52 protein-coding genes and 1 tRNA gene (2 of these 53 only partly in view) are annotated in these 57023 nt (G+C 68.4%); 16 read left to right on the forward strand and 37 right to left on the reverse strand.

Annotation, left to right across the window (positions count from 1 at the left end; all coding sequences use genetic code 11):
- The 6 genes from clpX to AC1RCS_RS22445 all read right to left on the reverse strand — a co-directional run.
- Window positions 1–359 carry the 5' end (the start) of an ATP-dependent Clp protease ATP-binding subunit ClpX gene (clpX, locus tag AC1RCS_RS22420; RefSeq protein ID WP_218294104.1) on the reverse strand. 907 nt of this gene lie to the left of the window's left edge, so the window shows 359 of its 1266 coding nt (coding positions 1–359); the start codon lies at window positions 357–359; the stop codon falls past the left edge of the window.
- A 102-nt stretch (window positions 360–461) separates the two neighbouring features.
- On the reverse strand, window positions 462–1070 hold the full coding sequence (clpP, locus tag AC1RCS_RS22425; protein ID WP_304505098.1) for an ATP-dependent Clp endopeptidase proteolytic subunit ClpP: 609 nt from the start codon (window positions 1068–1070) through the stop codon (window positions 462–464).
- 128 nt (window positions 1071–1198) lie between these two features.
- The gene (tig, locus tag AC1RCS_RS22430; RefSeq protein ID WP_218294103.1) at window positions 1199–2512 is read right to left on the reverse strand and encodes a trigger factor; all 1314 of its coding nucleotides are present in this window, start codon (window positions 2510–2512) and stop codon (window positions 1199–1201) included.
- Window positions 2513–2587: 75 nt separating this feature from the next.
- A tRNA-Leu gene (locus tag AC1RCS_RS22435) sits at window positions 2588–2674 on the reverse strand.
- Window positions 2675–2765: 91 nt separating this feature from the next.
- Window positions 2766–5948 (reverse strand): efflux RND transporter permease subunit, encoded by a 3183-nt coding sequence (locus AC1RCS_RS22440; protein WP_492246055.1) that lies wholly within the window; start codon window positions 5946–5948, stop codon window positions 2766–2768.
- An 8-nt stretch (window positions 5949–5956) separates the two neighbouring features.
- Window positions 5957–7156: an efflux RND transporter periplasmic adaptor subunit gene (locus AC1RCS_RS22445; protein WP_492246056.1), complete on the reverse strand. Its 1200-nt coding sequence runs from the start codon at window positions 7154–7156 to the stop codon at window positions 5957–5959.
- Between the two features lie 117 nt (window positions 7157–7273).
- Here AC1RCS_RS22445 and hpnC point away from each other — a divergent pair, with 117 nt between their 5' ends.
- Both hpnC and AC1RCS_RS22455 read left to right on the forward strand, forming a co-directional pair.
- Window positions 7274–8212 carry a squalene synthase HpnC gene (gene hpnC / locus AC1RCS_RS22450; RefSeq protein WP_492246057.1) on the forward strand — a complete coding sequence of 313 codons (939 nt, stop codon included), beginning with the start codon at window positions 7274–7276 and terminating at the stop codon, window positions 8210–8212.
- An 84-nt stretch (window positions 8213–8296) separates the two neighbouring features.
- Complete coding sequence (locus tag AC1RCS_RS22455; protein WP_492246058.1) at window positions 8297–9016, forward strand: hypothetical protein; 720 nt, start codon at window positions 8297–8299, stop codon at window positions 9014–9016.
- 74 nt (window positions 9017–9090) lie between these two features.
- Here the strand turns inward: AC1RCS_RS22455 and AC1RCS_RS22460 are convergent, their stop codons facing one another.
- The gene (locus AC1RCS_RS22460; protein WP_492246059.1) at window positions 9091–10062 is read right to left on the reverse strand and encodes a LysR substrate-binding domain-containing protein; all 972 of its coding nucleotides are present in this window, start codon (window positions 10060–10062) and stop codon (window positions 9091–9093) included.
- Between the two features lie 272 nt (window positions 10063–10334).
- Between AC1RCS_RS22460 and AC1RCS_RS22465 the strand changes: the two genes are divergently transcribed.
- The 9 genes from AC1RCS_RS22465 (at window position 10335) to AC1RCS_RS22505 (ending at window position 20085) form a co-directional block, all read left to right on the forward strand.
- A complete protein-coding gene (locus AC1RCS_RS22465; protein WP_492246060.1) occupies window positions 10335–10706 on the forward strand; it encodes a RidA family protein in 372 nt (123 codons plus the stop codon).
- A 364-nt stretch (window positions 10707–11070) separates the two neighbouring features.
- Complete coding sequence (locus tag AC1RCS_RS22470) at window positions 11071–12471, forward strand: L-serine ammonia-lyase (RefSeq protein ID WP_218294098.1); 1401 nt, start codon at window positions 11071–11073, stop codon at window positions 12469–12471.
- Between the two features lie 132 nt (window positions 12472–12603).
- Window positions 12604–13443 (forward strand): presqualene diphosphate synthase HpnD, encoded by an 840-nt coding sequence (hpnD, locus tag AC1RCS_RS22475; protein WP_218340771.1) that lies wholly within the window; start codon window positions 12604–12606, stop codon window positions 13441–13443.
- 19 nt (window positions 13444–13462) lie between these two features.
- Window positions 13463–14782 (forward strand): hydroxysqualene dehydroxylase HpnE, encoded by a 1320-nt coding sequence (gene hpnE, locus AC1RCS_RS22480; protein ID WP_492246061.1) that lies wholly within the window; start codon window positions 13463–13465, stop codon window positions 14780–14782.
- A gap of 124 nt (window positions 14783–14906) precedes the next feature.
- Window positions 14907–15920, forward strand: a complete 1014-nt coding sequence (locus tag AC1RCS_RS22485; RefSeq protein WP_218294095.1) for a Bug family tripartite tricarboxylate transporter substrate binding protein — start codon at window positions 14907–14909, stop codon at window positions 15918–15920.
- Between the two features lie 161 nt (window positions 15921–16081).
- A complete protein-coding gene (locus AC1RCS_RS22490) occupies window positions 16082–16750 on the forward strand; it encodes a response regulator (protein WP_218294094.1) in 669 nt (222 codons plus the stop codon).
- Window positions 16751–16752: 2 nt separating this feature from the next.
- Window positions 16753–18150 carry a sensor histidine kinase gene (locus tag AC1RCS_RS22495; protein ID WP_492246062.1) on the forward strand — a complete coding sequence of 466 codons (1398 nt, stop codon included), beginning with the start codon at window positions 16753–16755 and terminating at the stop codon, window positions 18148–18150.
- Window positions 18151–18173: 23 nt separating this feature from the next.
- Window positions 18174–19229: a tripartite tricarboxylate transporter substrate-binding protein gene (locus tag AC1RCS_RS22500; protein ID WP_492246063.1), complete on the forward strand. Its 1056-nt coding sequence runs from the start codon at window positions 18174–18176 to the stop codon at window positions 19227–19229.
- A 151-nt stretch (window positions 19230–19380) separates the two neighbouring features.
- Window positions 19381–20085, forward strand: coding sequence for a DUF899 family protein (locus tag AC1RCS_RS22505; protein ID WP_492246064.1), 705 nt, complete (start codon window positions 19381–19383; stop codon window positions 20083–20085).
- A gap of 51 nt (window positions 20086–20136) precedes the next feature.
- Here AC1RCS_RS22505 and AC1RCS_RS22510 read toward each other — a convergent pair whose 3' ends face one another.
- The 12 genes from AC1RCS_RS22510 to AC1RCS_RS22565 form a co-directional block, all read right to left on the reverse strand.
- On the reverse strand, window positions 20137–21645 hold the full coding sequence (locus AC1RCS_RS22510; RefSeq protein ID WP_492246065.1) for a M14 family metallopeptidase: 1509 nt from the start codon (window positions 21643–21645) through the stop codon (window positions 20137–20139).
- A 75-nt stretch (window positions 21646–21720) separates the two neighbouring features.
- Window positions 21721–21933: a DUF2788 domain-containing protein gene (locus tag AC1RCS_RS22515; protein ID WP_044402495.1), complete on the reverse strand. Its 213-nt coding sequence runs from the start codon at window positions 21931–21933 to the stop codon at window positions 21721–21723.
- The gene (locus AC1RCS_RS22520) at window positions 21930–22775 is read right to left on the reverse strand and encodes a DUF2189 domain-containing protein (RefSeq protein ID WP_218340767.1); all 846 of its coding nucleotides are present in this window, start codon (window positions 22773–22775) and stop codon (window positions 21930–21932) included. Before AC1RCS_RS22520 ends, AC1RCS_RS22515 begins: the two co-directional genes overlap by 4 nt.
- A 112-nt stretch (window positions 22776–22887) precedes the next feature.
- Entirely contained in the window at window positions 22888–23595 is a 708-nt protein-coding gene (locus tag AC1RCS_RS22525; RefSeq protein ID WP_492246066.1) for an HAD family hydrolase, read from the reverse strand.
- Between the two features lie 103 nt (window positions 23596–23698).
- Window positions 23699–24757, reverse strand: coding sequence for a LacI family DNA-binding transcriptional regulator (locus AC1RCS_RS22530; RefSeq protein ID WP_218340765.1), 1059 nt, complete (start codon window positions 24755–24757; stop codon window positions 23699–23701).
- A complete protein-coding gene (locus AC1RCS_RS22535; RefSeq protein WP_492246067.1) occupies window positions 24754–25773 on the reverse strand; it encodes a 2-hydroxyacid dehydrogenase in 1020 nt (339 codons plus the stop codon). Before AC1RCS_RS22535 ends, AC1RCS_RS22530 begins: the two co-directional genes overlap by 4 nt.
- Entirely contained in the window at window positions 25770–26741 is a 972-nt protein-coding gene (locus tag AC1RCS_RS22540) for a sugar kinase (RefSeq protein WP_369642146.1), read from the reverse strand. Before AC1RCS_RS22540 ends, AC1RCS_RS22535 begins: the two co-directional genes overlap by 4 nt.
- Window positions 26738–27484 (reverse strand): sugar phosphate isomerase/epimerase family protein, encoded by a 747-nt coding sequence (locus tag AC1RCS_RS22545; protein WP_369642145.1) that lies wholly within the window; start codon window positions 27482–27484, stop codon window positions 26738–26740. Before AC1RCS_RS22545 ends, AC1RCS_RS22540 begins: the two co-directional genes overlap by 4 nt.
- 56 nt (window positions 27485–27540) lie before the next feature.
- Window positions 27541–28329: an amino acid ABC transporter ATP-binding protein gene (locus tag AC1RCS_RS22550; protein ID WP_255591361.1), complete on the reverse strand. Its 789-nt coding sequence runs from the start codon at window positions 28327–28329 to the stop codon at window positions 27541–27543.
- A gap of 48 nt (window positions 28330–28377) precedes the next feature.
- Complete coding sequence (locus tag AC1RCS_RS22555) at window positions 28378–29184, reverse strand: transporter substrate-binding domain-containing protein (RefSeq protein WP_369642144.1); 807 nt, start codon at window positions 29182–29184, stop codon at window positions 28378–28380.
- 85 nt (window positions 29185–29269) lie between these two features.
- Window positions 29270–29923, reverse strand: a complete 654-nt coding sequence (locus tag AC1RCS_RS22560) for an amino acid ABC transporter permease (RefSeq protein WP_218294084.1) — start codon at window positions 29921–29923, stop codon at window positions 29270–29272.
- Window positions 29924–29936: 13 nt separating this feature from the next.
- Window positions 29937–30608, reverse strand: a complete 672-nt coding sequence (locus tag AC1RCS_RS22565) for an amino acid ABC transporter permease (RefSeq protein ID WP_218294083.1) — start codon at window positions 30606–30608, stop codon at window positions 29937–29939.
- A gap of 150 nt (window positions 30609–30758) precedes the next feature.
- Between AC1RCS_RS22565 and hemH the strand changes: the two genes are divergently transcribed.
- Window positions 30759–31871, forward strand: coding sequence for a ferrochelatase (gene hemH / locus AC1RCS_RS22570; protein ID WP_492246068.1), 1113 nt, complete (start codon window positions 30759–30761; stop codon window positions 31869–31871).
- 151 nt (window positions 31872–32022) lie between these two features.
- Entirely contained in the window at window positions 32023–34524 is a 2502-nt protein-coding gene (locus AC1RCS_RS22575; RefSeq protein WP_492246069.1) for a Lon protease family protein, read from the forward strand.
- 99 nt (window positions 34525–34623) lie between these two features.
- Here the strand turns inward: AC1RCS_RS22575 and AC1RCS_RS22580 are convergent, their stop codons facing one another.
- From AC1RCS_RS22580 to AC1RCS_RS22655, 16 genes are all read right to left on the reverse strand, one after another.
- Entirely contained in the window at window positions 34624–34755 is a 132-nt protein-coding gene (locus AC1RCS_RS22580) for a hypothetical protein (RefSeq protein WP_492246070.1), read from the reverse strand.
- Between the two features lie 128 nt (window positions 34756–34883).
- Window positions 34884–35351, reverse strand: coding sequence for a DM13 domain-containing protein (locus tag AC1RCS_RS22585; protein ID WP_492246071.1), 468 nt, complete (start codon window positions 35349–35351; stop codon window positions 34884–34886).
- Window positions 35352–35433: 82 nt separating this feature from the next.
- Window positions 35434–36300, reverse strand: a complete 867-nt coding sequence (locus AC1RCS_RS22590) for an alpha/beta fold hydrolase (RefSeq protein ID WP_492246072.1) — start codon at window positions 36298–36300, stop codon at window positions 35434–35436.
- Between the two features lie 46 nt (window positions 36301–36346).
- A complete protein-coding gene (locus tag AC1RCS_RS22595; RefSeq protein ID WP_492246073.1) occupies window positions 36347–37513 on the reverse strand; it encodes an ABC transporter substrate-binding protein in 1167 nt (388 codons plus the stop codon).
- 100 nt (window positions 37514–37613) lie between these two features.
- Entirely contained in the window at window positions 37614–39752 is a 2139-nt protein-coding gene (locus AC1RCS_RS22600; protein WP_492255485.1) for a D-(-)-3-hydroxybutyrate oligomer hydrolase, read from the reverse strand.
- A 91-nt stretch (window positions 39753–39843) separates the two neighbouring features.
- Window positions 39844–40917, reverse strand: coding sequence for a branched-chain amino acid ABC transporter permease (locus tag AC1RCS_RS22605; protein WP_492246074.1), 1074 nt, complete (start codon window positions 40915–40917; stop codon window positions 39844–39846).
- A gap of 16 nt (window positions 40918–40933) precedes the next feature.
- Entirely contained in the window at window positions 40934–41920 is a 987-nt protein-coding gene (locus AC1RCS_RS22610) for a branched-chain amino acid ABC transporter permease (protein ID WP_218294058.1), read from the reverse strand.
- A gap of 115 nt (window positions 41921–42035) precedes the next feature.
- Window positions 42036–42779, reverse strand: a complete 744-nt coding sequence (locus AC1RCS_RS22615) for an ABC transporter ATP-binding protein (protein ID WP_492246075.1) — start codon at window positions 42777–42779, stop codon at window positions 42036–42038.
- Window positions 42776–43549, reverse strand: coding sequence for an ABC transporter ATP-binding protein (locus AC1RCS_RS22620; RefSeq protein WP_218340752.1), 774 nt, complete (start codon window positions 43547–43549; stop codon window positions 42776–42778). The genes AC1RCS_RS22615 and AC1RCS_RS22620 overlap by 4 nt, the downstream gene beginning before the upstream one ends.
- Before the next feature lie 267 nt (window positions 43550–43816).
- Window positions 43817–45289, reverse strand: coding sequence for an extracellular catalytic domain type 2 short-chain-length polyhydroxyalkanoate depolymerase (locus AC1RCS_RS22625; RefSeq protein ID WP_492246076.1), 1473 nt, complete (start codon window positions 45287–45289; stop codon window positions 43817–43819).
- A gap of 175 nt (window positions 45290–45464) precedes the next feature.
- Window positions 45465–46658 (reverse strand): substrate-binding domain-containing protein, encoded by a 1194-nt coding sequence (locus tag AC1RCS_RS22630; protein ID WP_492246077.1) that lies wholly within the window; start codon window positions 46656–46658, stop codon window positions 45465–45467.
- Between the two features lie 152 nt (window positions 46659–46810).
- The gene (locus tag AC1RCS_RS22635; RefSeq protein ID WP_218340750.1) at window positions 46811–48322 is read right to left on the reverse strand and encodes a sigma-54 interaction domain-containing protein; all 1512 of its coding nucleotides are present in this window, start codon (window positions 48320–48322) and stop codon (window positions 46811–46813) included.
- A gap of 116 nt (window positions 48323–48438) precedes the next feature.
- Complete coding sequence (locus tag AC1RCS_RS22640; RefSeq protein ID WP_492246078.1) at window positions 48439–49116, reverse strand: DUF2325 domain-containing protein; 678 nt, start codon at window positions 49114–49116, stop codon at window positions 48439–48441.
- Window positions 49117–49323: 207 nt separating this feature from the next.
- Complete coding sequence (locus AC1RCS_RS22645; protein ID WP_218340748.1) at window positions 49324–50829, reverse strand: tripartite tricarboxylate transporter permease; 1506 nt, start codon at window positions 50827–50829, stop codon at window positions 49324–49326.
- 12 nt (window positions 50830–50841) lie between these two features.
- Window positions 50842–51360, reverse strand: a complete 519-nt coding sequence (locus AC1RCS_RS22650) for a tripartite tricarboxylate transporter TctB family protein (RefSeq protein WP_218294050.1) — start codon at window positions 51358–51360, stop codon at window positions 50842–50844.
- Window positions 51361–51436: 76 nt separating this feature from the next.
- Window positions 51437–52396 carry a Bug family tripartite tricarboxylate transporter substrate binding protein gene (locus AC1RCS_RS22655; protein ID WP_218294049.1) on the reverse strand — a complete coding sequence of 320 codons (960 nt, stop codon included), beginning with the start codon at window positions 52394–52396 and terminating at the stop codon, window positions 51437–51439.
- Window positions 52397–52521: 125 nt separating this feature from the next.
- Between AC1RCS_RS22655 and AC1RCS_RS22660 the strand changes: the two genes are divergently transcribed.
- From AC1RCS_RS22660 to AC1RCS_RS22670, 3 genes are read left to right on the forward strand one after another with little or no spacing between them, the layout of a single operon-like run.
- Window positions 52522–53208, forward strand: a complete 687-nt coding sequence (locus AC1RCS_RS22660) for a response regulator (RefSeq protein WP_492246079.1) — start codon at window positions 52522–52524, stop codon at window positions 53206–53208.
- On the forward strand, window positions 53205–54674 hold the full coding sequence (locus AC1RCS_RS22665; protein ID WP_218294047.1) for a sensor histidine kinase: 1470 nt from the start codon (window positions 53205–53207) through the stop codon (window positions 54672–54674). Before AC1RCS_RS22660 ends, AC1RCS_RS22665 begins: the two co-directional genes overlap by 4 nt.
- Entirely contained in the window at window positions 54671–55096 is a 426-nt protein-coding gene (locus AC1RCS_RS22670) for an RNA-binding S4 domain-containing protein (protein ID WP_218294046.1), read from the forward strand. The genes AC1RCS_RS22665 and AC1RCS_RS22670 overlap by 4 nt, the downstream gene beginning before the upstream one ends.
- A gap of 127 nt (window positions 55097–55223) precedes the next feature.
- Here the strand turns inward: AC1RCS_RS22670 and AC1RCS_RS22675 are convergent, their stop codons facing one another.
- Both AC1RCS_RS22675 and AC1RCS_RS22680 read right to left on the reverse strand, forming a co-directional pair.
- Window positions 55224–56588, reverse strand: a complete 1365-nt coding sequence (locus AC1RCS_RS22675; RefSeq protein ID WP_492246080.1) for a heavy metal sensor histidine kinase — start codon at window positions 56586–56588, stop codon at window positions 55224–55226.
- Window positions 56585–57023, reverse strand: partial view of a heavy metal response regulator transcription factor gene (locus AC1RCS_RS22680; RefSeq protein ID WP_369642113.1) — the 3' portion only. 251 nt of this gene lie beyond the right edge of the window; the window shows 439 of its 690 coding nt (coding positions 252–690); its start codon lies off the right edge, out of view — the gene reads right to left on this strand; its stop codon occupies window positions 56585–56587. Before AC1RCS_RS22680 ends, AC1RCS_RS22675 begins: the two co-directional genes overlap by 4 nt.

The following is a 57023-nucleotide window of genomic DNA, read 5'->3' on the forward strand; positions in this document are numbered from 1 at the left end:
AGCAGGATGTTGCTCTTGGACAGCTCCACCTCGTCCTTGTGGGCCTTGTCCTTGTGGCGCAGGCGCTTGTAGTGGTTGTACACCGCGACCGCCAGCGTGCGCTTGGCCACATCCTGGCCAATCACATAGTTGTCGAGATTGGTCTTGATCTCCACCGGCGTGGGCAGATCGGCGCGGCCTTCGCGCGCCAGGTCACCGGCCGGGAGCTCATCGCGGATGATCTCGTTGCACAGGTCAATGCACTCGTCGCAGATAAAGACCGACGGGCCAGCGATCAGCTTCTTCACTTCATGCTGGCTCTTGCCGCAAAAAGAGCAGTAAAGGGTTTTTTCGCTGGAAGAGCCTTTTTTCTCGGCCATGGGGGCAATGCCTTGCTTGTTACGGAAAGTTGTCGGGATGATAACCAAATAAAAAACGGCGTCTTCCCTCAGGGAAAACGCCGCCGCGCGACCCTGTGGCTATCAGGAGCGCTTGCTGATCACCTGGTCGACCAGGCCGTATTCCTTGGACTCGTCGGCCGACAGGAAATAGTCGCGCTCGGTGTCGCGCTGGATCTTCTCCAGCGGCTGGCCCGTACGCTCGGCCAGGATCTTGTTCAGTTGCTCGCGCGTCTTGAGGATCTCGCGCGCATGGATCTCGATCTCGGTCGCCTGGCCCTGCATGCCGCCCAGCGGCTGGTGGATCATGACTTTCGAGTTGGGCAGCGCAAAGCGCTTGCCCTTGGCGCCCGCCGCCAGCAGGAAGGCACCCATGCTGGCCGCCATGCCCGTGCACAGGGTCGACACATCGGGCTTGACGAAATTCATGGTGTCGAAGATCGCCATGCCGGCGCTCACCGAACCGCCCGGGGAGTTGATGTAGAACGAAATGTCCTTGTCGGGGTTTTCGCTCTCCAGGAACAGCAGCTGCGCCACCACGAGATTGGCGGTCTGGTCGTTGACCGGCCCCACCAGAAAAATCACACGCTCCTTGAGCAGGCGCGAGTAGATGTCATAGGACCGTTCGCCACGGCCCGACTGCTCGATGACCATGGGGACCATGCCCAGGCCTTGTGTTTCCAATGCGCTCATGTTTTCTCCAGACAAGCAGGTACTGTACCCAGAAATGAATTGGGGCTTGTGCACGAAAGCACAAGCCCCTGTATGTGTCGGCAACAACCGGGCAGTTCGGTAACCGACAAGCCGCCCGGCCAGGCCTATCAGCCCTGTTGGGCCATCAGTTCGTCGAACGACACGGACTTTTCGACCACTTTGGCCTTGCCCAGCACGAATTCGGTCACATTGTTCTCGATCACGACCGCTTCGACTTCCGCCAGGCGCTGGCGGTCACCGAAGTACCAGCGCACCACGTCCTCGGGCTTCTCGTAGCTGGCGGCCAGCTCGTCGATGTGGGCCTTGAGCTGCTCGGGCTTGGCCTGCAGTTCGTTGGCACGCACCAGTTCGGCCAGCACCAGGCCCAGGCGCACGCGGCGCTCTGCCTGGGGACGGAACACGTCTTCAGGGATTTCGGCCTTGTCGGCGTCCTTGATGCCGCGCTGCTTGAGTTCTGCACGGGCGCCTTCGAGCAGGCGGGCGATTTCAGCCTGCACGCTGGAATTGGGCAGGTCCAGTTCGGCCTTGGACACGAGAGCGTCCATCACGGCCTGCTTGTTGCGGGCCAGCAGGCGGAACTTGACTTCGCGCTCCAGGTTCTTCTTGATGTCGGCGCGCAGGCCTTCCACGGAACCATCGGCGATGCCCAGCGACTTGGCCAGGGCGTCATTCACTTCGGGCAGGTGGGCCGCTTCGATCTTCTTGACCGTGACGAGGAAGTCCGCCGTCTTGCCGGCCACGTCCTTGCCGTGGTATTCCGCAGGGAATGCCAGGGGGAAGGTCTTGCTTTCACCCGACTTCATGCCACGCACGGCTTCCTCGAACTCCTTGAGCATCTGGCCTTCGCCGACCAGGAACTGGAAGTCTTCGGCCTTGCCGCCTTCAAAGGGCTCGCCGTCGATCTTGCCTTCGAAGTCGACCGTCACGCGGTCGCCGTCTTGCGCGGCGGCTTCGAGCGCGCGCTGCGCAAAGCTGCGGCGCTGCTTGCGCAGGATGTCGATGGTCTTGTCGATGGCCGCATCGGTCACTTCGGCCGACAGCTTTTCGACTTCCGCGTCCGCCAGATCGGCGATCTTGACTTCGGGGAACACTTCGAAGATGGCGTCGAAGGTCATCTGGCCCTCGGGAGCGCCGTCCTTCTCGGAGATGCGGGGCTGGCCGGCGACACGCAGGTTGGCTTCGTTGGCGGCCACGGCGAAGGCTTCACCGACCTTGTCGTTGAGCACTTCGTACTGCACCGAGTAGCCGTAGCGCTGGGCCACCACGTTCATGGGCACCTTGCCGGGACGGAAACCGTCCATCTTGACCGTGCGGGCCAGGCGCTTCAAGCGCGTGTCGACTTCGGACTGGATCAGGGTGACGGGCACGCTCAGCGTGATCTTGCGCTCGAGCTTCTCAAGGGTTTCAACAGTAACGGCCATGGCTATTCCTCTTATGAATGTGGATCGTGCTGGCTGCAGCGCAGCGGCGCCGTGTTCCGCAAAGTCTCACATGGGTGGTGCGCGGGGGGGGACTCGAACCCCCACACCATTGCTGGCGTCAGGACCTAAACCTGGTGCGTCTACCAATTTCGCCACCCGCGCGGTTCTACAACAAACAAACAGGCGGCACGAACTGCCGCCTGTGTGAAATCGGTCAACCTTCTATTTTACCCTGATGCGGGCAGGGTGGGAATCAAACCCCTCCAAGGACCTCCGGCGCCGGCCTTTTGACACGGAACCAGGCAGCATACATCGCGGGCAGCGCCAGCAGCGTGAGCACGGTGGCCACCACCAGCCCGCCCATGATGGCCACGGCCATCGGCCCCCAGAACACGCTGCGCGACAGCGGGATCATGGCCAGCACCGCGGCCGCGGCCGTGAGCACGATGGGGCGCAGGCGGCGCACGGCGGATTCGACGATCGCATCCCACGCCGGCACGCCCCGCGCGCGGTCCTGCTCGATCTGGTCGATCAGGATCACCGAGTTGCGCTGGATCATGCCCATGAGCGCGATCACGCCGAGCAGCGCCACGAAGCCGAAGGGGCGGTTGAGCAGCAGCAAGGCCGCCGCCACGCCCGCCAGCCCGAGCGGCCCGGTCAGGAACACCAGCATCGCGCGGCTGAAGCTGTGCAGTTGCAGCATGAGCAAGGTGAAGGTGATGAACAGCATGACCGGAATGCCCGCCGCGATCGATGCCGAGCCCTTGGAGCTTTCCTCCACGGCACCCGCCACCTCGATGCGGTAGCCGGCCTGCCCCGCGGCACGCCACTTCGCCTCGATCTCCTTGAGGGCAGGCAGCAACGCCGCCGTCACCGTGGCGCCCTGCAGGCCCTCGGTCACATCGCCCTGCACCGTGATGGCGTAGTCGCGGTTCTCGCGCCACATCACGCCCGGCTCCCAGGTGAACACCGGCTTGGCGATCTGCGTGAGCGGAATCGACTTGCCCGACGCCGTGGGCAGATAGGCATTGGCGATGTCGGTGATCGCGTTGCGCTCCTCCTGCGGCTGGCGCAGCAGGATGTCGATGAGCTTGTCGCCCTCGCGGAACTGGCCCACCTGCGTGCCCGACAGGATGGTCTTGGAGGCCTGTGCGATGGACTGGCTGGTCACGCCCAGGGCGCGCGCCTTGGCCTGGTCCACTTCCAGGCGCAGCACCTTCACGGACTCGTTCCAGTTGTCGTTCACGCCGCGCATGTCGGGGTTCTGGCGCAGCTGGGCTTTCACCTCGTCCGCGCGCTCACGCAGCACCAGCGGATCGGGGCCCACCACGCGGAACTGCACGGGGTACGGCACGGGCGGCCCGTTGGGCAGCAGCTTCACCCGGCCGCGCACCTCCGGAAACTCCTGCGCCAGCAGCGCCGGCAATTTCACGCGCAGCGATTCGCGCACCTTCAGGTCCTGCGGCAGCACGATGAACTGCGACACATTGCTTTGCGGGAACACCTGGTCCAGCGGCAGGTAAAAGCGCGGCACGCCCGACCCCACCCAGGTGCTCACGGAGCTGACCCCAGGCTCGGAGAGCAGGCGCTGCTCCACCCGCTTGGTGACTTCTTCGTTGCCCGCGAACGAGGTGCCCTCGGGGAACCAGATGTCCACCAGGATCTCCGGGCGGCTCGAATCCGGGAAGAACTGCTGCTGCACCTTGCCCATGCCGGCGATGCCCAGCGCGAAGGTGAGCACCGTGGCGCCGATGGTGAGCCAGCGGTGCTGCACGCACCAGTCCACCAGGCGGCGGAAGGTGCGGTAGAACGGACTGTCAAACACCTCGTGGGGATCGTCCGTGATGCCTTGGCTGGCCTGCGCGGCCAGCACGTGGGGCGGCACCTTGAGCAGCAGCGTGCCCAGGTACGGCACGAAGTACACCGACACGATCCAGCTGAGCACCAGCGCGATCACCGTCACGGCAAAGATCGCGAACGTGTATTCGCCCGTGGTGGACTTGGCCAGGCCGATGGGCAGGAAACCCGCCGCCGTGATCAGCGTGCCCGTGAGCATGGGCATGGCCGTGATCTCGTAGGCGAAGGTGGCGGCACGCACCTTGTCGTAGCCCTCCTCGAGCTTGAGCACCATCATCTCGACCGCGATGATCGCGTCGTCCACCAGCAGGCCCAGCGCGATGATGAGCGAGCCCAGCGAAATCTTGTGCAGGCCGATGCCCCAGTACCACATGGCCAGGAAGGTCACGGCCAGCACCATCGGGATGGTGATGCCCACGACCAGGCCGGGGCGCGGGTCGATGTACCAGCGCTTCCACAGCGGATTCTTGCCGGGGCGCCTGTGGAAACCCAGCGCGATGAAGCTCACCGCCAGCACGATGACCACCGCCTCGATCAGCACCTTGACGAACTCGTTCACCGAGGTCGCCACGGCCTTGGGCTGGTCCTGCACGTTGACGAGCCTGACGCCCGCCGGGAGGGTGCTGCCAATGCGGTCGGTGGCCATGTGCAGCGCCTTGCCCAGCGCGATGATGTCCCCGCCCTTGGCCATGGACACCCCGAGCGCGATCACTTCCTGCCCCTGGTGGCGCACCTTCACAGAGGCCGGGTCCACATAGCCGCGCTTGACCTCGGCGATGTCCGAGAGACGCAGCTGCGCGCCCGACGGCCCGCGGATCGGCATGGCGCCCAGGTCTTCGACGGCATTGAACTGCCCTTGCACGCGCACCTGCACCTGGTCCTGCGGCGTCTGGATGGCGCCCGCGCTTTCCACCGCATTCTGCTGGCCCAGCTGGGCCAGCACCTGGTTCATGTCCAGGCCCAGCTGCGACAGGCGCTTTTGCGAGATTTCGATGAAGAGCTTCTCGTCCTGCACGCCGAAGAGTTCGACCTTGGCCACGTCAGGCACGCGCAGCAGCTGCTGGCGCGCGTCGTCGGCGAACTGTTTGAGTTCGGCATAGCTGAAGCCCTCGGACTCCAGCGCGTAGATCACGCCGTACACATCACCGAAGTCGTCGTTGAAGAACGGCCCCTGGATGCCCTGCGGCAGGGTGTAGCGCATGTCGCCCACCTTCTTGCGCACGCTGTACCAGACGTTGGCCACCTCGCTGCCCTTGGAGGAGTCCTTGATCTGGAAGATGATCTGCGACTCGCCCGGCTTGGAGTAGCTGCGGATCTTGTCCGCATAGGGCACTTCCTGCAGGGTGCGCTCGATCTTGTCGGTGACCTGCTCGGCCACCTGCTGCGCCGTGGCGCCGGGCCAGTAGGTGCGCACCACCATGGCACGGAAGGTGAACGGCGGGTCTTCGTCCTGCCCGAGCTGGAAGTAGGCCGCAAAGCCCAGCAGCATCAGCACCACCATCAGGTAGCGCGTGAGGGCGGGATGGTCGAGCGCCCACTTGGAGAGGTTGAACCCCTCTTTGGGTTGTACTTGCGTCATGGCCGGCCTCAGTTGGCAGTGGAAGCCGCGGGCGCCACAGCAGCGGCGGCAGGATTTGCTACTGAATTTATAGCTGTTTGCGCTTTACCGGCGGGCGCCGAGGCCACTTTTGGCTGATAAACCAGCACCTTCTGCCCGGGTGAGAGCACGTGCACGCCCGTGGCCACCACCTGCATGCCGGGCGTGAGGCCCGCGGCCACCACGGCCTCGTTGCCATCGGCCGTGGCGATCTGCACCACCTGCGACTTCACGGTGCTGCTGGCCGCGTCGTACACCCACACGGCCGTGGACTGGCCCTCCTGGCGCAACGCACTGGTGGGCAGCTTGATCGCCTGGATGCCAGCGTGGCTCAACGCCTTGGGCGTCACATACACCGTGGAGCCCAGCGCGGGCGCGTCGGCGCTGTCGATGGCCACCTTCACCTGGTAGGTGCGGGTGGCGGCGTCGGCACTGGCCGCGACTTCGCGCACGCGCCCCGCCAGGGGGGCACCGCCCGACCAGCCGCGCACCGCCACCTCGGAGCCTTGGGCAATCTGCGCCACCTTGTCTTCCGGCACCGCGAACACCACGTCGCGGGGGCCGTCCTGCGCGATGCGCACCACGGGCGTGCCCGCCGACACCACCTGGCCCGGTTCGGCATCGACGCCCGTCACCACGCCCGACACGTCGGCCACCAGCGTGGTGTAGGCCGCCTGGTTGCCCTGCGACGACAGCTGCGCGCGGGCCTGGTCCAGCGTGGCCTGCGCGGCCTTGAGCGTGGCATCGCGGCGCTCGAGCTCGGCGCCGCTGATGAAGTTCTGGTCCTTCAGGGCCTGGTAGCGCTTGTAGTCGGCGGCCGCCAGATCGCGCTGCGTGGTCGCCGATGCGAGTTGCGCGCGCGCGGCGTCGGCAGCCAGCTGGTAGTCCTTGGGGTCCAGCTGAGCCAGCACCTGGCCGGCCCGCACATGCTGGCCCAGTTCGGCCTGGCGCTGCACGATCTTGCCGGCCACGCGGAAACCCAGGCGCGATTCCACGCGCGCCCGCACCTCGCCCGAATACTCCAGGCTCGACTGCAACGCGCCCACGCCCACCGTCAGCAGCTTCACGGAGCGCACGGGCTCCTCGGGCGGAGCGGGGCGCGAACAGGCAGCCAGCAGGGCCGCCGTGGCCAGCACCAGCAGGTACCTGGAATGCCGTTGAAAGGGCCGCGAAGCGGAAGGTGTGCGCATGGAAAATCCGGTGAGTAAAAAAGGGCCGCAAGGAGCTGCGGGCAAACGCAGGCACGGGCCAGCCTCCTTGTCCCTGTCGAAGATTATTTTGATTACTGACTGACCGGTTAGTAATCTATGAGAAGCCTCCCGCCTTGTCAAGCGACAATCCCGGGTGTGAACGACCGATCCAGCCCCCCTTCTCCAACCGCCCCCACGCCGCCGCCGGCCACCCCGGTGGCCGCGCCGCCCGTGACCCACTACGAGAATTTCCCCGTGGCATCGCTGCTGTGCCCGCCGCGCCTGCGCCAGCCCATCGCAGCCATCTATGGCTTTGCCCGCACCGCCGACGACATCGCGGACGAAGGCGATGCCCCGGCCGCCAGCCGCCTGGCGGACCTGGCCGCATACCACGCCGATCTGCAAGCCATCGCCCAGGGCCGGCCCCCATCGCCCCGCTGGGCAGGCGTCTTCCTGCCCCTGCAAGGGGTGCTGCGCAGCCACCAGCTGCCCCTGCCGCTGCTGCAGGACCTGCTCAGCGCCTTCGTGCAGGACGTGGAGAAAACCCGCGACGCCGAGGGCTACGCCGACCGCAGCGAGCTGCTGGACTATTGCCGCCGCTCAGCCAACCCGGTGGGCCGCCTGCTGCTGCATCTGTATGGCGTGACGGATGCCAAGGCGCTGCAGGAGAGCGATGCCATCTGCACCGCGCTGCAGCTGATCAACTTCTGGCAGGATCTGAGCGTGGACATCCCCCGAGGACGCCACTACCTGCCGCGCGCCGACTGCGCGGGCCACGGCGCCGGCCAGGCCGAACTGCTGGCGCTGCAAAGCACACCCGAAAACGCCCGCCTGATCACCAACTGCGCGCGCTGGGCGCGCGCCACCATGCGCAGCGGCTCCCCCCTGGTCCACCGTCTGCCCGGCCGTGCGGGCTGGGAGCTGCGGCTGGTGGTGCAAGGCGGCCTGCGCATTCTCGACAAGGTGGACGGGCTCCAGGGCGGCAGCCTGCACACCCGCCCCCGGCTGCACGCCTGGGACTGGTGCGTGATGCTGGCACGCGCACTGCGGATGTAGGGACAGCGGTGCAGGCGGAGCCTGGGGCACACTCGGGCAACAGCGGCCAGCCGCACCATCGCCATACCGGAGAGGGAGCATCCATTGCCATACAGGCATCTCTTCAAGGCCCTCCAGTGGGGGCTGATCCTCTTTTGCCTCTGCTTCGCCATGGTGGGCGGCACGATGGCAGAGCGCCTGCTGGAGCTGCTGCAGTGCCAGCCGCACGCCAACCCCGCGCTGCGCAGCTGCGCCTGGCTGCCCAATGCCCTCGGCCTCAGGCTTGCACCGTTTCTCTCGGCCGGCGGCATTTCGGACTACCCCTTCGTCCTGCTGCAAAACTTCTGGGCGCTGATCGCAGTGTGGATGCTTGCGCTCATTGCCACACACCGGGCGGCGCGCAATGCCGCAAGCACGGCCGCTCTGCCGGACCGGGGGAAAACACGCTACCCCGGCATCACAGGCGCCGATGCCGGGCGGTGGGCATCGCGCGCCGCCTTCTGGGTACTGCTGCTCGGCCTTGCCGGTTTTTGCATGGCCTTTGGCACGCCCATCCTCGGCAACCGGGTGGCGCTGGAAGTACTGGGTGCCCTGGGCTGCTCGCCGGGCACGTTCGACCCTTTCTCGTCGCCCTGCATGTCAGCCCCGGGGTTCTGGACGCACCGCCTCGCGGTCTACGTCATCCCACTCGCAGGCCCCTTGCTGGCGCCCGTGTGGCTGTTCATGGCGTTCTGGGACATCCTGCTGGCATGGACGCTGCTCACCACGGCCGCTTACATACTGCAAGACCATCTGTCAAAGCGCGCCCGGCGGCCGGCGCCATAACCCGAACGCGGTGCGGCCGCCCTTGCCTTGAACCCATGGAGCACCGGCGTGCGCCGGCTGCCCGCGCTCACCGGCTAGGCCACCGCCAGCCACGCGCAGAACGCAACCGACACCGGGTCGTCCGCCGCGCGCGCGGGCCGCAGCCAGTAGTAGTTCTTCTCGCCCGACAGGCGCTGGGCAAACGGCATGACCAGCAGGCCGCCCGCGAGCGCATCGCCCAGAAATCGGGGATTGCCCAGCGCCACGCCCAGACCCTGGATGGCGGCTTGCACGCTCAGGTGCGCGTGGTCGAACACCAGGTCGCCCGCAGGCTGCAGGCCTGGCGCGCCCGCCTCTTCCAGCCACCGCTGCCAGGCCACCGGCGTGGACCGGCTGTGCAGCAGGGTATGCCGCGCCAGCCCCTGCGGCGACTCCATCGCCCCATCGCCCGCCAGCAGGGCCGGGCTGCACACGGGGGTGAGCTTGTCGGGGATGAAGGGCCCCAGCGCCACGTCCCGCCAGCCCGCGCGCGCGGGCAGCGCCGCCAGCTCGCTGTCGGCGAAGCAGCGGATCGACACGTCGTACTGGGCGGGCTCGAAATCCAGGTGGCCCAGCGTGGTGACCAGTTGCACGTCCAGCCCCGGCATCTGTGCGCAAAAACCCGCCAGCCGCGGGATCAGCCACTGCGAGGCCAGCGTGGACGTGGCATTCACCACCAGCGTGCCGCGCCGCGTGAGCCGCTCGATGCCCGCCGTGGATTGCGCCATCAGATCCAGCGCGCGGGTGAGCCCGGGCAACAGCGCCGCGCCCGCGGTGGTGAGCGCCAGCCGACGGCCTTCGCGCGCCACCAGGGCCACGCCCAGCCAGGACTCCAGGGCCTTGATCTGGTGGCTCACGGCGCTTTGCGTCACGCTCATTTCGCGGGCCGCATGGGTCACGCTCAGCAGGCGCCCTGCCGCCTCGAACGCACGCAGCATGTTCAGCGGCGGCAGGCGGCGTGCGCCGTTGCCCCCGCCCGTACCGGCGGGCGACAGGCCGGCACCGCTTTTTCCATGAGCTGAATTCATGATTGGACGAAATATTGTCGATAGTCACAGGCTGGCATGCTCCGTACGATCACCGGCATGCACCGAAACCCACCTGCGGACTGGATAGATTTACTCATTATGTGCCGGGTGTGCACGGCACCGGTGGCCGTGCCCTGCCGTCCGCCCTCGCCAGCGCCCTGGCGCAGAGGCTACGCCCGGTGGTTCTTCGCGCCATGGGCCGCCTCCCAGGCCGCGAGGGCGCTGTCCGCGAGCGGGCTGCAACCGGGGCACCTCCGCAGCGAAGGCCCCGCATGACGGCGGGACATGCCGCGCGGGCCCTGTGCGTGGGGGTACGGCATGCACGCACCACGCTCTCCATCCGCGTGGCCTGCATGGCCTCTGATGCACCGCCCGGCGGGCGGGAGAACGACCATGGGCAGTTCATGCAGGTGCTCGCGGCGGCCGAGCGCCTGCTGCGCGAAGCCGGCGCCGATCCCCGGAGCATCCTGTCGTGCGACGTGTTCGTGCGCGGCCCCGCCGCCCGGACCGCCGTGCTGGCGGTGCTGCGCCCACGGGCCGCGCGCTGGCCCACACTCCCCCGCATCACGCCGCATCCTTCGCCGTGCACACCCCAGGCCACGGTGTCCCTCGCACTCGTGGCGGCCCGGCCCACCCCACTGTAAGAAACATTCATGGGTGGCAAGCCGCGCCATGCGGCCTGGTGGGAGCGGCCAGAGCGATACGGCAAAAGCGCCGCTACCGCTTTTGCCCGTTCAATATTTTGCTATCAATATTGAAGTTCAGCACGTGCAACGCCGCGCAGGGTGATGGACCCGGGGCTCCCGCTCATCAGGGATTACGCGTGTGCCGGCCGGCGCCTGCACGGTTAGCCTCGCGCCCACTGCGGGCACCAAGAGTACCGGCAGTGCGAAAGATGCTGTTGCCTCGAGAACAGCGATGGCGCCACCCGCGCCATCGCTGCTTTCCATGGACCAGGGCCCCAGGGGTTCCACGCATCCCCAAAACCTACCCGGTATGCCACACACCATGTCCGTCAGCGTTTTCGACCTCTTCAAGATCGGCATCGGCCCGTCCAGCTCCCACACCGTGGGGCCCATGATCGCGGCGCGGCAGTTTGCCTGCCACCTGCGGGATGGCGTGGGGCTGGCCGCCGTGCACGGTGTCACGGTGGAGCTGTTCGGGTCGCTGTCGGCCACGGGCGTGGGCCACGGCACCGACAAGGCCGTGCTGCTGGGCCTGGCCGGGTACGAGCCCGACCACATCGACCCGGACCGCATCGCCCCCGCCATTGCCGAGATCCGCGGCCGCCAGTCGCTGGCCCTGCTGGGCGAGCGCGCCATTGCCTTTGTGGAAAAAGACCATCTGCTGTTCAGGCGCAGGAGCCTGCCGCTGCACCCCAACGGGCTGTGCCTGCATGCCTTTGACGCACAGGGCCGGGAAATTGCCCAGCGCGAGTACTACTCGGTGGGTGGCGGCTTCGTGACCGACGCCGCGGGGGAGCGCGTGCTCAATCTGGCAGCCACCTGCGGGGCCGACGCCGCGGGCCACGCCCGGGGCCTGCCCTACCCCTTTCGCACCGGGGCCGAGCTGCTGGCCCAATGCCAGGCCAGCGGCCTCACACCGGCCCAGCTCATGGCCGCCAACGAAGAGCATTGGCGCAGCGCCGGCGAGGTGCGGCGCCAGCTCATGGCGATCTGGCGGACCATGGCGGCCGCCGTGCAGCGCGGCTGCGCCAGCACCGGCCACCTGCCCGGCCCCATGCAGGTGCGCCGCCGCGCGGCCGAACTGCACAAGAGCCTGAGCGGATCGCCCGAGGCCGCCCTGCGCGACCCGCTGTCCATGCTGGACTGGGTGAACCTGTATGCCATGGCCGTCAACGAGGAAAACGCCGCCGGCGGCCGCGTGGTGACCGCCCCCACCAACGGCGCCGCCGGCGTGATACCGGCCGTGCTGCACTACTACGTGAACTTTCTTCCAGGCGCGAACGAGGACGGCATCGCCACCTTCCTGCTCACCGCCGGCGCCATCGGCATCATCTACAAGGAGAACGCCTCGCTCTCGGGCGCCGAGGTCGGCTGCCAGGGCGAGGTGGGCGTGGCCTGCTCCATGGCCGCCGGCGCGCTGGCCGCCGTGATGGGTGGCAGCCCCGAGCAGATCGAGAACGCCGCAGAGATCGGCATGGAACACAACCTCGGGATGACCTGCGACCCCGTGGGCGGCCTGGTGCAGATTCCCTGCATCGAGCGCAACGCCATGGGCGCCATCAAGGCCATCAACGCCGCCCGCATGGCGCTGCGCGGCGACGGCCAGCACGTGGTCTCGCTCGACAAGGTCATCAAGACCATGATGCAGACCGGCGCGGACATGAAGGTCAAATACAAGGAGACCTCGCGCGGCGGGCTGGCGGTGAACGTGGTCGAATGCTGAGGCGCCACCGCGCCGCCCCATCGCTATCAAAAAAGTAGCGACTCGCGCTGGATGGAAGAGCGCCAGGGGCCAAAAGCGCGCCAAACCGCGGATCTCCGCCGCGCGGGGTGCGCCATGGGACAATTCCGCCCCATGACACCGCAGCAGTACGTACAGCAAAAAGCCGTGGCCTCGGGCAGCAGCTTCTATTACGCCTTTCTCTTCCTGCCCGCGCCGCGCCGCGCGGCCATCACGGCGTTCTATGCGTTCTGCCGCGAGGTGGATGACGTGGTCGATGAGGTCAGCGACCCCGGCGTGGCGCGCACCAAGCTGGCCTGGTGGCAGGCCGAAGTGGCCAAGGCCTATGCCGGCCAGCCCACCCACCCCGTGATGCTGGCGCTGATGCCGCACACCGCCGAATACGGCATCGAGCAGCGCCACCTGCAGGCTGTCATCGATGGCTGCCAGATGGACCTGGAGCAGACACGCTACCTCGACTTCGCGGGCCTCAAGGGCTACTGCCACCTGGTGGCCGGCATCGTGGGCGAGGTCACGGCGCGCATCTTCGGCCAGACCGACGGGCGCACCACGCAGTACGCGCACACGCTGGGCCTGGCCTTCCAGCTCACCAACATCATCCGCGACGTGGGCGAAGACGCCATGCTGGGCCGCATCTATCTGCCCGTGAGCGAGCTGCAGCAGTTCGACGTGAAGGCGCACGAGATCCTCAAGCGCACCTACTCCGACCGCTTCACCGCGCTCATGCGCTTCCAGGCCGAGCGCGCGCACCGCCTGTACGACGAGGCGTTTGCCCTTTTGCCCGATGCCGACCGCCGCGCGCAGAAGCCCGGCCTGATGATGGCCAGCATCTACCGCACGCTGCTGCGCGAGATCGAGCACGAGAACTTCCAGGTGCTGCACCAGCGCATCCGCCTCACACCCCTGCGCAAGTTCTGGCTGGCGTGGAAGGTGCAAGCGCTCGGACGGATGTAGCGGCCGTGCGGCAGCATCCATGAAAGTCGCCGTCATCGGCGCGGGCTGGGCCGGCATGGCCGCAGCCATCGCGCACGCCCAGGCGGGCCGCGAGGTCACGGTGTTCGAAGCCGCCCGCACCGTGGGCGGCCGGGCGCGTGCCGTGCCCGCCACGCTGCCGGGGGGCGAGGTGGTCACGCTCGACAACGGCCAGCACATCCTCATCGGCGCCTACGCCGAAAGCCTGCGCCTGATGCGCCTGGTGGGGGTGGACGCCAGCACCGCACTGCTGCGCCTGCCGCTCACGCTGCAGTTTCCGGATGGCCAGGGACTGCGGCTGCCCGACCTGCCGCCCCCACTGGATGCCTTGCTGGGCATCGCGCGCGCCAGGGGCTGGAGCTGGCGCGACAAGCTGGCCCTGCTGCGCACGGCCACCGCCTGGCAGATCAGGGGATTCCGCTGCGCGCCCACGACCTCGGTGGCCGACCTGTGCGCACCGCTCACGCCCCGCCTGATGGCAGAGTTCATCGACCCGCTGTGTGTGTCGGCCCTCAACACCCCGGCGCATCAGGCCAGCGGCCAGGTGTTTCTGCGCGTGCTGCAAGACAGCCTGTTCAGCGGGCGCGGCGGCTCCAACCTGCTGCTGCCGCGCGCCGACCTGGGCGCGCTTTTTCCCGAGCCTGCGGCGCGCTGGCTGCAGGCGCAGGGCCGCCACCAGGTGCTCACCGGCCAGCGCGTGCTGCGGCTGCAGCCGCAGCACGCCGGGCGCTGGCAGGTCGTCGGCGCCGCCGGTGCGCCGGGCGCCACGGACAATGCACCGGAGGTGTTCGACCACGTGACCCTCGCATGCCCTTCGTGGGAGGCCAGCCGGCTCGTGGCGGGTGTGGCCGGCATGGCGGGGCTGGCCAGTGCCGGCCGGTGGAGCGCCCTGGCCGGCGCCCTGCACTTCGAGGCCATCACCACCGTCTATGCCCACGGGGCGGGTGCGCGCCTGGCCCAGCCCATGCTGGCGCTGCGCAGCGCCCCGGACAGCCCCGCGCAGTTCGTGTTCGACCGTGGCCAGCTGGACGGCAACCAGGGCCTGCTCGCGTTCGTGGTGAGCGCCAGCGAAGGCGAGCGCACCCACATCGAACAGCAGGTGCTGCGGCAAGCCGCCGCGCAGTTGGGCATCGGCTCCCTGGCGCCCGTGCAGACGGTGGTGGAAAAACGCGCCACCTTTGCCTGCACGCCCGGCCTTGCACGCCCCGGCATGCAGGTGCTGCCCGGGCTCTCGGCCTGCGGTGACTATGTGGACGGCCCCTACCCCGCCACGCTGGAAGGGGCGGTGCTCAGCGGCACCGCGGTGGCCGCGCTCCCCTGACCCGGCGCTCGGGCGCCCTGGCCGCGCCCCCCGGGAAAACCCCAGGCCGACTGACAGCATTCCGAAAGCACGCGGCGCGCACCATGGCGGCTGTCACGCCTTGATGGCTTTCACGGAGACAAGCATGCCTACAGACACCCCCCATTCCCACACCCTCCACCCCAACCGCCGCCACCTGCTCGGTGCCGGCGGCGCCCTGGCGCTGGGCGGCCTGCTGCCCGCATCGGTGTCGGCACAGGCCGCATGGCCTTCCAAGTCGGTGCGTTTCGTCGTGCCCTTCGCGCCGGGCGGCAGCTCCGAGATCGTCGCCCGCTCCACCGCCGCCGAGCTGACCAAGACGCTGGGCCAGAGCGTGTTCGTGGACAACAAGCCCGGTGCGGCCGGCAACATCGCCATGCAGGAGGTGGCGCGCGCCGACGACCAGCACACGCTGATCCTGGGCCACATCGGCACGCTCGCCGTGAACCCGTACATCTTCGACAAGCTGCCCTACGACGCCAACAAGGACTTCAAGCCCGTGAGCCTGCTGGCCAAGGTGCCCAGCCTGTACGTGGTGCACCCCGACGTGCCGGCCAAGAACCTCAAGGAATTCATCGCCTACGCCAAGAAGAACCCCGCCAAGCTCAGCTACGGCTCGGCGGGCAACGGCAGCGCCGGCCACCTGGCCTTCGAGTACCTGAAGATGACGGCCGAGATCTTCATGCTGCACGTGCCCTACCGCGGCACCGGCCCCATGATGACCGACCTGCTCTCGGGCCGGCTTGACGCCGCTTCCGTGGGCGCCGCCGCCATGCTGCCCTTCATCAAGTCGGGCAAGGTGCGCTGCATCGCCACGGGATCGACCCAGCGCCTGCCCCAGTTGCCCGATGTGCCCACCGTGGCCGAGCAGGGCTTCCCGGGTTTCGAGATGACGCAGTGGTACGGCATGCTGGCCCCGGCCAGCCTCACGCAGGAGCACCTGGACAAGCTGGCCGCCGAAACCATGAAGGCCGTCAAGGCGCCGGAATCGCTCAAGCGCCTGAGCGGCGATGCGGCCGAAGCCATCGGCGGCACGCCGGCGCAGTTCGCGCAGTTCATCGCCTCCGAGCAGGCGCGCTGGCAGAAGGTGCTCAAGCGCGCGCAGGTCAAGCCGGATTAGGAAGCCCCCTGAGCCGCTTCGCGTCTTCCCCCCAGAGGGGGACGCCACCCGTGGCCTGGCAAAGCCAGTTCCACGGTGGCGCTGGCGGGGCGCGCCAGGCCTGCGGCCCGGGCGCACGTGCCTCGGCGATGGCACTGCACAACAGCATTAGCATCCCCTCCATGCGCATCCTTCTGGCCGAAGACGAACACAGCCTGGGCACCTGGCTCAGCCGCGCGCTGGAGCATGCGGGCATCCAGGTGGAATGGGTGAATGACGGCCGCCTGGCCGACCGATCGCTGCAGCAGCACGACAACTACGACGCACTGGTCCTGGACCTGGGCCTGCCGGGCCTGGACGGTCACGCGGTGCTGCAGCGCCTGCGCGACCGCGACCAGCGCCTGCCCACGCTGATACTCACCGCGCGCGATTCGCTGGACGAGCGCGTGCGGCTGCTCAATGCCGGGGCGGACGACTTCCTGGCCAAGCCGTTCGAGCTGGCCGAGCTGGAGGCGCGCCTGCACGCCCTGGTGCGCCGAGCGCGCGGCACCGACCACCCGCGCCTGGCATGTGGCCCGCTGGCGTACGACAGCGCGCGCAGGCAATTCGTGCTGCAGGGCGAACCCCTGGCGCTGTCGCCGCGCGAGCAGGCCGTGCTGCGCGTGCTGGTGCAGCGCAGCGGTGAGCCGTTCTCCAAGCAGCAGATCCTGGAGCGCGTGTTCTCCGACGATGACGACGTGCACCCCGAGGCCGTGGAAGTGTTCGTGCACCGCCTGCGCAAGCGGCTCGACGGCAGCGGCGTGCGCATCGTCACGCTGCGCGGCCTGGGCTACGCACTGGAATCGCACTGAACATGGGCCTGGCCGCACGCCTGCGCCGTGCCAGCCTGTGGCGGCTGCTGGCGTGCCTGCTGCTGCCGCTGCTGGCCGTGGTGACGGGCGTGGAGCTGTGGATGACCCGGCACGACGCGCTGGAGGCCGCCAACGCGGCCTACGACCGCTCGCTGCTGGGCGCGCTCAAGTCCATCGATGCCAACATCTCCACCGCCTCGGGCGGGCTCTCGGCCGAGCTGCCCTACAGCATGCTGGAATTCTTCGAGCTCACGGCCAGCGGACACGTGTATTTCCGCGTGGCATCGTCGGATGGACTGGTGGAGCTGGGCAACGCCGACCTGCCCCTGCCGCCCGGGCCGCTGGAGCCCGGTGTGCCGCGCTTCTACGATGCGACCTACTTTGGAGAATCCGTGCGCCTGGCCGCCTACCGCCGCGCGATGGAAGGGCCGCCATCCGCCCCCGGGACAAGCAGCGTGCTGGTGCAGGTGGCGGAAAGCACCCAGTCGCGGCAGGAGTTCACGCGCCGCTTCGTCCGCCGCGCCGCGCTGCGCGATGGCCTGGTGCTGGCGCTCATGGTGCTGGGCACGGCGGCCACGCTGGCCCTGGCGCTGCGCCCCCTGGCGCGCCTGGCCCGCGAGGTGCAGGCCCGCAGACCTGACGACATGACACCGGTCGCCGGCGCCGAACTGCCCGCGGACATCCGCCCGCTGGTCACCGCCGTCAACCAGCAGATGGCGCGCACGCAGGACCTCGTGGCGCAGCAGCGCCAGTTCCTCGACGATGCGTCGCACCAGCTGCGCACACACCTCACCACGCTGCAGATGCAGATCGACTACGCACGCCGCGAACCCGACGCGGCCCGGCTTCAGGACACGCTGGCAGCCCTGGGCGGCGAGATCGCGCGCGCCACGCGCAGCACCCAGCAGCTGCTGGCCCTGGGGCGCAGCGACACCGCCGCGGTGGAGTTCGCACCCTGCGACCTGGCCTTGCTGCTGCGCACCGTGGCACTGGAGCTGCTGCCGCAGGCCCGCGCCAAGCAGATCGACTTCGGCATCCACACCGCCACGGCCGAACTGGCCGCCGTGGCGGACAGCGGGCTGCTGCGCGAGGCGCTCACCAACCTGGCGGCCAACGCCATCGCCTACACCCCGGAGCAAGGCACCATCACCGTGTCGGCCGCCGGCGACAGCCTGGGCTGGAGCCTGAGCGTGGAAGACAACGGCCCGGGCCTCCCGCCCGAAGAGCGCGACGCCCTGGGCCACCGCTACCGGCGCGGCTCGCAGGCCGTGGCGGGCGGCTCGGGCCTGGGCCTGGCCATCGCCCGGTCGATCGCGGAACGCCACCGGGGCCGGCTGCGGCTGGAGGCCCGCGCCGGCGGCCCCGGCCTGCTGGCCATACTCTGGTGGCCCCGGCCATGAAGAACCCGGCCCGCCACACCGCCATGCAACCCCTTGCCCCCCACCCCTTGCGCGAAGACGGCATGGCCGCGGCCCCGAGCCGCCGGCAGATGCTGGCAACGCTGGCGGCCTGGGGCGGCGCGGGCGGCGCCCTGCCCGCGCGCGCGGCGGCCACGGATGCCTCCACCGAGCCCGCGGAATGCGTCGCGCCCTCACGCCCCGGCGGTGGGTTCGACCTGACCTGCGGCCTGGCCGGGCAGGCCCTGCAGGCCGTGCGGCCCGCGCGCACCCCGCTGCGCACCCGCTACCTGCCCGGGGGCATCGGGGCCGTGGCGTTTGACCAGGTGGCCACCGGGCGCCTGGGCGGCCCGGGCACCCTGGTCGCTTTCTCCAGCGGTTCGCTGCTCAACATCGCACAGGGCCGCTTCGGCCCGCATCCGGTGGGCACCGTGCGCTGGATCGCCACGCTGGGCACCGACTACGGCGTGGTGGCCGTGCACCGCGATGCGCCTTACCAGCGCCTGCAGGACGTGGCTGCCGCGCTGCGCAGGGACTCCAACCGCGTGGTGTTTGGCGCCGGCGGCACACTGGGCAGCCAGGACTGGATCAAGGCCGCGCTGCTGGTACGTGCGGCGGGGCAGGACCACAAGCGCATGCGCTTCGTGTCCTTCGAGGGCGGCGGCGAGGCGCTCAAGGCCCTGCGGGGCGGGCACATCGGCATTTTCACCGGCGATGCGGCCGAGGCCCTGCAGGCAGCCGCGCAGGGCGCGCCGCTGCGCGTGCTGGCGGTGCTCTCGCAGGCACGTCTGGGCGGCAGCCTGGCGGGCCTGCCCACGGCACGCGAGCAGGGTCTGGACCTGGTCTGGCCCACGGTGCGCGGCCTGTACATGGCCGCCAGCGCGCCCGATGCGGCGGTGCGCGCGTGGACCACCGCGCTGCGGGATGCCTTGGCCGCCCCCGGCTACGCCGCGCTGTGCGCGCAGTACGGCCTGTACCCGTTCGCGCTGACGGGCGCGGCGCTCGAAGATTTCGTGCAGCGCAGCCTGGCGGACTACCGGCGCCTGGCGCAGGACCTGGGACTCCGGGCCTGGGCTCGCTGAGCCGTGTACCGCTCCAACCCGACACGCTCCAGGCGCCCGTGAAGGACTGCGCCTGCACGGGGCCACAGGTTTTTCCTACCTGCATCCGCCCCCTGCGGCGGCAGAGTGCAAGACCGCGCGCCCACAACCCGCCACGCACTGGAGGAAGCCCATGCCCCCCACACTGAAGCCCGCGGCCGAAATGGCCCGCAACGCGAAGACGCCCTTCCCCGGCGCCTCGGCCGCATACGAAGAGGCCCGCCGTGCGCTGCTGACCGAGGAGATCGAGTTCCGCCGGCACATGAGCCGCCTGGCCGAGCAGCGCCGCGCGCTGCCGCCCGGCCCGGTCATCGCGAAGAACTACCGCTTCCATGACGAACAGGGGTCCGAGGTGGGGCTGATCGACCTGTTTGGCGACAAGCAAACCCTGGTGGCCTACTTCTGGATGTACGGGCCGCAGCGCGAGCGCCCGTGCCCCATGTGCACGAACTGGCTGGGCGCCGTCCATGGCAACGCGGCCGACATCAAGCAACGGGTCGCGCTCAAGGTCCTGGGCCGCTCGTCGGTGGAGCGGCAGCTCGCGTTTGCGCAGGAGCGGGGTTGGCGCGACCTGAACTTCGTGCAGACCGTGGGGGACGACTACGCCCGCGACATGGGCATCCTGATGCCCGACGGCAGCGAGTACCCGGCGCTGACCATCTTTCGGCGCGACGGCGACAAGGTGCGCCTGTTCTGGGCCAGCGAGATGGCGCGCGAGATGGCCGACCCCGGGCAGGACCCGCGCGATGCGCCCGACATCGCCGCGCTGTGGTCCATCCTGGACCTTACGCCCGAGGGCCGCGGCACCGACTGGTATCCCCGGCTCCGCTACGACTAGGCAGCATCAGGGCATGGGGCGTTTGCATCCCGGCCCGGCCCAGCACCCGCCTCACACCGGCGCCAGCACCCGCCATGCCAGGAATTCACCGCCCGCCACCGGCTCCGGCACGATGCCATTGGCCACCAGGCCATCGTCGCTTTCCGCTTCGCACGCGTACACCGCGATCGCGCCGTGGCGCTGGCCGGTGGGCACCACGCACCAGCCTTGCGGCAACGCGCGCTGCGCCCGGCGGTAGCTTGCCTGCCAGTGCGTGCTGGCCTGCGCCTCCAGGATGGCGGGCCCCGGCACCGCCACGGGCTGCTGCATCACCGGGACTTCTGCATCGAGCAGCGTGCCAGGCGCAACGGCGGTCCGCTGCAAGCCATGGCCCTCCAGCCAGTCGGCCACGGCGGCAGGCACCGCATAGGCCCAGGGCCGCTTCACGGTGGCCACGGGGACGAAGTGCGCGAAATGCGGCACCTGCACGCTGATGGGGGCGCCTTGCAGCGCATAGGGTTCCCGCGTGAGAACCTCCACCGTGGTGCCTGGGATGGGCTGCAATGCATAGCGGATGGCGACCTCGGCGGGCGGCTCGGCACACCCGTCCAGCAGCTGCACGATCTCCGTGCCATGGCCGGCGACGTAGTGCAGTGCCTCGCGCAGCACGGCATACGTCACCGCCACGCGCTCCTTGAAGCTGATGTACGAATAGGCCTCCAGCAGCACATCGAGCCGATTGGTCAGCCCCCGGTAGTTGCAGCCAAAGCGCGGGTGGTGGGTGTAGGTGATCCAGCCCTGGCCCTGCCCGCCCTCGTCGCGCACGAAGTTGCCGTACCAGAAGGTGTCCAGGCCCTCGGTGCGCTTCACCGCGGCCTGCACGGCGGGCATCATGCGTTCGCGCATATAGGCCACGGGCTCGCTGCGGCCCGTGTGCTCGGTGTGGGGAATGTCGTAGGTCAGCGCGAAGCGGTGGATGGAGCCGTTGGTGGCGTGGCAGTCCAGCGTGAGGTGGGGGTTCCAGGGCTGGCACACGCGCGTCTGCAGCAGGCGCATCTCGGGAGCCCGATGGCGCATGTAGTCGCGGTTGAGATTCACCCCCGCCGCATTGTTGCGCGTGCCCACGAGCGCCGGGCCGTCCTGCCCGCGCAGGTGGGCAACGTCCAGCGGGCGGTTGTCTGTGCCCAGCCGGTCATTGCCGTCGGGGTTGAACAGCGGCACCACCACCACGGTGCAGTGCGAGAGCACGTCGCCGTGCTCGCCGCGCAGCAGGTCGCGCACCAGCATCAGCGCGGCCTCCTTGCCCTCCACTTCGCCAGCGTGGATGCCGCACAGTATCAGCACCACGGGCAGGCCGCTGGCCTGCGCGGCCTGCGGCGTGAAATGGCCTTGCGCGGACAGCACCAGCAGCGGCAACAGGCGGCCCTCGGGCGATGCGCCGAAGTCCGCGACATGCAATCGGGCATCCCCCAGCGCCGCCAGGCCGCGCACGTACGCCATCACGTCGGCGTGGGTCGATGTCTCGGTGTAGCCGCTGGTTTCAGCGCGGGTGAGCAGGGAGGGGGCGGAAGGCAAGGACATGGGCGAGGCGGTCGGTAGATCGGTCCATCACCTTACCTCACTGCGGCCATGTCCCGGCGCCGATGCGCTGCGGCCTCACCGCTCCAGCCACCACTGGATCACGACCTTCGCCAGGAACCCGAGGAAGCCCACGCCCAGGCCCAGGAACAGCACGAAGGTGCCAAACCGGCCAGCCTTGGACTCCCACGCGAGCTGGCCGATGATGAACAGCATGTACAGGATGAACGCACCCACGCCGTAGGTGAGGAAGAAGCCCGAGATCTGCGCCTCGGTGAAACCGAAGATCACGGCGCCACCCCGCGGTTCTGCGTGGGCGCTGCCGCCCCCCGCCCGGGCAGGCTGGAGGCATCGACCAGATCCCGGTAGGCATGCCAGCTCGCGTGGCCCAGCATGGGCATGACGGCGATCAGCCCCAGCAGCAGCGAGCCCAGGCCCAGCAGCGTGAAGCCCAGGATCAGCGCCGCCCAGAACGCCATCGGCAACGGGTTGCCGATCACCGCCTGCCAGCTGGTGAGCACAGCCTGCAGCAAGGTGGCGCGCCGGTCCAGCAGCAGGGGCATGGCCACCACGCTGGAGGCGAAGATCGGCGCCGCCATGAGGCTGCCCAGCGCCAGCCAGATCTCGAACAGCCAGCCCTCGCGGGCAAGTACCACATGGCGCAGGAAATCCAGGGGCGTCTGGATGGGCACGGGCGCCAGCAGCGTGATGAGCGCCGCCGACGTCATGACCCAACCCGTGGCCGCCAGCGCCAGCAGGGCGCCGAACTGCACCATGCACCAGTAGTCGTTGCCCCATTTGTTGACGTGGCTGTCCTGCCAGTTCAGCCAGGTCTTGAGTACCACGCCCAGGTTCGCGGGCTCGCCACGCTCCAGCGCGCGGCTCAGCGCATACAGGCTGGTGGCCAGCACCGGGGCTATCACCAGAAAGCCCGACAGTGCCCCGGCCAGCAGCCAGAACCTGTGGTGGGCCACCGCGAAGATCGCCGCGCCAAAAAGCGCCAGGGCCAGGCCGTGGGCAAAGCTGATCCAGCCCGCGCGGGCCATGTCGCGCCAGGCCAGGACGAGCCAGGTCATGGGCTGCATGAGGCCAATGGTGCGGATGGCGGGCAAGGCGGGAGGGTTTCTCGGCATGGCCTGCAGTGTGGCCGGATCGGTGACCGGGATCAAGCCGGCACACACCGCGGCGCGCCGGGCCCTTGACCTGGGACAAGAAATTGCCCCCGGATAGCGCGGAGCGCGCGGGCTACGCCGTCAGCAGCCGGCACAGCTCCGTGAGATTGCTCACGGTGGCATGCGGCGGGGTGTCGTAGGGCCAGGCGGCCTCGGCGGGATTCAGCCACACCGCCTGCATGCCGGCCTCCATGGCGCCCCGGGCATCCAGCGTGGCATCGTCGCCCACATGCAGCACCGCGTGCGGCGGCACCTGCAGCGCCTGGGCGGCTGCCTGGAAGATGCGGGCATCGGGCTTGGCCACGCCCAGCACCGATGCGCTCAGGCTGTCCTTGAAGTAGTGGCCGATGCCCACCTTGTGGATGTCGGCGTTGCCGTTGGACACCGCCACCACCGGGTAGCGCGACGACAGGAAGGCCAGCGCATCGTGCGCATCGTCGAACAGCGTCACGCGCTGGCGTTCGGCAAAAAACAGGTCGAACGCGGGCTCGGCCAGCGCGCCGTCATCGCCCGCCTGGGTCAGCGCCAGGCGGATGGATTCGCGGCGCAGCGCGCTCAGGTCGTGCTGCAGGTCCGGCCGCAGGTTCACCATCTGGTTGCGGATGGCGCGCAGCGCCTCGGTGCTCTGGAACAGGCGCGCGGTGGCGGGCGCATGCTCGGCCATCCACTGCAGCAGCACGGCTTCGGCGCGCTCGATGGTGGGCCAGATGGGCCACAGCGTGTCGTCCAGGTCGATGGTGACGGCGCGGATGCGGGGGATGTCCAGGGAGGGGGTCGGCAAGGGGGCGCACCTGCAAAAAACAGCGTGGAGGCGGAAGGCCCGGTGGGATGCCGGGCGGCGGCCGCACAGCATACCGCAGCGCCTGTGCGCACGCCCTTCGGGGTCAGGTGCCCAGCGACGACCCGCGCACGATGAGCGTGCCGGGCAACAGGTTCTCGCGCACCGGGCCCTGCAGGCCGCCGATGCGCTCCAGCAGGCACCGGGCCGCGCGCTGGCCTATGGCATCGGTGGGCTGCGCCACGGTGCTCAGGCCCGGCCGGATCAACGGTGCCCATTCCGGGTCGTCGAAGCCCACGAAGCCCAGCTCCAGCCCGAAGGTCCAGCCCAGGCGCGAGACCGAGGCCGCCACGCGCAGCGTGACCACGGAATTGCCTGCGACCACCGCGCAGCGCGCACCCCGCCCCGCACGCTGGCGAAAGGCCGCCAGCGCCTGGGCCAGCGCGTCCTCGCCCTCCTGCTGCGCATCGATCTCCAGCACATCGCCGCGCACATTCCTGCCCTGGGCCGCCACGCAGGCGCGAAAGGCCGCCGTGCGCTCCAGGCGCGAACTCACACCCTGCAGCGGCTGCGTGACATAGAGCAGGTCCTGCCAGCCTTGCTGCACCAGGTGCGCGCAGGTGTCGCGCATGGCGGCTTCGTTGTCGAGCGCCACGAAATCCGCCGCCAGGCCCGCATGGCGGCGGTCCACCAGCACCGCGGGCTTGCCGTGCAGGGTGGTCACGTCGGCCAGCCCCTCGCCCTGCCCCAGCGTGTTGAGGATGAATCCGTCCACCTGGTAGCTCGCCAGCGCATCGATGGCGGCGCGCTCGCGCTCGCGGTCGTTGCCCAGGTTGAACAGCATCACCAGGTAGCCCGCCTCCTGGCACGCCTTTTCGGCGCCGCGCAGCACGGCCACCGAATACGGATTGGTGATGTCGGCCACCACCAGCCCGATGAGGCGCGAGCGGCCGTGGCTGAGCGCCTGGGCCATGGGGCTGGGCACGTAAGCCAGCTTGGCGATGGCGGCCTCGACGCGCGCTGCGATGTCGGGGCTGAGCAGGCGCTCGCGGTGGTTGAAGTACCGAGACACCGTGGCCTTGGACACGCCGGCCTCGGCCGCCACATCGGCGATGGTGGGGCGGGCGCGGGGCGTGGTCGATGGTGCGGGTGTCGGTGAGGTCATGCTTGCGCGGCGTTATACACGGCGGCGGGCCGCTCACCGGCCAGCGCCTGCAGCAAGCTGGTGGTGGCCAGCACGGCCATGGCGTGGCGCGTGCCGTGCGTGGCCGAGCCGATGTGCGGCAGCGGCGTCACGCGCGGGTGGGTGCGCAGGGGCGAGTCGAGCGGCAGCGGCTCGGTGGCAAACACATCCAGTCCCGCCGCGCGCAGCGTGCCGTGGTCGAGCGCGTGCAGCAGGTCCTGCTCCACCACCGTGGCGCCGCGCCCGCCGTTGATGAAGATGGCGCCGGGCTTCATGGCTGCAAAGACGTCGGCGTTGACCAGGCCCCGCGTGCTGCCAGACAGCGGCAGCATGGCCACCACAAAGTCGGACCGCGCCAGCAGCTCGGCCAGCGGCACATGCGCAGCCTTGCTCACCAGTTCAGGCGCCGTGGCGGCCAGGTCCACCGGTCGGCGCGCGTGGTAGACCACCGGCATGCCAAAGCCCAGCGCTGCACGGCGCGCGATGGCCTGGCCGATGCGGCCAAAGCCCAGCAGCCCCAGCGTCTTGCCATGCACGTCGCTGCCGAACAGGTCTTCGCCGATGTTCCTGGTCCAGCGGCCCTCGCGCACCAGTTGCGCCAGTTCCACCACGCGGCGGCTGGTGGCCATGAGCAGGGCGAACACGGTGTCGGCCACGGTTTCGTCCAGCACGCCGGGCGTGTGGCACAGCACGATGCCGCGTGCCTGCAGTGCGTCGAGCGCGTAGTTGTCCACGCCCACCGACACGCTGGAGACCACCTCCAGCCGGGGCGCCCGCGCCAGCAGCGCGGCATCGACGGGGTAGCTCGACCCGATCAGCCCCTGCGCCTGGCCCAGCGCTGCGTCGAACAGGGCACGCTCTTCGGGCTTGCGCGGGTTGGCCTCCGTCACGTCGTGCAGGGCCTGCAGGCGTGCCAGCTGGTCGGGCGGCAGTTCACGAAAGACCAGCACCTTCTTGCGCTCGGGCTTGCCCTGCACCGCCGATGCGGACACGCTCACAGGCCTGCCTCCTGCAACTGAGCCCGCGTGGGCAGCCCTTCGGTGTCGCCCAGCACCTGCACCGCACGCGCGCCGATCCAGGCGCCGCGGCGCACGGCAGCGGGCACGGGTAAGCCTCCGAGCAGTGCGCTGATGACGCCCACCGCAAAACCATCGCCCGCACCCACCGTGTCCACCACCTGGGCCACGGGCACGCCGGGCACGCGGCCGGTGCCGGCCACGTCGCTGTCGTAGTAGGCGCCCTCGGGCCCGAGCTTCACGACCACCAGCCTGGCGCCCCGCTCGCGGTAGAAGCGCGCCACGCCTTCAGGCGTGGTTTCGCCGGTCAGGAACACGCCCTCTTCCAGGCCCGGCAGCACCCAGTCGGCATAGCCGGCCAGGGTGTTGATCCAGTGGCGCATGGCCTCGGGCGAGGCCCAGAGCGTGGGGCGCAGGTTGGGGTCGAACGAGACGGTGCGGCCCGCGGCGCGCGCGACCTCGAGCGTGCGGATGGCTGCCTGCAGGCTGGTGTCCGAGATGGCCGCGAACACGCCCGTGGCGTGCAGGTGGCGCGCGGACCGCAGCCAGGGCTCGTCCACATCGGCCGGGCCCATCTGGCTGGCGGCCGAGCCCTTGCGGTGGTATTCGACCTGCGGGTCGCGCCCGTCGGTCACGCGCTCCTTGAACTGAAAGCCCGTGCGCTGCGTGGCATCGCAGACCACGTGCGAGCAGTCGATACCCTCGCCGCGCATGGCGGCCAGCAGCGCGCGGCCCATGGAGTCGGTGCCCAGGCGGCTGGCCCAGCCCACCTTCAGCCCCAGGCGCGCCAGGCCAATGGCCACATTGGTCTCGGCCCCCGCGGTGCGCTTGTGAAAGCCCGTGGCGTTCTCCAGCGGTCCGGGCTCGTTGGCCACCAGCAGCAGCATGGCCTCGCCGAACAGGGCCACGTCGAAAGCGGTGTCGCCGGATTTGGAAACAGCGTCGCTCATGCAGCACCCCGCACCGCACGGATGAAGTCCACCTGCCCGCGCGTGACGGCCACCAGGTCGTCGCCCACCAGCGGGTACTCGATGGCATGCGGCACATCGGCGGGCAGCGCGCGCAGCACGGCGCGCCAGGGCGCCACCGACTCCGCCAGCGGCACCGCGATCCACTTGGCCGGCAGGCGCTGCACGCCCTTGCAGTGCACGTAGCGCACATGGGGCGCCAGGGCCTGCGCGGCCTGCAGCGGGCATTCGCCCTGCCAGTGCCAGTTGCCCATGTCGAAGGTCATGCCCAGGTCGAGCCCCGCCTGCGCCTGCGCGGCAAAGAACGCCTGCAGGGCGGCCAGCGTGCCTGCGGTGGCGGTCTGGTCGTTTTCGATCACCAGTTCCACCTGCGGGGTGGCGGCCAGCAGCGCCTTGAGGCGCTGCAGCGACGCCTCGGACCGCGCGCCAAAGCCGCCGATGGACATCTTCAGGCGCGGCGCGTGCAGCACTTGCGATGCATGAATGCCGCGCTGCAGGGCGGCTTCGTCCAACTGGCCCTGCACGGTCCACAGGCCCTCGGGACTGGAATACACCGCGGCCAAGCCCGCCAGCGCGGGCAGCTCGGTGGCCGCGTCGCGCAGCAGCTCGCCGCGCACTTCCACGCCGTCGGCGCCCGCCTGGCGGGCCAGGTCGGTGCACCACAGCTGGCCGTGGCGTCCCGTTTCGGCCGCGCCGAAGGAGGACAGGGAGATCAATACCTTCATGGATGTTCTTTCAAGCCCGTCAGCCGGGCTTTCGTCAACGTGCGGCCACCACGGCCTCAGTGCGCGTGGTGGGAGCTCAGGATCTGGCCGAGGAACTGGCGCGTCTTCTCATGCTCCGGCTGGCCGAAAAACTGCGCGGGCGGCGCCTGCTCCAGGATCTTGCCGTCGGCCATGAAGATCACGCGGTCGGCCACGCTGCGCGCAAAGCCCATCTCGTGCGTCACGCACAGCATGGTCATGCCGTCCTCGGCCAGGCCGATCATGGTGTCCAGCACTTCCTTGACCATCTCCGGGTCCAGCGCCGACGTGGGTTCGTCGAACAGCATCACCTTGGGGGCCATGCACAGCGCGCGCGCAATGGCCACGCGCTGCTGCTGCCCGCCCGACAGCTGGCTGGGGTGCTTGTGCGCCTGCTCGGGAATGCGCACGCGCGTGAGGTACTTCATGGCGACCTCTTCCGCTTCCGCCTTGCCCATGCCGCGCGATCGCATGGGCGCCAGCGTGCAGTTCTCCAGGATGGTGAGGTGCGGGAACAGGTTGAACTGCTGGAACACCATGCCCACCTCGGCACGCACGGCGTCCACGTTCTTGCCGCCAGCGGTCAGCTCGATGCCGTCGACCACGATGCGGCCCTTTTGCACCGTCTCCAGCCGGTTGATGCAGCGGATCAGCGTGGACTTGCCCGAGCCCGACGGCCCGCAGATCACGATGCGCTCGCCGGCCCGCACCGACAGGTCGATGTCGGTCAGCACCTGAAAGCTGTCGTACCACTTGTTGACCCCCTCCATCGTGATGATGGGGGGTGCACCGGCGGTGGTCTTCGTCGTCGTGACTGCGTCCGTCATTGTCAAAGGCTCCTGGGGTGGCTGGGGTTCACGCTCAAGCGATATGGGTTATTGCAGCTTGGGCAGATCCGCGCCCAGCCACTTCTGGTACAGCTTGTTCAACTCGCCGTTGGCCGTGTTGCGCACCACGAAGTCGTTCACCGCCTTGGTCAACTCGTCCTGGCCGGGGCGCAGGGCAATGCCCATGGCCTGCTGCAGCAGGTTGAACTTGTTCTCGAAGGTGTTGGCGGGCACGCGCTTGGCGATCTGCGCGGCCACGGTGACCGAGCAGCCGATGGCATCGACCTGGCCGGAGATCAGTGCCTGCATGGCCGATGCGTCGTCGTCGAAGCGGCGGATTTCGGTGCCCTCGGGCGCGGCCTTGGTCACGGCCACGTCCTGCGTGCTGGCACGGGCCACGCCCACGCGCACGCCCTTCAGGTCCGCCGCGCTCTTGATGGCACTGCCGGTCTTGCCGTACAGCACGATGGTGGCGGCCGCATAGGGTTGCGAGAACTGCACCTGCTTGGCGCGCTCGGGCGTGATGGCGAGCGACGCCACCAGCACGTCGACCTTGTTGGTCAGCAGGAAGGGAATGCGGTTGGGGCCGGTGACGGGCACGATGTTGGCTTTGACGCCCAGCTCCTTGGCCAGCAGCTTGGCCACGTCGGCGTCGTAGCCGTCGGGCTGGTTCTGCGCGTTGGTCGTGCCGTAAGGCGGGAAGTCCACCAGCATGCCGATGGTGAGCTCGCCCTTCTTCTTGATGTCGGCCACGGACTGTGCCGAGGCCAGCGGCGCAAAAGCCGTGAGCGCGGCGCCCAGGCCCAGTGCGGCCAAGGCGGTGGTGACGGTGCGGCGGTGCAGGGAAAAGGTCATGGCATGTCTCCAGGTAGTGGTTATGAACAAGAGATAAAAAAGCAATGAATGAACGAAGACGCTGTTGGTGTTGGCGGCGATGCCGTCAGCGCGCCAGCGCCCGGGCCCGCTTGCGCTCCATGCGCGCGGCCAGCAGCGACAGCGGCCAGCAGATCACGAAGTACAGCGCCGCCACGGTGGTGAACACATGCAGCGGCTGGAAGGTGGCGTTGTTGATGATCTGCCCGGCCCGCGTGATCTCGGTGAAACCGATGATGGCGGCCAGCGATGTGCCCTTGATGATCTGCACCGTGTAGCCCACGGTGGGCGGCAGCGCGATCTTGAAAGCCTGCGGCAGCACCACGAAGCGCATGCGGTTGATGTAGCTCAGGTTCAGGGCCTGCGCGGCCTCCCACTGGCCGCGCGGCACCGCCTCGATGCAGCCGCGCCATATCTCGGCCAGAAACGCCGCGCTGTTGAGCACCAGCGCCACGCCCGCCGCCACCCAGGGGTTGATGTCCAGCCCCAGCACCGGCGCGCCGAAGAAGATCAAAAACAGCTGCAGCAGCAGCGGCGTGCCCTGAAACACCTGGATGAACACGCGCGACGCATTGCGCGCCACAGCGCTTTCAGACGTGCGCGACAGCGCCACCACCAGGCCCAGCAGGGCGCCGCCGACGAAGGCAATGGCCGACAGCGCCAGCGTCCACTGCGCGGCCTGCAGGATGAAAAGGAATTCGGAGAGTCCGAAGGTACGCATGGTCCGGGTCTCCTTAGCGGCGGTCGGGGTAGTTGAGCGCGCGCTGGTAGATCAGCTTGAACAGCGCAGAGAACGACAGCGCCAGCACCAGGTAGATCAGCGCCACCACGATGTAGATCTCGAAACTGCGGAAGGTCTGCGACTGCAGGTTCGCCGCCACCGAGGTCAGGTCGTCCGCCGAGATCACCGACACCACGGCCGAGCTGAGCATCAGCAGGATGAACTGGCTGGTGAGCGCGGGGTAGATGGCCTTGAGCGCGGGTTTGAGGATGACGAAGCGAAAGATCTCCCAGGGCTTCAGGTTGAGCGCCTTGCCCGCCTCGATCTGCCCCTTGGGGATGGACTCGATGCCCGCCCGCACGATCTCTGCCGCGTAGGCCCCCAGGTTGACCACCATCGCCGTCAGCGCCGCGGTGTAGGGCGACCAGCGCAGGCCGATGGACGGCAGCGCGAAGAAGAAGAAAAACAGCTGCACGATGAACGGCGTGTTGCGGATGACCTCGATGTACGCGTTGATCAAGAACCGCAGCCACGCCGGCCCGCCCGTCTTGCCCCAGGCGCAGAACACGGCCACCACCAGCCCCAGCACCGTGGCCGTGAGCGACAGCTGCACGGTGATCCACGTGCCTTTGAGCAGCAGCGGCCATGCGGCGAAAACGGCGTCGAACTGGAACTGGTAATTCACGGCGTGGGTGGTTCGGAGTGGATGCGCAGAGTTTATGAAACCGGTTTCACAACCACATCGGGGATTACCCGAGCGCCCCCAAAAACAGGCGCCGGGCCCACATCCAACCCCCAGCCCCCACCAGGCACCACGCGTGGGCGAAAATGCCGCATGCCCTCCTTCCGCCCCGAACCCCCTTACACCCACGGCCAGGCCGAGCGAACCGCAGTGCTGCTGTGCAACCTGGGCACGCCCGACGCCGCCACCGCGCCCGCCGTGCGGCGCTACCTGGCGCAGTTTCTGGGCGACCACCGCGTGGTGGAGATCCCGAAGCTGGCGTGGCTGCCCATCCTGCACGGCATCATCCTGCGCACCCGCCCCGCCAAGTCGGCCGCCAAGTACGCCAGCATCTGGACGGCCGAGGGCTCGCCCCTGGCGGTGTGGACGGCCAGGCAGGCCACGCTGCTGCGTGGCTGGCTGGGCGAGGCCGGGCACGCGGTGCTGGTGCGCCACGCCATGCGCTACGGCAACCCCTCCATCGACAGCCAGCTCGACGCCTTAAAGGCCGAAGGCGCCACGCGCATCCTGATCCTGCCGCTGTACCCGCAGTACTCCGGCACCACCACGGCCAGCCTGTTCGACGCGGTGTACGCCTGGGCCGCACGCACCCGCCACGTGCCCGAACTGCGCTTCGTGAACCGCTACCACGACGCCCCCGGCTACATCGACGCGCTGGCCCGCACCATCGAAACCCACTGGAAGCACCACGGACAGCCCGACCAGCTGGTGATGAGCTTTCATGGCGTGCCCGAGCGCACCCTGCACCTGGGCGACCCCTACCACTGCGAGGCCCGCAAGACCGGCCGCCTGCTGGCCGAGCGCCTGGGCCTGCGCGCGGAGCGCTACCGCATCACCTTCCAGTCGCGCTTTGGCAAGGCCAAGTGGCTGGAGCCCTACACCCAGCCCACCATCGAGGCACTGGGCAAGGCCGGCACGCGGCGCGTGGACGTGGTGTGCCCCGGCTTCACCAGCGACTGCCTGGAGACGCTGGAAGAAATCAACATGGAAGTGCGCGAGGCCTTCTTGCACGCGGGCGGCAAGGAGTTCCACTACATCCCGTGCCTGAACGACAACAACCACTGGATCACGGCCCTCAGCCGGGTGGCGCAGCAGCACCTGGCGGGCTGGCCCACCGAGGCGCCCACCGCCGCGGCGCTGGCCGATGCGCGCAGCCATGCGCAGGCAGGGGGCGCACCTGCCGGGCCCTGCCCTGTGTCCCATTGACCGGTCACTATAATTTTTATAGCTACTAGCGCTTATTCATCAGGCGCTAGCGGCCATTTTCATTCAAATTCTGGAGACGGCAGCCCCTGACAACCGCGCAGCTTGCGCACCCCAACACGCTGGCCTGCCCTCTCCCACCCACCCTGTACCGATGCCCGCCTTCGCCCTCGCCCCCCACCAGCTGCGGCTGACGATCGACCCCGCCACGCTGGGCTTTGCCAGCACGGCCGAACTGCAGGACCTGCCCCTGCCCTGGATCGGCCAGGAGCGCGCGCAGGCCGCCGCGCAGTTCGGCCTGGGGCTGCATCAGCCCGACTACCACCTGTTCGTGCTGGGCGAAGTAGGCAGCGGGCGCGCGTCGCTGCTGCGCCAGGCCATGCAGGCTGCGGCGGCAGAACGCGCCGTGCCGCCCGACCTGTGCTACCTGCACAACTTCGACAAGCCCGACCACCCCCTCGCCCTGCGCCTGCCGGCGGGCCAGGGCCGGCAGTTGCGCCAAGGCATGGCCGACATGGCCAAGAACCTGCAGGCCGATATCCCGAAACACCTCGCAGCCGCCGCCTTCAAGGCCGACGCCGAACGCATCGAGAAAACCTGGCAAGCGCAAGAGAGCGAGGCCTTTGCCGTGCTGGACGCGTTCGCCGAGGTGCGCCAGTTCCGCATTTCGCGCGAAGGCGGGCAAATGGTGTTCACCCTCACCGGCCCCAAAGGCCAGCCGCTGACAGAAGCCGAAGCCCGCGCCCTGCCCCGCGAGCGCCGCGCAGAGATTGACGCCGCCGAGCACGCCTTGCGCACCGAGATCGCCCGTTTTCTCGAAGCCGCCCGCCCGCTGGAGCGCGCGCGCGACGACGCCCTGGCCGCCCTGCGCCGCCAGACCATCAAGCCCCTGGTGGAACATGCCCTGCACGACATCCGCCAGGGCCTGCGCAAGCAGATCAAGGACGCCGTCAAGCTCACCCACTGGCTCGACCAGGTGGAGCATGCGGTGCTGGACGATATCGACCTGTTCGAGCCCGGCAGCGGCGGCGAGCAGGGCGGCGAGCAGAACAACATCGACGCAGAAGACGACCGCAAGGACGCGCTCGACGACCTGCTGGCCCGCTGCCAAGTGAACCTGGTGGTGGACAACCACGGCCGCACCGCCGCGCCGGTGGTGGTGGAAGACAACCCCACCCAGCGCACGCTGTTTGGCAGCATCGAGCACGGATCGGACGCCGACACCGTGCAGGCCGACCACACCAGCATCCACGCGGGCAGCCTGCTCAAGGCGCACGGCGGCTTCATCCTGCTGCACCTGCACGACCTGGCCGCCGAAGAAGGCCTGTGGCAGCGCCTGCGCCGCTTTTTGCGCTGCGGCCGCCTGCAGATCGAAGAAGGAGGCGGCGGCAGCCCGGGCCACGGCCCCGGCGGCGCCGTGGCGCTGCAGCCCGAGCCCGTGGACGTGGATGTGAAGATCGTGCTGATCGGATCGGTGGACGAGTACTACGCACTGCAGGATGCCGACCCCGACGCCGCGCGCCGCTTTCGCGTGAAGGTGGATTTTTCAGACCACTTTGCCGCCACCCCCGCCACCCACCACGCCACCGCCATCCTGGTGGCGCAAGTCTGCAAAAAACGCGGCCTGCCCCACTTCGGCCCCGACGCCGTGGCCCTGGTGCTGGAGCAGACCCACCGCGAGGCCGACGACCAGCGCCGCCAGAGCGCACGCTTTGCCCACACCGAAGCGCTGGCCATTGAAAGCGCCGCCCTGTGCAAGGCGCGCGGCGGCACCCTGGTGCAAGCCGCCGACGTGTTGGCCGCCCTGGCCGCCCGCACCCAGCGCCACAACCAGCCCGAAGAAGAGCTGCACGACTCCATCACCGAGGGCGAGCGCCTGATCTCGCTGGCGGGCTCCATCACCGGCCAGATCAACGCCATGACGCAGATCGACCTGGGCGACTACCGTTTCGGCTTCCCCGTGCGCATCACCGCGCGCACCTTTGCCGGGCAAGAGGGCCTGCTCAACATCGAGCGCGAGGTCGATATGTCCGGCCCCATCCACGACAAGGGCGTGCTCATCCTGCACAGCTACCTCACTGCCCTGTTCAGCCATGTGGCGCCGCTGGCGCTGAATGCGTCCATCGTGTTCGAGCAGGAATACAGCGGCGTGGAGGGCGACTCGGCCTCGTGCGCCGAGCTGTACGCGCTGCTGTCCAGCCTGTCAGGCCTGCCCCTGCGCCAAGGCATTGCCGTGACCGGCGCGCTCAACCAGCACGGCGAGGTGCTGCCCGTGGGCGGCATCAACGAAAAGATCGAAGGCTGGTTCCGCGCCTGCGCAACGGCCGGGCTGGACGGCACCCACGGCGTGCTGATCCCCGCCCGCAACCAGCGCCACCTGATGCTGGACCGCAGCGTGCTGGACGCGGTGGAACGCGGGCTGTTCCATGTCTACACCATGGGGCATGTGAGCGAAGGGATTGCGCTGCTGACGGGGGAGGCGTCGGGGATGAGTCCAGCGGAGCTGCTGCAGGCGCAGGCTGATGAGCTGGCCCACCGTGCTGCGGCCGTGGAAGACACGGTGATGCAGCGCGCGGAGCTGACGCTGCGCGCCTACCGACGCGCTTGTCAGATCGCGGGGGCTGCGCGGAGGGGGCGAGGGGTTCGGGGGCGGTAGTTAGGTCCGTACCCCATAGACGGATTTTGCAAAAGAGCTCAGTGAGTGACCGTACACAAGGACTTGTGGTCTCGTTGAGACGGCGGCGGACGATGAGAGTCAATCTGGAGGGATCAGAACTTGCTCGAAAGCATCGTTCTTAGGAACGGCGAGCAAGCTGGAGACATCACGCTGGACGCCATTGCCGAGGCGCTTCTCTTTTATCAAAACAGTCGCATCGTTGTTGGGCACGGATTTGCGGGCCGCCGGTCCGGCAGATGCCGCAAATTTCTATCAACGGCCAGCGCGCAGGTGGACTGGCCGGGTTGCAGACAGCGTTGGCGCAAATCGCCCCGCAGAGTCCAGCTTAACGGCCAGAACTACCGGTACTGCGCGGCGGTGATGAACTCGCTGAAGGTCTCACACCACACGATCACGGTGTTGAACTTCGTAAGGTCCACGCCCTGCGGCACCGGGACGATGAAGTTGTTGAACGTCTTCACATCCCCCACGCGCAGCATCTGGGGCTTGAGGCGCTTGAATTCGGCCTCGGTCTCGACAAACTCGGGCGACAGGTAGAGCTTGTAGTCCGGCCCCGGGGCCAGCTTGCCCAGCAGGCTGACGGCCTGCGGGCCGAGGGACACGGCGCCCTCGCCCCAGTGCAGGGCGTCGCTGTCTTTCAGGTCACGGCGGAAGGTGGCCGTCCATTGGGCGGTGGGCAGGCTGGATTGGATCTCCTGCTGCGTGGGCGCATCCGGCGCTATCAAGATCGGCAGCACATACACACCCAGCGCAAACCCCAAAGCCAGGGCAAGCAGGTGCGAGGCGATGAGCAGCAGGGGTTTCATGGCGAGGGGTTGAGTGGTGTGGGCCCAATGTACCGCGCAGCGCCCTCGCCTTCAACGCTGCGCGACTCCCCGCTCTATCCGTTCAGGATGCGCGTGCCAGAAACCCGTCTACCAGCGCGTAATGCGCCGGCACATTGAGCGCGGGTGCATGGCCGCAGCCGGGCACCTCCACTACCTGCGCCAGCCCGCGCGCGCCGGGGCCCCGCGTGAGCATCTCGGCGGTGGTCTCGCGCAGCACCAGGTCGGATTCCGCACCGCGCAGGCACAGCACGGGGATCTCCAGCGCGTCGTAGTGGTCCCAGATCAGATAGTCGTTGGTGTGGTGCGTGAACTGCTGCACCATGGCCGGGTCGTAGTGCGGCGTCACGCGGCCGTCGGGCAGGCGCCGGGTCGAGGTCTCGGTCAGGCGACGCCACTGCGCATCGCTGAGCCAGCCGTAGGGCTGGTACACCTGCCGGAAGAAGGCTTCCAACTCCATCACGGTGTCAAACGAGGGCGGGTGGCCCGCATAGGCCTTGATGCGCTCGAGCGCGGCATCCGCCAGGCGGGGCGCGTTGTCGTTGAGCAGCAGGCTGGCGATGCGCTCCTTGAGCTGCGGCTGGAACAGGCCCGATGCGCACACCGTGCCGATCGCTCCACCCATCGACGTGCCCACCCAGTGCGCCTTCTCGATGCCCAGCTGGTCGAACAGGCCGGCCGCGATGCGCGCGTAGAACGACAGGCGGTACTCGTCCTGCGGCGCCCGCGCCCACTGGCTCAGGCCCCGGCCGATGGTGTCGGGGCAGATCACGCGGTAGCGCGGGGCGAGGTGCGCGGCGAGTTCGTCCATGTCGCGCCCGGTGCGCGCCAGGCCGTGCCATGCCACCACCACGGGAGCATCGCGCGCGCCCCACTCCATGTAGTGGATTTCATAGCCGGCGCAGGTGGCGTAGCGCGAGATGGGGGACATGGTGGCAACCTTTGGGAACAACAGATGGAAAACAGGTGGCGGCCGGCTACTTCATGAGGCGGCCATTGCTGCCAATGACGGTGACCTCGACATAGCGCGAGCCGATGCGGTTGGTGGGCGAATAGCCCAGCGTGATGCCGCCCAGGTCATAGCTCTGCATCGACTCCAGCGCCTTGACGACCTTGGTGCGCGTGGGCAGGGGCCCGGCGCGGCGCAGGGCTTCGACCAGTACCTTGGCGCCCAGGAACTGCTCGAAGCTGGTGTAGTTGACCTCGGCATCGGGTGCGTATTTCTTGAGCAGCGACTGGTACTCGCGCACCACCGGCAGCTGAGGCCGGTAGGGGTACGGCACCACCTGGCTGATGCCCAGGCCGTGGGCGTTTTTCAGGCCCGCCAGCTTGACCAGTTCGGTCGGGTCCACCACGGAGATGTTGTACAGCTGCGCGCCGCCGCCCTGCTCGCGGTAGCGCTGGATGAACGCGGCCGCGGGCTTGTTGACGGCGATCATGATGACAGCATGCACGTCGGCCGCCTTGATGGCCTTCACGGCATCGTCCACCTTGTCGGTGTTGCGTTCATAGCCCGCCGCCACCACGAGCTTGAGGTTGCGCTTGGCCAGCGCCGCCGCCACGCCCGCCAGGCCCGCCTTGCCAAAACCGTCGTCCTGGTACATCACGGCCACGCGGTTCATGCCCAGCGTGGTGAGCTGCTGGACCATGTGTTCAGTCTCGTCCGCATACCCGGCGCGCACATGGAAGATCCACGGGTTGAAAGGGTTGCGCAGGGATTCGCCCCCCGTGTAGGGCGCCACCAGCGCGGCGCCGCCCTGCTCCAGCACGCCGTCGGCCAGCAGCTGGGTGATGTTGGCCGTGCCCGCGAAACCGTACAGCGCCACCACCTCGGGCCTGGCCAGCATCTCGCGGGTCAGCTTCACGGTGTCGTCCACCTTGTAGGCATCGTCCACCACCGCCTGGCGGATGGAGGCGCCATGCACGCCGCCCTGGGCGTTGATCCAGTCGAAGTAGATCTTGCCGCCCAGCACCATCTGCGCGCCGGTGCTGGCCAGCACGCCCGACAAGGGCGCCACCTGCCCCACCACGATCTCGGCGGCACGCGCGGGCGCGGCGCCGCCAGCGGCGCCAAGGGCCAGCACAACGGGCACCGCCAGCGCCGACGCCATGCGGCGGCCCCAGGTCTTCATCACAGCGTTCATACATCCATCCTTTGCGCCAGAAACACATGGCCCCGGCGCCACGCCCACCGCGGGCGCGGCACACGGGGTGATTCCCTCTTTCGCCAGCCGGGGGCCCGCGTCAGTCGGGGATGGAGATGGCGCCTGCCGCAATGGCAATGGCATTGGCCGCAGCGGGCACGGTGGCCAGTGGCGGCACGTTGGCGGCGGTGATGGCCGGCGCGCTGCCGGGTGTGCCGCCCCGGGGCACGGTGCGCACCACCTGGCTGGCGGGCAAGGCCTTGCCATTGGCCAGGTGCTCGTACACGGCATCGAGCGCGTGGTTCAGGTACACGTGCAGCGGTACGTAGCGCGTGTCGTAGCCCGGCAGCACCGTGGGCAGGCCGATGAAGCTGTCGAAATGCTGGGCGTTGGCCACTTCCACATAGCTGAGCCGGCTGGCTGCGCCCTCGATCTTCTTGTTCAACGCGGCATAGGGGCGCGAGGTGTGGCTCACGGGCAGCAGCGCATCGGCCCGGCCGTGCACGATGACGGCGGGCTTGCCCCGCAGGTTGCCGTTGCGGCGGGTTTCATCCACGCCGGCCTGCAGCTTCCTGGCCGCTGCGTCGGTGCCGGTGACCAGGTTGCGCAGGCACAGCGCGCCCGCCGTGTTCCAGTCGGCCACGCCCGCGTCCGAGGACGACAGGAAGTCGCGCGCCGGGCCCAGCTTGCCCAGGTTGTTCACGAGGTTGATGCCACCGGAAGGCGGCACGCCGTTGCCGGTGGCGAACATGCCCGGCAACGCTGCGGCCGCCAGGGGCACCACCGCGCCCGTGGTCGCCGTGGCCGCGTAGCTGAAGCCGCACAGGTGGTCCTTCACGCTGCTGCGCGACAGGCTGTTGGCAAAGGTCACCGCCACGGCCGGGGCCACTTCGAACGCGGCCAGCGAGGCATGCAGGTCGTTCGACTCGGGCTCCCAGCCATAGGCGCGCAGCTTTTGCAGCGCCTCTTCGGCCTGCGCTGCGGTGGTGGAGGCCGACAGCAGCCCCGCCGTCTTGAGCGCCGCGCAGCGGTTGGGCGCGATGGGCAGCGCCGCGCTGGCAAACCCGGCCGCGAACGCCGCGGCGAAGGGGCTGGCGCTGACCGACGGCGCCAGCGATGCACAGGCCTGGTACAGGTTGGCGTAGGTGGTGAAGTCCACCAGCGTCTTGCCCGTGACCGCCACCTCGGTGCTGCCACGGCGCACCGTGACGCCAGGGTTGGCGGGCAGCTCCAGCGCGGGCTCGGACACGGCCACACCGCTGATCAGGCCCTGCGTGTCCTGCTCGGCGGCGGCGATCGCCGCGCCGCCACCGTTGGAAATGCTGGACGCAATCACGATGGTGTTGCGGGGCGTGAGCGTCTTCAGGCGCTGGCCGGCCGCGTTGGTCTCGCCGTGGCGCTGGTTGAGGACGTAGTAGCCGAACTCCACCGCCTGCAGCGTCGTGGTGCCCCAGTCCTTCTCGGCGTTCTGGCCTGAATGGGCATGCTTGAAGGCGAAGCGGTCGGGGGTGGCCTTGTTGAAGGCCGCGAGCTCCGATGCCGTGAGCCCGGCATTGAAGGCCGCATCCTTGCCCGCCGCGGTGGCGGTGGTCCGGGTGCCGTCGATGAGCGGCACGGTGTCGTTCTGCAGGTCGTGCGGCGCACCGCCCGTGCCCTTGTCCGAATACGCTACGGCGCAGCCGCGCTTGAGGCCCCACTCGCCCGTGGAGATGCCGCCATACACGCCGCGCGAGCCCGAGGTGGTGGCGGTGATCATGCAGGGCTTGGCCGGGTTGAAGCTGGTGGGCACCTGCACCATGAGCGTAACGTTCTTGCGGCCCGTGCCGTCGTCGGCGAACGCGATGTACTCGGTGCCCGCCACCTTGCCCTCGCCCGCCGTGACCTTGCCCTGCGCGTCCACGTTGGGGCCGTACAGCAGGCCGTAGCCACCCGCGGCCGTCATGTCGAGCATGGCGCGGTAGTTGGTGTGGATGGCCGTGCGGCGCAATTCGGCGGCGGTGGGCTTGAGCGGGTCGGCATAGGCGGGCGGCAGCGCCGCCGCCATGCCGGTGGCACCGAGGCCCGCGGTCAACAGGTCGTTGCTGCTGCCGTCATAGGCAGTCTCGGCAATGGCGCCCAGGTATGCGGGCTTTGCATTGAGGGGGACGTGCTCGCCATCCCCACCGCCACAGGCGGCGAGAACGGCGGCTGCCACCGCGGCGGGAACGAACGGACGAAACCCTGTCTTCATGCTCATCATGTGCTTGTCTCCTGGTATTTTTCTTCGCGTTGCTTCTTGCACAGCTGACCCACGCCCCTTCCGCACCAGCCCGCGTGCGGGAAGGGGCCGCCTACCCCGCCTTGCGCGCAGCTGCCGCGCGCAGGCGCCCCACCACACCGGTAGGGAAGTAATACACCGACAGAACGAACAGGACGCCCAGCCACAGCAGCCAGCGGTCCGGCGAGAGCAGCGCAGACAGCCAGGGCAGGCCCGAGGTGGCCTCGTGCCCCAGGCGCAGCAGGTCCTGCAGGTAGCTTTGCGCCACCAGGAAGAGCACGGCGCCGATGGCCGATCCGTAGATGGTGCCCATGCCGCCGATCACCACGATGAGCAGGCAGTCCATCATGATTTCGAAGCTGAGCGAGGTGTCGGGCCCGTTGTAGCGCAGCCAGAGCGCGAGCATCGCGCCCGCCATGGTGGCGAACAGCGCCGACAGCACGCTCGACGTGGTGCGGTACACCACCACGCGGTAGCCGATGGCCTCGGCGCGGAACTCGTTCTCGCGGATGGCCTGCAGCACGCGGCCGAACGGTGAATTGACGATGCGCAGCAGCGCCAGCACCAGCGCCACCGCCGCGACGAACAGCAGGTAGTAGCAGATCAGGCGGCCGTCGATGGCCACGCCCAGGAAGGGCTCTTCAAAGGGCTCGAAACTGGGCGACAGGATCTCGGGCACCTTGAAGGTCAGGCCGTCTTCGCCGCCGGTGATGTCGGACAGCTGCGAGGCCAGCGTCTGGAACGCCGCGGCAACGGCCAGCGTGATCATCGCGAAGAAGATGGCGCGCACGCGCAGCGAGAACAAGCCCACTGCCAGCGACAGCAGCAGCGACAGCAGCAGCGCGCCGCCAATGCCCACGCCCAGCGCCGTCCAGGTCGGCCCCAGGCGGGTGGTGGCCACCGCGATGCCGTAGGCCCCGATGCCGAAGAACATGGTGTGCGCGAAGCTCACGATGCCGGTGTAGCCCAGCAGCAGATCGAAGCTGGCCACCAGCACCACGAAGATCAGCACCTTGGCGGCCACCGACAGCGCCTTGACGCCCGGGAACAGGAAGGGTGCAAACGCCAGCCCGATGAGGATGGCCACCAGGATCACCGCGAGCACCTTGCTGCGCGGGTAGTCGTTGGAAAGAAGTCGGTTCAGCATGTCTTGGGGCTCCTCTTCAACGGTTCGCGACCGGGTACACACCCTGCGGACGCCAGAGCAGGATCGCAACCATCAGCGCGATGTTGGAGAACAGCGCCACCTTGGGCACCAGGAAGCCGGTGTAGTTGGCCATGAGCCCCACCAGCAGCGCGCCGATGAGGGCGCCGCCCGTGGACCCGAGGCCGCCGATGATGATCACGATGAAGATCAGCACGTTGACCTGCGCGCCCATCTGCGGCACCACGTTCTGCTGGTACAGGCCCCACATCACCCCGCCCAGGCCCGCCAGGGCCGAGCCCACCACGAACACGCCGATGAACAGGCGGCGGATGCGGTAGCCCAGGCTCTCGACCATCTCGCGGTCCTGCACGCCGGCGCGGATGAGCAGGCCGACCTTGGTGCGCGACAGCGTCCAGGCCAGCACGGCGAACACCAGCAGCCCCACGGCCACGGCCACCAGGCGGTATTTCTCGATGGCTGCATCGCCAATGAGCAGCGAGCCACGCATGCCCTCGGGCAGCGGCAGCGGGATCTGCGCGGGGCCCCAGATGACCTTGATGAGTTCTTCACCAATGATCATGCCGCCCATGGTGATGAGGATCTGCTTGAGGTGCTGGCCGTACACGGGCCGCACGATGAAACGCTCGAACGCCAGGCCCACCGCGCCCGCCACGGCCATGGCCACCAGCATGGCGGGCAGCACGGCCAGCAGGTTGCGCCACAGCTCGGCGCTTTGCGTCCAGTCGCCCATGGTGCCCAGCACGCTGGTGGCCACGAAGGCGCCCAGCGCGATGAACACGCCGTGGCCAAAGTTGAGCACGTCCATGAGGCCGAACACCAGCGTGAGGCCCGAGGCGATGATGAACACGATCATGCCCATGGCCAGCCCCGCCACCGTGAGCGTGAGCCAGGTGCTGGGCGAGCCGATGAAGGGCAGCACCAGCAGTGCCAGCGCGGGCACCAGGGCCAGGGGCTTCCAGTCGAAGTCGCGGGTGATGCTCATGCCCGGTCTCCTTGCGTGGCAAGCGCCACGCGCTTGAATGCTATATTTTTAATAGCTTTCGGCGCTTTGCCATCCAGCGCCAGAGGCCAGAATAGCTTGAAATTTTTTGTGGAATTCATAGTGCCAACCCCAGCAGCGACCGCTGCAGTGCCTCGTCCTGCGCCAGCGCGGCCATGCTGCCCGCATGCACCACCTGGCCGTTGTCCATCACGGCCACGGTGTCGCCGAGCCGCTTCGCGAAGTTGATGTTCTGCTCCACCAGCAGGATGGTCACGCCGCTCTTCTTGAGCTGGTCGAACGCCTCGATCATGTTGTTGATGATGGCGGGGGCGAGGCCCTTGCTCGGCTCGTCCACGATGAGCAGGTCGCGGGGCTCGACGATGGCGCGGCTCACGGCCACCATCTGCTTTTGCCCGCCGCTGAGCTTGCCGGCCGGGTGGTTCCAGAATTTCTCCACGGCCGGGAAGAGCTTGAAGATCCATTCGAGCCGCGCCGTGTCCATCTGCGCTGCGTTCTTGGCGCCGCGCGCGGCCAGCAGCATGTTTTCCTTCACGGTCAGGTCCGCGAAGATGCCCATGTTCTCGGGCACGTAGGCGATGTTCATGCCCGCGATCTGCGGGGTGTTCAGCGCCGTGATGTCCTTGCCCCCGAAGTGGACCGAGCCCTGGGACGCATGCCACAGGCCCATGATGGTGCGCAGCGTGGTCGTCTTGCCTGCGCCGTTGCGGCCCAGCAGCATGGTGAGCTGGCCCTTGGGCACGGCCAGGTCGACGCCGTGCAGGATGTGGTACGCGCCGATGTGGGTGTGCACGCCCTTGAGTTCGAGCAGGTTGCCCGTGTTGTTCGTGGTGGTGGTCATGCAGCCGCCTCCTTCGTCACGCCCAGGTAGGCCTCTTGCACCACGGGCGAGGCGATCACTTCTGCCGGCGGGCCGTCGGCCACCAGCGTGCCGTTGGTCAGCACGATGATGCGGTCGGCCAGCTCGCGCACCACGTCCATCTTGTGCTCCACCAGCAGGATGATCTTGGTCTTGTCTTTTTTCAGCTCGCGGATCAGGTTCAGGATCACGGGCGCCTCGTCGTGGCTCATGCCGGCCGTGGGCTCGTCGAACATGTAGACCTGCGGCTCCAGCGCCATGAGCAGCGCCACTTCGAGCTTGCGCTGGTCGCCGTGCGGCAGGCTGGCCACGGGGGTGTCGCGGCGCTCGTGCATGGCCACCGTGTGCAGGATGGCCTGCGCCCGTTCGGTCAGCGCGCGGTGGTCGCTCCAGATGCTCCACAGGTTCAGGCCCCGGCGGTGCTTGCCCTCCTGCGTGGCCTGCACGGCCAGGCGCACGTTCTCCAGCACGCTGAGGTTCGGGAACAGGTTGGTGAGCTGAAACGCCCGGCCCAGGCCCGCATGCGTGCGCGCCGAGACCGACTGGCCCGTGAGGTCCTGCCCGCCCAGCGTGACGCTGCCCGCCGTGGCGCGCAGCTGCCCCGAGATGAGGTTGAAGTACGTGGTCTTGCCCGCACCGTTGGGGCCCACGATGGCGGTCAGCGTGCCGGGCTCGAAGGAGCAGGTCACGGCGTTGACCGCCACGTGGCCGCCGAAGCGGATGGTCAAGTCCTTGGTGGCCAAGGTGCTCATGGGTGGTGTTTCACTTTCACGGTCGTCGTCATTTCATTCAAAGAGGCCGGCAACCCAGCCCTGCGGCGGGATGCCAAGACCTGCACTGCGTTTCCATCGTCAACAGTCTCCGCAACTGGCGCGGGCGAAACCAGCAACCGCCGCGCAAGGGCCGCCCAAGCTGCAAAGCGGCGTTTCTCCTGCGTGCGCTGGCCCCCCCTTCCCGAATGGCGCAGCCATCCGAGAGAAGGGGGAAGACGCGAAGCGGCTCAGGGGGTTGTACATGCTTCAGCAGGTACCGATCACGTAGTACCCGGGGCTGGTCTGCTTGAGCGTGGTGGTCACGAACACGTTCCACCAGCCCATGCCCTGGTTGGAGCCCAGGGCATACGCGAAGCCCGCATAGGCGTACGCCCGGCCCGCGAGGGTGTGCGCATAGTTGCTGGCCGTGGTGCAGGTGCCCGTGCCGCCACCCGGCGCCGCCAGCGTGGTGCCGGATGCCGCCGCGGACACGGCGCCTTCGGCGCCGTTGGCATCGGCGGCACGCACGGTCCAGCTGTAGGTGGTGGAAGCGGCCAGGCCGGTGTCGCTGTAGTTCGTGGCGGTCACGGGCAGCGCGTTGACCTTATTGGCGTTGCGGTACACGTTGTAGCTGGCAGCGCCCGAGACGGCATTCCAGGCAATCGCCATGCTGCTGGCGGTGGCGCCCGAGGTGCTCACGCCCGTGGGGGCAGGCAGGTCCACCGGCGGGTTGGTGGTGCCGCCGCTGGAGACCCGGTCCACCATGGCCTTGATGGCCGCCATCTGCGGACCGGACTTCTTGGCGTAGTTGGCGTTGTCGTAGCCCCACCAGTCAAAGCAGCTGTTGGTGGCGGCCGTGCTGGTCTGTGGGTACAGCATCACCATGTTGTTGGTGTCGGCCCAGCGGTTGTAACCCGTGTTGCGCACGTACTGCTGCTGCACATCGCTGATGTTCTGCTTGCAGCCATGCAGCACCACATGCAGCTTGCAGGTGGCGCTGCCGCCCGCCTGGCAGGCCTGCGGCACATAGGCCCAGCCCGTGGCGGCCATGCCGTGGTTGGAGATGAATTCGCTCTGGTTGAACTCGATGAAGTTGCCGGTGGGCAGCGCCGCGTTGTTGCGTGCATTGAGCGGGCCGTACAGGTGCTGCAGCATGGCACCGGCCAGGTCGAAGTTGCAGTTGCTGATGTAGGGCGCGGCCTTGGTGGTGCAGCCGTTGCCGTAGTCGTCGGTGACCATGGCGTGCTCGGCCGCGATGTCCTTCTTGTAGACCACGTTGGCGGCCGGCACGAAGCTGTTGTAGTAGGTGCGCAGGGCATCCATCACGCCGGTCTTGACCGCACTGTCGAGCGTGCCCGAGAACAGGTAGACCTTCGAGTTCTGGAGATTGGCCACGGGGTCGATGGCGCCTTGGCTGGCCCAGGTGTTGGTGGTGCTGACCAGCGTGCTGGTGGGAATGCCCGCCGGGCTGGCCATGCAGCGCCCCGTGGCATTGACGACCGAGCCCTCGGCGCAATAGAACGGCCCGCCCGCGACCACGCCCACCCCTTTGGCAAACGTGGCCGAATACGCCACGTGCAGCTGCACGGCCATGAAGCCGCCAGCCGACAGGCCCGACACGGTGGTCTGGGTCTTGTCGATCTTGAGCGCGGGCAGGTTGACGGCGGCCATCGCGCCGCCCGCTGCGCACATTGAAATTACAGCCCCTGCTGCAGCCGCCCGGATGAAATTGAAAGCCATGTTGTCTTGTCTCCAAATAATTTTGAGAAAAACCGACCCTGCCCCCGTGTGATCCGGGGGTTCATGCATCAATTCACTGGAAAAAGAGGGGCGGCCGCCCCTGCGGGATGAACCCCGAAGGAGCAGGATGGTTGTCCTGTCCGTCGGGCCTCGCTAACGCATCGAAAAAACCGGCCTATCGCTTGTTGCGGATCGGCACGTTCATTTCTTCAGGCTTGATCTCGCGCACCAGCTCGGGCACGCCCCAGGCGAAGGCCGGGTCCACCTTGATCTTGAAGTGGTACATGCTCTGCATGGCCTGGTGGTCTTCCTTGCGGAAGGTCATCTTGCCCTTGGGGGTCTCGAAGCTCATGCCCTCCATGGTCTTGATGAGCTTGTTGGTGTTGGTGTCGCCGTTCGTGGCCTTGAGGGCCGTGACCAGCGCCATGGCGGAGCTGAAGCCGCCGGCGGTGAAGAAGTCCGGCGGGGTCTTGAACTCCTTGTAGTGCGCGGCCACCATGGCTTCGTTCACGGGGTTCTTGGGGATGCCGAAGTAGTAGTACGTGGCGCCTTCCATGCCAGGGAAGTTCTTGTACGCGGCCATGGCGGGCAGGATGTTGCCGCCCGTGGCGATCTCGATGTTGTAGCGCTTCAAGTCCATGTCGGCGATCTTGAAGGGGTTGCCCGCGCCGGCCCAGATGATGAAGATGACCTTGCGGCCGGGCACGTCCTTGAGCTTGTCGATCAGGCGCTGGGCACCGGCAGTGAAGTCGGTGGTGGTCGTGGGCAGGTACTCCTCGTGCACGAGCTTGGCGTTCTTGAGCGCGTCCTTGAAGGCCTTCACGCCGTCGCGGCCGAAGGCATAGTCCTGCGCCAGCGTGGCCACCGTGACGCCGGCCTTGTCGACGGCCACGGCGTTGGAGATGGCATCCTGGCTGCTGTTGCGGCCGGTGCGGAAGATGTACTTGTTCCACTTGTCGCCGGTGATGGCGTCGGCCACGGCGGGCTCCACCAGCAGGATCTTCTTGTATTCCTCGGCCACGGGCAGCAGCGCCAGGGCCACGCCCGAGGACGTGGGGCCGACGGCGATGTCGGCCTTGTCGTCCGAATAGGCCGAGGCCAGCAGGCTCTTGCCCAGGTCAGGCTTGCCCTGGTCGTCCTTTTCAATCACGACGAGCTTCTTGCCATTGACGGTCATGCTGCCGCCGGTGGCGTAGTTCAGGCCCATCAGCAGGCCGGTCTGGGTCTGCTTGCCATAGGCCTCCAGCGGGCCGGTCTTGCTGTAGATGTGGGCGATGCGGATTTCCCCGGCCTGGCCGAAAGCGGGGGAGGAAAGCGTGGCGGCGGTGACGGCAGCGGTGGCCAGGGCGAGCAGGGTGCGACGATGCATGGCGATGTCTCCTTGTTGTGATGCCTGAACATTGCACAGTTCATGCCAGCATGCAAGCTGTTGATTTGTATAAAAACCCTGCTGACGCCTGCGGGACATGGTCTGATTTTTGAACAATCCAATTGTAGAAATATCAGACATATGTCTGATATTTATTCAGGGTTTTCCAGACGTCCATACAGCGTGGCCCGCGAGATGCCCAGTTGCCGTGCGGTGGCGAGCTTGTTGCCGCCATGGGCTTTCAGGGTCGCCGCGATGGCGCGCCGCTCCAGCTCGGCCACCTGCTCGGCCAGCGGACGCAGGTAGCGGCTTTCGTCCTGGGCATCGGCCATGGAAGCCGTGTCCAGCACCGGCGCGGGAGCGGCCGGCTCCACGCCGGCCTCGCGCAGGACACGTTCGAGCTGGGCGGCGTCGATGGACGGCGAGTCGCTGCGCATCACGGCCTGCTCCAGCACGTTGCGCAGTTCGCGGATGTTGCCGCGCCAGGGCTGGCCCGCCAGCAGCGCCATGGCATCGGGCAGCAGCTCGGGCGGGGCCGTGCTGTTGCGCAGCGCCAGGTCTTCACCCAGCGCCTCCACCAAGGCCGGGATGTCGGTGCGCCGCACGCGCAGCGGCGGCACGCGCACGGGCAGCACGTGCAGGCGGTAGAACAGGTCCTCGCGGAACTTGCCCTCGCGCACCAGCGCGGCCAGGTCGCGCGAGGTGGCGGCCAGGATGCGCACGTTGAAGGGCACGAGCTTGTTGGAGCCCAGCGGCTCGATCTCGCCCTCTTGCAGGGCCCGCAGCAGCTTGGCCTGCAGGCTTTGCGGCATGTCGCCGATTTCGTCGAGGAAGAGCGTGCCGCCATCGGCCAGCTTGAACTTGCCGTCGCGCCCCTTGCGGTCGGCACCGGTGTAGGCCCCGGGGGCCACGCCAAAGAACTCGGCCTCCAGCAATGTGTCGGGCACGGCGGCAATGTTGACGCTCACGAACGGGCCGCTGGCGCGGCTCGATGCCGCATGAATGGCGTGGGCCAGCAACTCCTTGCCCGTGCCCGTCTCGCCCAGCAACAACACGGGGCTGCTGGACTGCGCCGCGCGGCGCGCCTGGCGCTTGACCTCGGCCGCCGCAGGGCTGGAGCCAATGAAGCTGGCAAAGGTGTACTTGGCGCGCCGCTCGCCGTCGCCCGCCACGGCCAGGGAGCGGCTGCGCTGGCTGGCCAGCTCGCGCCGCGCGTCGTCCAGGTCCCGCTGCAGCAGCGCGAACTTGCTGATCAGCGGCTGCAGCGTGGTCTCGGGGTGGTCGAACAGCACGATGCCGATGGCGCCGATCACGCGGTCGGCATCGTCGCGCAGCGGGATGCGGCTGACCACGAAGGTGCCCGCCTTGTTGGTGAGCAGGTCGATCAGCACGGGCTGGCCGGTCTCCAGCACGCGGCGCATCTGGGTGTTGGGGATCACCTCTTCCACCGTGCGGCCCACGAACTGGTCGACCGAGGAGAACCCCAGGTCGGGCAGAAAGCGCTGGTAGCCTTCGTTGACCCACACGATGCGCCCGCTGCGGTCCACCAGGAACATGCCCTGGCTGACGCTGGAAAACAGCTGGAACATGGACCGCGCCGCCAGTTCGAGAATGCCCTGGGCATCCAGCGGCAGTGCGGGGGCGTCGTCGGTGAGCAGGGGCATCCGCGGATGGTAGCGCGGCGCGGCCGCCACATGCGCCACGGGCCCGGCGCAGCGCCTCGAACCCGCGCCGCCAAATACTATCAAATCAATAGCATTTTGCGCTTATTCCTTCAGCGCTAGCGGCCATTTTCATTCAAGATCAACGCCTTCTGCCCGGTGGTGGTGCCGTCCGCAGGGCGCTGCGCGCGCACCATGCGCAGGACCACCATGGGCTGGATGGCGGCCAGCGCCTCTGCCTCTCGCACGGCCAGGGGCTGGTCCACCAGGATGCAAGGCTTGCCCGTACGGCGGCAGTGGTCCTGCACCCGCCAGTACTCGTCATGGCTGATGCAGCCGGTCTGGCAGATCACCAGGTCGGCCGCGGCCAGATTGGCGTCGAGCGCCGAGCCCGCGGGCGCCCCGCGCAGGGCGCCGGCCGGGGCATGCACGCGGGCCGCCGCAGCGCCGCTGGCGGGCTCCACGGCGCTGGCGGGAGCCGCATCGGCCTGTGCCGCCAGCCGCCAGCGCAGGCATTCGCGCGACAAGCTCGCGATGCGCTCGGCGAGCACGCCGATGTGGAGCGCCATGGCCTTGCGGCGGGGCAGGCCGGGGTGCGCGGCCTTCATCCGCTCCAGTTCATCCCGCGCCATCGCCAGGCGCGTGTCCCGCACGATGACCTGGGCGCGCAGCCGCACCACCTGGCGCTGCAGTGCCTCGATCTGCGCGGCCTGGGCGGCCATGGCGGTGCTGCAGCGCTTCTGTGCATCGCCCAGTTGGCGGCAGAGCGCCAGAAACTCCTGCGGAAGTGATTGCATGCACCATCCTTGCAAATAAGAACTATTCGCATTTTATGGTACGATTCACGGCTTGTGAGCACGCAAGTCACCTTGGTGGGGAAGGCAACGGGGGCATGAAACCCTTGTGGTCTGGCTTGCGAAATCCGCCGTCTGCACCAGCCGGTGCCCGCATGAAAAAACCGCGCCATGTGGCGCGGTTTTCTTTTTTGCGAGCCTTTGTGTGTATCAGCGCTCCAGCGCCGCCAGCTTGCGTGCCGCCCAGCGCCGCAGCAGGCGCGGCACGATGAGCACGGACAGCACGATGACGATCAGCGTCAGCGAACCGGGGCGCTCCAGGAAGATCGTCCACTTGCCTTCGCCAATCGACACGGCGTTGCGCATCTGCGCCTCTGCCAGAGGCCCCAGGATCATGCCCACCACCACTGGAGCGGCCGGGAAGTCGAAGCGGCGCATCACCACGCCCAAGAGGCCGATCGCATACAGCAGCACCAGATCGAACGCGCTCTGGCGCATGCCGTACACGCCCAGCGTGGAGAACACCAGGATGCCCGCGTACAGGTACGACTTGGGAATCTTGAGCAGCTTCACCCACAGGCCCACCAGCGGCAGGTTCAGGATGAGCAGCATCACGTTGCCGATGTACATGGAGGCGATCAGTGCCCACACCAGCGCGCCATTGGTGTCGAACAGCTGCGGGCCGGGCTGGATGCCGTAGTTCTGGAACGCACCCAGCAGGATGGCCGTGGTGTTGGACGTGGGAATGCCCAGCGTGAGCAGCGGGATCAGCGTGGCCGTGATGGCCGCGTTGTTGGCGGCCTCGGGGCCCGCCACGCCTTCGATGGCGCCGGTGGTGCCGAACTCTTCCTTGTGCTTGCTCAGCTTCTTTTCAGCGGCGTAGCTCAGGAAGGTCGGGATCTCGCTGCCGCCCGCGGGCACGGTGCCGAACGGAAAGCCGATGAAGGTGGCGCGGATCCATGCGGGCCACGAACGCCTCCACTCCTCCTTGGTCATGTGCGTGCTGGTCAGGCGGTTCTGGGTTTCGTCGGTCTTGCCTTCGTACATCACGTTGTACAAGGCCTCGCCCACGGCAAACAGGCCCACGGCGATCAGCACCACCTCGATCCCGTCCATCAGCTCGGGCACGCCACCGGTGTAGCGCGCCTGGCCCGAGATCTGGTCGATGCCGATGAGGCCCATGGCCAGGCCGACGAACAGCGCCACCATGCCGCGCAGCGTGCTCTTGCCCAGCACCGCGCTCACGGTGGTGAAGGCCAGCACCATCAGCATGAAGTACTCGGGCGGGCCCAGGCGCACGGCGTATTCAGCCACCAGGGGGGCAAAGAACGTGACCAGCACGGTGGCGATGGTGCCCGCCACGAACGAGCCGATGGCGGCGGTCGCCAGCGCCGCGCCCGCACGGCCGTTCTTGGCCATCTTGTTGCCCTCCATGGCGGTGACCATGGAGCCCGCCTCACCGGGCGTGTTCAGCAGGATGGACGTGGTGGAGCCGCCATACATGGCGCCGTAATAGATGCCCGCGAAGAAGATCATGGAGGCCGTGGCCTCGACCTTCACGGTGATGGGCAGCAGCATGGCCACCGCCACGGCTGGCCCGATGCCGGGCAGCACGCCCACGGCGGTGCCGATCATGCAGCCCACGAAGGCCCACATCAGGTTGATGGGAGTGGCAGCGGTGGCAAAACCCTGCATCAGGAGGTTCAACGTTTCCATGGCGTGCAGGCTTTACAGCCACCCCGTGTTGGTGAGGCCGGGCAGGTTGATGGCCAGCAATTGCGTAAACATCCAGAACACCGGCGCGGCCACGGCCACGCCAATGAGGGAATCCTTGATCCAGGCCCGCAGGCGCAGGTCCAGCTCGCCTTCCGAGCTCTTGAAGCCCCGCACCGACAGCACGAAGCACAGCGCGCAGCTCAGGATGAAGCCCAGCGTCGTGATGAGCAAGGCATTGAGCAGCAGCCCGGCCGACACCCAGATGAAACCCTTCCAGTGGGCGCGCTCGTCGCCCGAGCCCTCTTCCAGCTCACGAAAGCCCCCGGTCAGTGCATGCACCACGCAGAGCACGCCGCAGATCAGCAAGGCGATGCTGACCACCCAGGGAAAGAAATTGGGGCCCACGCCGCCGTAGCCCGCCTCCGAGCTGACCGTGCTGGCACCCCAGGCCAGAAACAGCGCAAGCACCACCAGGCCCGCCCCTATCAGGGTCTGCAAGGGCTTGGAGCGCGATGAATGTTGTTGTGTCATGTTTTTCCTTCACCGGGCGGGCAGCAAGGCCGCGCACCCCGCAGGGGCCGCGCAGCCGAGGCCTAACTTGCTGGCCTCAGATCATCCCCGACTTGGCCATGGTGGCGCGCATGCTGGCGAACTCGGCATCCACGAAGTTGGCGAACTCGTCGCCGGCCATCCATGCGGGGGTCCAGCCGTTCTTCTCCATCGCATCTTGCCAGGCCTTGTGCTTGAAGGTCTTGGACAGGGCCTCGATCAGCGCCTTGCGCTGCTCGGGGGTGATGCCAGGCGCGCCGTACACGCCGCGCCAGTTGCCGATTTCCACGTTGATGCCCTGCTCCTTGAGCGTGGCGACGTTCACGCCCTTCAGGCGCGAGCCCGAGGTGACGCCCACGGCGCGCATCTTGCCCGCGGTGATGTACTCGGCGAACTCGCTGTAGCCGCTGCCGCCGACCGTGACGTTGCCGCCCAGGATGGCGGCGGTGGCCTCACCACCCCCACGGAAGGCCACGTAGTTGATCTTGGCGGGGTCCACGCCCACTTCGCGGGCGATCATCGCTGCCGCGATGTGCTCGGTGGAACCACGCGAGCCACCGCCCCACTTCACGCTGCCAGGATCCTTCTTGAGCTGGTCCACCACGTCCTTCATGGACTTGAAAGGCGAATTGGCGGGCAGCACGAACACGTTGTATTCGCTGGTCAGGCGCGCGAGCGGGGTCACCTTGTCCAGGCCCACGGGCGGCTTGCCCGTGATGATGCCGCCCAGCATCACGGCGCCCATCACCATCAGGGCGTTCGGGTCGCCCTTGCTGGCGTTGACGAACTGGGCCAGGCCGATGGCGCCAGCGGCGCCGCCCTTGTTGTCATAAGACACCGACGACGCGACGCCTGCATCCTGCATGGCCTTGCCCAGCGCACGGCCCGTGGTGTCCCAGCCACCGCCAGGGTTGGCGGGAATCATCATCTTGATGGCGTGGGCGCTCTGGGCCGATACCGGCAGCACGCCGGCGGCGGCCATGGCAGCCAGTGATTTCAGAAACATATCGCGACGCATGGTGTCTCCTTGTAAGGTTTGCGAACCGTTCGATGATGCGCGCGCTGCCTGTCAAACGGCTGTCCTGCGACTCAGGGAAAACACCCATACGGCGCATGCGATGAGACGATGCTATGGTGCCGCGCATGCAATTGCTCCTCGTTGAAGACGACCCCACCATGCAGGCGACCCTGCACCGTGCACTGACCCGGCGCGGCATGGAGGTGACTGCGGTGGGCGACGGCAAATCCGCCCTGAGCCAGTGGGCGTCCCGCCAGCCCGACGCCGTCATTCTGGACCTTACCCTGCCCGGGCTCGACGGCCTGCAGGTGCTGCAGCAGGCGCGCGCCCGCGGCCTGCGAACGCCGGTGCTGATCCTCACCGCCCGAGGCACCGTGGGCGACCGGGTGATGGGGCTGAACGCAGGGGCGGACGATTACCTGCCCAAGCCCTTCGACCTGGACGAACTCGAGGCCCGGCTGCGTGCCCTGGTGCGCCGCAGCGCGGACCCCCTACCCGGCATGCAGCTGGCTCCCAGCACCGTGCAGATCGGTGCCATCCGCTATGACAAGAACAGCGGCGCGCTGTATCTCCAGGGCGAGGTGATGGAGCTGACGCCGCGCGAGCTGGCGCTCATGCACGCCCTGCTTGCCCAGCCAGGCCACGCCGTCACCAAGGAGCGGCTGTACGAGCTGGTGTTCCCCGGCCAGCTGGACGTGCAGTACGAGGCCATCGAGGTCGTGGTGTACCGCCTGCGCAAGAAACTGGCGGGCACCGGCCTGACCCTCATGACGCTGCGCGGGCTGGGCTACCTGCTGCGGACCGACGCATGACCGCAGCCCCCGCCGGCGGGCACCGCCACCCTTCGCTGCGCAGGCGCCTGCTGCTGGGCATCCTGCTGCCGGTGGCGCTGTTCATCGGCTTCAATACCTTCAGCCTGTACCAGCAGACGCTGGCATCGCTGCACACCGCCTACGACCGCACGCTGCTGGCGTCCGCCAAGACCATCAGCGAACAGCTCGACGTGAAAGGCTTTGACGACGCGGCCGAATTGCGCGCCACCGTGCCCTACTCGGCCCTGGAAGCCTTTGAGGCCGACAACCAGAGCCAGATGTTCTACCGCGTCTCCAACCTGCATGGCGAACTGGTCTCGGGATTTGCCGAACTGCCTGTCTGGCGTGGAAAGATCCCGGACCGCCCGCCCTACGCCGCGCTGGTGGACTTCTACGACGACCGCTTTCGCGACCGCGACGTGCGCGTGGCCGTGCTGCTGCAGCCCGTGGCCAGCTCCGAAGGCCGGGCCATGGCCGTGATCCAGGTGGCAGAGACGCTCGAAGTGCGTGAAACGCTGGCCCTGCAGATCCTGCGCAACACGTTGCTGCGCCAGGCCCTGCTGATTGCCGTGATCGCCCTCACCGTGGTGCTGGTGGTGCAGCGGGCCATCCATCCCGTGCGGCAGCTGAGCCTGCAGCTGCAGGACCGCCGGGAGGGCGACCTGAGCCCCATCGCCGCCCCCTCCACGCCGCGCGAACTGCAGCCGCTGATCGACGCCACCAACGAAGTGATGCAGCGCCTGCGCCACCTGCTGCGCCACCAGAAGCGCTTCGTGCGCGATGCCTCCCACCAGCTGCGCACCCCCCTGGCCGTGCTGAAGACCCAGGTGCAATCGGCCCTGCGGGGCGACGTGGAGCCCCGGCAGGCCCTGCACGAGATCAGCGATACGGTGGACCGCGCCACCCAGCTGGCCAACCAGATGCTGGCGCTGGCGAAGGTGGAGCAACTGCGCCAGCAGAGCGCACCGCCCACCACGCGGCTGGACGATGTGCTGCGCACCGTGGCGCTGGAGATATCACCACTGATCGCGCAGCGCGACCTGGACTTCGGCATACAGACCGTGCCCGCGCGGGTCCAGGCCCACGAGTGGATGCTGCGCGAACTGAGCCGCAACCTGCTGCACAACGCCGTGCGCCATGCGCCGCAGGGCAGCGAGCTGACGGTGGACCTGCGCACCGACAGCCACCATGTGGCGCTGACCCTCAGCGACCAGGGCCCCGGCATCGACGGCGAGCTGGCGGCCCGCCTCTTCCAGCCGTTCTCGGCGGGCGATGTGCGCGCCGGCAGCGGCCTGGGCCTGGCGATCTGCCGCGAGATCGTGGAGGCCATCGGGGGCAGCATCTCGCTGACCAACCGCGTGGTGGGCCACCGGGTGGCGGGCCTGGATGCCGTTGTACGCCTGCCACTGGCCGCGCCATCGGCTGACAGTGCAAACCACGCACACGCGTCACAATCCTCCGCATGAACACCTCGGAGACAATGCGGCTGGACAAGTGGCTCTGGTGCGCCCGCTTCTACAAGACGCGCAGCCTGGCCACCGAAGAGATCGGCAAGGGCCGCGTGACGGTCAACGGCCAGCTGGCCAAGCCTGCACGCGACCTGCGCTGCGGCGATACCGTGGCCTTGCGCCAGGGCCCCCTCGCCCGCACGGTTCTGGTGCGGGGCCTGAGCGGCGCGCGCGGACCCGCCCCCATTGCGCAGCAACTGTACGAGGAAACGGCGGACAGCATCACGGCGCGTGAACAGGCTGCCGAACAACGGCGGCTGGCCCCCGAGCCCGCCGCCACGCTGCAGGAGGGCCGACCCACCAAGCGCGACCGGCGCGATATCGAGCGCGTGGGCGCGCGCAGCTGGGGAGACCGCTGGAGCGCGTCGATCGACGAATAGTCCGTCCCCGAAACACCCGGCCAGGCTCCGTGTCGCCAGCCCTGGCTTGAAACACGCCAGGAACAGAAGGGTCCGCCCCCGGGGACTCAGCCCCTTTCGGCCCCGCGCGGACAGGATCGCCCCGTGCCTAGCTGGCAGGCAGCTCCAGGCCGATGGCCGTCACCCCGCCAGACGATGTGGCCACCGTCCGCCCGCCATGCATGCGGGCTATGGCGTCCGTGATGGCCAGGCCCAGGCCATGGTTCCTCTGGGCGTGGGCCCGCGAGGGATCCGCTCGGAAGAATCGGTCGAACAGCCGCGCCAGCACCTCGGGCGCCACGGTCTCCCCCTCGTTGACGACCATCACTCCGCCCCCGCCTCCCGGCAGGGGAGCGATGCGCACCTGCACCGCCGTACCCTGGCGGGCGTGGCGCACCGCATTGCCGATGAGATTGGACAGCGCTCGGTGCAGCAGCGGGACATCGAACTGCCCCGCCGCATCGCCCGAGATGTGCAATGCCAGCCCCGCGTCCGCCAAGGCGGCCTCGTGAAATTCCGCCACCTGCGCCACCACCCGGGCGAGGCTGGGGGTGGGCTCGCGGCGGGCGCCCGCGCCCCGGTCGGCCTGGGAAAGAAAAAGCATGTCGTTGACGATGCCCGTGAGGCGCTGCAATTCCTCCAGGTTGGAGGCCAGCACCTCGCCCAGCTCTCCCGCATTGCCCGCGCCGCCGCCAAGCAGCCCGCGCAACGCCAGCTCGTTGCTGGCCTGCAATGTCGCCAATGGCGTGCGCAGTTCATGGGCCACATCCGCGTTGAATCCCTCCACCTGGACGTAGGCCTTTTCCAGCCGGCCGAGCAGGCCGTTGAACTGCTCGACGAGCGGCTGCAACTCGGCGGGCTGCCCTTCCGTGCCGAGGCGCTGGTGCAGCGTGTCGGGCGAAAGCGCCCGCACCTGCGCCGAGAGGGCGCGCACGGGCGACAACCCCAGGTGGACCAGCGTGAAGCCGCCCAGCGACACCACCACCGCGCCCGCCAGCGCAGCGACCCACAGCGTGACGGCCATGCGGCGCAACAACTGCTCATCGGCCTGGATGTCCAGCGCCAGCCATACCCGCAGCACGCGGCCGGGCGCCTCTGGGCGCTGGGCCGCCACCTCGAAGCTGCGCTCGCGCCAGGCCAGCAGCGGCGGATCGCCCCGCGCAACACGGGGGTAGAGCACCTCCCCCTCCCCAGTCGATACCCGCAGCCGGAAGTTGTCGTGCCCGGCCAGGAAATCATCCAGCAGATGGACGTCGTTCCAGGGCTGCGGCATGGGGTGCATTCCCCCGCCCGACAAAAGATGCCGCACCACGGCTTCCTTCTGCTCCAGCTGGCTGTCCTGCCGTTCGCGAAATCCCGCCGCCGTGACCAGATACACCAGCAGGCACACAGCGCCCAGGCCCGCCAGGCTCTGCGCGGCAAGCCACCAGGACAGCCGCCGGCGCAGCGACCCGGGTGCACGCGTGCCCGTCATGCGCCGCGCGCTTCCATCACATACCCCATGCCACGGATGGTGTGCAGCAGGGGTTCGGGAAAGGGCACGTCCATCTTGCTGCGCAGCCGCCGGATGGCGACCTCGACCACATTGGTCTCGCTATCGAAGTTCATGTCCCATACCTGGGCGGCGATCTCGGTGCGCGAGAGCACTTCCCCCTGGCGGCGCAGGAAGAGCGTGAGCAACAGAAACTCCTTGGCCGTCAGGTCCAGGCGCTGGCCCGCGCGCGTGGCCTTGCGCCGCAACAGATCCACTTCCAGGTTCGCCAGTTGCAGCACCGTGGCGCACGCCGATCCTGGTTGCGCCACCCGGCTCCGCCGCACGATGACCTCGATGCGCGCCATGAGTTCGGAGAAAGCAAACGGCTTGACCAGATAGTCATCGGCGCCCGACTGCAGGCCCAGCACGCGGTCC

Source organism: Acidovorax sp. GW823-FHT01C06, from assembly GCF_058798375.1.

Coding starts and splice junctions, on each gene's coding strand:
- AC1RCS_RS22590 (WP_492246072.1), bottom strand. CDS start 36,300: ATGTCCCCCATCTCGCGCTACGCCACCTGCGCCGGCTATGAAATCCAC.
- AC1RCS_RS22495 (WP_492246062.1), top strand. CDS start 16,753: ATGGGCCTGGCCGCACGCCTGCGCCGTGCCAGCCTGTGGCGGCTGCTG.
- AC1RCS_RS22585 (WP_492246071.1), bottom strand. CDS start 35,351: ATGAAACCCCTGCTGCTCATCGCCTCGCACCTGCTTGCCCTGGCTTTG.
- AC1RCS_RS22605 (WP_492246074.1), bottom strand. CDS start 40,917: ATGCTGAACCGACTTCTTTCCAACGACTACCCGCGCAGCAAGGTGCTC.
- AC1RCS_RS22545 (WP_369642145.1), bottom strand. CDS start 27,484: ATGAAGGTATTGATCTCCCTGTCCTCCTTCGGCGCGGCCGAAACGGGA.
- AC1RCS_RS22600 (WP_492255485.1), bottom strand. CDS start 39,752: ATGATGAGCATGAAGACAGGGTTTCGTCCGTTCGTTCCCGCCGCGGTG.
- AC1RCS_RS22625 (WP_492246076.1), bottom strand. CDS start 45,289: ATGGCTTTCAATTTCATCCGGGCGGCTGCAGCAGGGGCTGTAATTTCA.
- AC1RCS_RS22505 (WP_492246064.1), top strand. CDS start 19,381: ATGCCCCCCACACTGAAGCCCGCGGCCGAAATGGCCCGCAACGCGAAG.
- AC1RCS_RS22470 (WP_218294098.1), top strand. CDS start 11,071: ATGTCCGTCAGCGTTTTCGACCTCTTCAAGATCGGCATCGGCCCGTCC.
- AC1RCS_RS22645 (WP_218340748.1), bottom strand. CDS start 50,829: ATGGAAACGTTGAACCTCCTGATGCAGGGTTTTGCCACCGCTGCCACT.
- hpnD (WP_218340771.1), top strand. CDS start 12,604: ATGACACCGCAGCAGTACGTACAGCAAAAAGCCGTGGCCTCGGGCAGC.
- AC1RCS_RS22540 (WP_369642146.1), bottom strand. CDS start 26,741: ATGAGCGACGCTGTTTCCAAATCCGGCGACACCGCTTTCGACGTGGCC.
- AC1RCS_RS22595 (WP_492246073.1), bottom strand. CDS start 37,513: ATGAACGCTGTGATGAAGACCTGGGGCCGCCGCATGGCGTCGGCGCTG.
- AC1RCS_RS22630 (WP_492246077.1), bottom strand. CDS start 46,658: ATGCATCGTCGCACCCTGCTCGCCCTGGCCACCGCTGCCGTCACCGCC.
- AC1RCS_RS22650 (WP_218294050.1), bottom strand. CDS start 51,360: ATGACACAACAACATTCATCGCGCTCCAAGCCCTTGCAGACCCTGATA.
- AC1RCS_RS22615 (WP_492246075.1), bottom strand. CDS start 42,779: ATGACCACCACCACGAACAACACGGGCAACCTGCTCGAACTCAAGGGC.
- AC1RCS_RS22490 (WP_218294094.1), top strand. CDS start 16,082: ATGCGCATCCTTCTGGCCGAAGACGAACACAGCCTGGGCACCTGGCTC.
- AC1RCS_RS22520 (WP_218340767.1), bottom strand. CDS start 22,775: ATGCCGAGAAACCCTCCCGCCTTGCCCGCCATCCGCACCATTGGCCTC.
- AC1RCS_RS22485 (WP_218294095.1), top strand. CDS start 14,907: ATGCCTACAGACACCCCCCATTCCCACACCCTCCACCCCAACCGCCGC.
- hpnE (WP_492246061.1), top strand. CDS start 13,463: ATGAAAGTCGCCGTCATCGGCGCGGGCTGGGCCGGCATGGCCGCAGCC.
- AC1RCS_RS22670 (WP_218294046.1), top strand. CDS start 54,671: ATGAACACCTCGGAGACAATGCGGCTGGACAAGTGGCTCTGGTGCGCC.
- AC1RCS_RS22575 (WP_492246069.1), top strand. CDS start 32,023: ATGCCCGCCTTCGCCCTCGCCCCCCACCAGCTGCGGCTGACGATCGAC.
- AC1RCS_RS22665 (WP_218294047.1), top strand. CDS start 53,205: ATGACCGCAGCCCCCGCCGGCGGGCACCGCCACCCTTCGCTGCGCAGG.
- AC1RCS_RS22550 (WP_255591361.1), bottom strand. CDS start 28,329: ATGACGGACGCAGTCACGACGACGAAGACCACCGCCGGTGCACCCCCC.
- AC1RCS_RS22530 (WP_218340765.1), bottom strand. CDS start 24,757: ATGACCTCACCGACACCCGCACCATCGACCACGCCCCGCGCCCGCCCC.
- AC1RCS_RS22440 (WP_492246055.1), bottom strand. CDS start 5,948: ATGACGCAAGTACAACCCAAAGAGGGGTTCAACCTCTCCAAGTGGGCG.
- tig (WP_218294103.1), bottom strand. CDS start 2,512: ATGGCCGTTACTGTTGAAACCCTTGAGAAGCTCGAGCGCAAGATCACG.
- hemH (WP_492246068.1), top strand. CDS start 30,759: ATGCCCTCCTTCCGCCCCGAACCCCCTTACACCCACGGCCAGGCCGAG.
- AC1RCS_RS22445 (WP_492246056.1), bottom strand. CDS start 7,156: ATGCGCACACCTTCCGCTTCGCGGCCCTTTCAACGGCATTCCAGGTAC.
- AC1RCS_RS22510 (WP_492246065.1), bottom strand. CDS start 21,645: ATGTCCTTGCCTTCCGCCCCCTCCCTGCTCACCCGCGCTGAAACCAGC.
- hpnC (WP_492246057.1), top strand. CDS start 7,274: ATGAGAAGCCTCCCGCCTTGTCAAGCGACAATCCCGGGTGTGAACGAC.
- AC1RCS_RS22465 (WP_492246060.1), top strand. CDS start 10,335: ATGACGGCGGGACATGCCGCGCGGGCCCTGTGCGTGGGGGTACGGCAT.
- AC1RCS_RS22460 (WP_492246059.1), bottom strand. CDS start 10,062: ATGAATTCAGCTCATGGAAAAAGCGGTGCCGGCCTGTCGCCCGCCGGT.
- clpP (WP_304505098.1), bottom strand. CDS start 1,070: ATGAGCGCATTGGAAACACAAGGCCTGGGCATGGTCCCCATGGTCATC.
- AC1RCS_RS22635 (WP_218340750.1), bottom strand. CDS start 48,322: ATGCCCCTGCTCACCGACGACGCCCCCGCACTGCCGCTGGATGCCCAG.
- AC1RCS_RS22660 (WP_492246079.1), top strand. CDS start 52,522: ATGCAATTGCTCCTCGTTGAAGACGACCCCACCATGCAGGCGACCCTG.
- AC1RCS_RS22655 (WP_218294049.1), bottom strand. CDS start 52,396: ATGCGTCGCGATATGTTTCTGAAATCACTGGCTGCCATGGCCGCCGCC.
- AC1RCS_RS22640 (WP_492246078.1), bottom strand. CDS start 49,116: ATGCAATCACTTCCGCAGGAGTTTCTGGCGCTCTGCCGCCAACTGGGC.
- AC1RCS_RS22675 (WP_492246080.1), bottom strand. CDS start 56,588: ATGACGGGCACGCGTGCACCCGGGTCGCTGCGCCGGCGGCTGTCCTGG.
- AC1RCS_RS22500 (WP_492246063.1), top strand. CDS start 18,174: ATGCAACCCCTTGCCCCCCACCCCTTGCGCGAAGACGGCATGGCCGCG.
- AC1RCS_RS22555 (WP_369642144.1), bottom strand. CDS start 29,184: ATGACCTTTTCCCTGCACCGCCGCACCGTCACCACCGCCTTGGCCGCA.
- AC1RCS_RS22610 (WP_218294058.1), bottom strand. CDS start 41,920: ATGAGCATCACCCGCGACTTCGACTGGAAGCCCCTGGCCCTGGTGCCC.
- AC1RCS_RS22620 (WP_218340752.1), bottom strand. CDS start 43,549: ATGAGCACCTTGGCCACCAAGGACTTGACCATCCGCTTCGGCGGCCAC.
- AC1RCS_RS22560 (WP_218294084.1), bottom strand. CDS start 29,923: ATGCGTACCTTCGGACTCTCCGAATTCCTTTTCATCCTGCAGGCCGCG.